Annotated in this window: 44 protein-coding genes, 1 other RNA gene and 1 pseudogene (1 of these 46 only partly in view); 35 read left to right on the top strand and 11 right to left on the bottom strand. The window is 57.7% G+C overall.

Annotated features, from left to right (window positions below; all coding sequences use genetic code 11):
• The 8 genes from PTZ19_RS05115 to PTZ19_RS05080 all read left to right on the top strand — a co-directional run.
• Positions 1-733 carry the 3' portion of a sugar-binding transcriptional regulator gene (locus PTZ19_RS05115; protein ID WP_276352741.1) on the top strand. It extends 224 nt beyond the left edge of the window, so the window shows 733 of its 957 coding nt (coding positions 225-957); the start codon falls outside the window, past its left edge; it ends in the stop codon at positions 731-733.
• A 4-nt stretch (positions 734-737) separates the two neighbouring features.
• Positions 738-1409 carry a deoxyribose-phosphate aldolase gene (gene deoC, locus PTZ19_RS05110; RefSeq protein WP_422614969.1) on the top strand — a complete coding sequence of 224 codons (672 nt, stop codon included), beginning with the start codon at positions 738-740 and terminating at the stop codon, positions 1407-1409.
• A gap of 62 nt (positions 1410-1471) precedes the next feature.
• Positions 1472-2779, top strand: coding sequence for a pyrimidine-nucleoside phosphorylase (locus PTZ19_RS05105; RefSeq protein WP_276352740.1), 1308 nt, complete (start codon positions 1472-1474; stop codon positions 2777-2779).
• Between the two features lie 25 nt (positions 2780-2804).
• Entirely contained in the window at positions 2805-3635 is an 831-nt protein-coding gene (locus tag PTZ19_RS05100) for a purine-nucleoside phosphorylase (RefSeq protein ID WP_276352738.1), read from the top strand.
• Positions 3636-3712: 77 nt separating this feature from the next.
• Complete coding sequence (locus PTZ19_RS05095; RefSeq protein ID WP_276352737.1) at positions 3713-4867, top strand: BMP family lipoprotein; 1155 nt, start codon at positions 3713-3715, stop codon at positions 4865-4867.
• Positions 4868-5085: 218 nt separating this feature from the next.
• A complete protein-coding gene (locus PTZ19_RS05090; protein ID WP_276352736.1) occupies positions 5086-6612 on the top strand; it encodes an ABC transporter ATP-binding protein in 1527 nt (508 codons plus the stop codon).
• Entirely contained in the window at positions 6609-7685 is a 1077-nt protein-coding gene (locus PTZ19_RS05085; protein WP_276352734.1) for an ABC transporter permease, read from the top strand. The genes PTZ19_RS05090 and PTZ19_RS05085 overlap by 4 nt, the downstream gene beginning before the upstream one ends.
• Positions 7686-7689: 4 nt before the next feature.
• Positions 7690-8640 carry an ABC transporter permease gene (locus tag PTZ19_RS05080; RefSeq protein ID WP_276352732.1) on the top strand — a complete coding sequence of 317 codons (951 nt, stop codon included), beginning with the start codon at positions 7690-7692 and terminating at the stop codon, positions 8638-8640.
• A 926-nt stretch (positions 8641-9566) separates the two neighbouring features.
• On the opposite strand, the gene PTZ19_RS05075 is transcribed toward PTZ19_RS05080, so the two are convergent.
• Complete coding sequence (locus PTZ19_RS05075; RefSeq protein ID WP_276352731.1) at positions 9567-10748, bottom strand: putative glycoside hydrolase; 1182 nt, start codon at positions 10746-10748, stop codon at positions 9567-9569.
• A 174-nt stretch (positions 10749-10922) separates the two neighbouring features.
• Positions 10923-11768, bottom strand: a complete 846-nt coding sequence (locus PTZ19_RS05070; protein WP_276352730.1) for a YitT family protein — start codon at positions 11766-11768, stop codon at positions 10923-10925.
• Positions 11769-11958: 190 nt separating this feature from the next.
• On the opposite strand from PTZ19_RS05070, the gene cshA reads away from it, so the two are divergent.
• From cshA to PTZ19_RS05050, 4 genes are all read left to right on the top strand, one after another.
• Positions 11959-13572: a degradosome RNA helicase CshA gene (gene cshA, locus PTZ19_RS05065; protein ID WP_276352729.1), complete on the top strand. Its 1614-nt coding sequence runs from the start codon at positions 11959-11961 to the stop codon at positions 13570-13572.
• A gap of 38 nt (positions 13573-13610) precedes the next feature.
• Positions 13611-14375: a YesL family protein gene (locus PTZ19_RS05060; protein WP_276352933.1), complete on the top strand. Its 765-nt coding sequence runs from the start codon at positions 13611-13613 to the stop codon at positions 14373-14375.
• Between the two features lie 44 nt (positions 14376-14419).
• Positions 14420-14603: non-coding RNA, 6S RNA (ssrS, locus tag PTZ19_RS05055), on the top strand.
• A gap of 87 nt (positions 14604-14690) precedes the next feature.
• Positions 14691-15074, top strand: coding sequence for a DUF1499 domain-containing protein (locus PTZ19_RS05050; RefSeq protein ID WP_276352728.1), 384 nt, complete (start codon positions 14691-14693; stop codon positions 15072-15074).
• A gap of 105 nt (positions 15075-15179) precedes the next feature.
• Here the strand turns inward: PTZ19_RS05050 and tpx are convergent, their stop codons facing one another.
• On the bottom strand, positions 15180-15692 hold the full coding sequence (tpx, locus tag PTZ19_RS05045) for a thiol peroxidase (protein ID WP_276352727.1): 513 nt from the start codon (positions 15690-15692) through the stop codon (positions 15180-15182).
• Positions 15693-15822: 130 nt separating this feature from the next.
• On the opposite strand from tpx, the gene gltC reads away from it, so the two are divergent.
• Positions 15823-16731 carry a glutamate biosynthesis transcriptional regulator GltC gene (gene gltC / locus PTZ19_RS05040; protein WP_276352726.1) on the top strand — a complete coding sequence of 303 codons (909 nt, stop codon included), beginning with the start codon at positions 15823-15825 and terminating at the stop codon, positions 16729-16731.
• Between the two features lie 64 nt (positions 16732-16795).
• On the opposite strand, the gene PTZ19_RS05035 is transcribed toward gltC, so the two are convergent.
• Positions 16796-17485, bottom strand: coding sequence for a zinc metallopeptidase (locus PTZ19_RS05035; protein ID WP_276352724.1), 690 nt, complete (start codon positions 17483-17485; stop codon positions 16796-16798).
• A 37-nt stretch (positions 17486-17522) separates the two neighbouring features.
• Positions 17523-17978 (bottom strand): MerR family transcriptional regulator, encoded by a 456-nt coding sequence (locus PTZ19_RS05030; protein WP_276352723.1) that lies wholly within the window; start codon positions 17976-17978, stop codon positions 17523-17525.
• A gap of 391 nt (positions 17979-18369) precedes the next feature.
• On the opposite strand from PTZ19_RS05030, the gene PTZ19_RS05025 reads away from it, so the two are divergent.
• The 3 genes from PTZ19_RS05025 to PTZ19_RS05015 are packed head-to-tail and all read left to right on the top strand — an operon-like array spanning position 18370 to position 21609.
• Positions 18370-19734 carry an ammonium transporter gene (locus PTZ19_RS05025; protein ID WP_276352722.1) on the top strand — a complete coding sequence of 455 codons (1365 nt, stop codon included), beginning with the start codon at positions 18370-18372 and terminating at the stop codon, positions 19732-19734.
• Positions 19735-19779: 45 nt separating this feature from the next.
• Positions 19780-20859: a DUF294 nucleotidyltransferase-like domain-containing protein gene (locus PTZ19_RS05020; RefSeq protein WP_276352721.1), complete on the top strand. Its 1080-nt coding sequence runs from the start codon at positions 19780-19782 to the stop codon at positions 20857-20859.
• A gap of 6 nt (positions 20860-20865) precedes the next feature.
• The gene (locus PTZ19_RS05015; RefSeq protein WP_276352719.1) at positions 20866-21609 is read left to right on the top strand and encodes an exonuclease domain-containing protein; all 744 of its coding nucleotides are present in this window, start codon (positions 20866-20868) and stop codon (positions 21607-21609) included.
• Here PTZ19_RS05015 and PTZ19_RS05010 read toward each other — a convergent pair.
• A complete protein-coding gene (locus tag PTZ19_RS05010) occupies positions 21606-22034 on the bottom strand; it encodes a M67 family metallopeptidase (protein WP_276352718.1) in 429 nt (142 codons plus the stop codon). The two genes, PTZ19_RS05015 and PTZ19_RS05010, sit on opposite strands and share 4 nt — an antisense overlap.
• 55 nt (positions 22035-22089) lie before the next feature.
• Complete coding sequence (locus PTZ19_RS05005; RefSeq protein ID WP_276352717.1) at positions 22090-23400, bottom strand: MFS transporter; 1311 nt, start codon at positions 23398-23400, stop codon at positions 22090-22092.
• A gap of 159 nt (positions 23401-23559) precedes the next feature.
• Here PTZ19_RS05005 and PTZ19_RS05000 point away from each other — a divergent pair, with 159 nt between their 5' ends.
• The gene (locus tag PTZ19_RS05000) at positions 23560-24159 is read left to right on the top strand and encodes a TlpA family protein disulfide reductase (protein WP_276352715.1); all 600 of its coding nucleotides are present in this window, start codon (positions 23560-23562) and stop codon (positions 24157-24159) included.
• 100 nt (positions 24160-24259) lie between these two features.
• Here the strand turns inward: PTZ19_RS05000 and cimA are convergent, their stop codons facing one another.
• The gene (gene cimA / locus PTZ19_RS04995; protein ID WP_276352932.1) at positions 24260-25879 is read right to left on the bottom strand and encodes a citramalate synthase; all 1620 of its coding nucleotides are present in this window, start codon (positions 25877-25879) and stop codon (positions 24260-24262) included.
• Positions 25880-26039: 160 nt separating this feature from the next.
• Between cimA and PTZ19_RS04990 the strand changes: the two genes are divergently transcribed.
• The 9 genes from PTZ19_RS04990 to PTZ19_RS04950 all read left to right on the top strand — a co-directional run bounded on the left by PTZ19_RS04990 (position 26040) and on the right by PTZ19_RS04950 (position 44263).
• Positions 26040-27323, top strand: coding sequence for a DNA polymerase IV (locus PTZ19_RS04990; RefSeq protein ID WP_276352714.1), 1284 nt, complete (start codon positions 26040-26042; stop codon positions 27321-27323).
• Positions 27324-27450: 127 nt separating this feature from the next.
• Positions 27451-27687 carry a ferredoxin gene (locus PTZ19_RS04985; protein ID WP_276352713.1) on the top strand — a complete coding sequence of 79 codons (237 nt, stop codon included), beginning with the start codon at positions 27451-27453 and terminating at the stop codon, positions 27685-27687.
• 182 nt (positions 27688-27869) lie between these two features.
• A complete protein-coding gene (locus PTZ19_RS04980) occupies positions 27870-29753 on the top strand; it encodes a CHASE2 domain-containing protein (protein WP_276352712.1) in 1884 nt (627 codons plus the stop codon).
• A 7-nt stretch (positions 29754-29760) separates the two neighbouring features.
• Complete coding sequence (locus PTZ19_RS04975) at positions 29761-33342, top strand: InlB B-repeat-containing protein (RefSeq protein WP_276352710.1); 3582 nt, start codon at positions 29761-29763, stop codon at positions 33340-33342.
• Between the two features lie 24 nt (positions 33343-33366).
• Complete coding sequence (locus tag PTZ19_RS04970) at positions 33367-34938, top strand: stalk domain-containing protein (RefSeq protein WP_276352709.1); 1572 nt, start codon at positions 33367-33369, stop codon at positions 34936-34938.
• 174 nt (positions 34939-35112) lie between these two features.
• Positions 35113-38661 carry a FecR family protein gene (locus tag PTZ19_RS04965; RefSeq protein WP_276352707.1) on the top strand — a complete coding sequence of 1183 codons (3549 nt, stop codon included), beginning with the start codon at positions 35113-35115 and terminating at the stop codon, positions 38659-38661.
• A 112-nt stretch (positions 38662-38773) separates the two neighbouring features.
• Positions 38774-39793 (top strand): FecR family protein, encoded by a 1020-nt coding sequence (locus tag PTZ19_RS04960; protein WP_276352706.1) that lies wholly within the window; start codon positions 38774-38776, stop codon positions 39791-39793.
• 4 nt (positions 39794-39797) lie between these two features.
• Complete coding sequence (locus tag PTZ19_RS04955) at positions 39798-42593, top strand: cadherin-like beta sandwich domain-containing protein (protein WP_276352705.1); 2796 nt, start codon at positions 39798-39800, stop codon at positions 42591-42593.
• Between the two features lie 161 nt (positions 42594-42754).
• Positions 42755-44263, top strand: coding sequence for a L,D-transpeptidase (locus PTZ19_RS04950; RefSeq protein ID WP_276352703.1), 1509 nt, complete (start codon positions 42755-42757; stop codon positions 44261-44263).
• Here PTZ19_RS04950 and PTZ19_RS04945 read toward each other — a convergent pair.
• Entirely contained in the window at positions 44260-44400 is a 141-nt protein-coding gene (locus PTZ19_RS04945; RefSeq protein ID WP_276352702.1) for a hypothetical protein, read from the bottom strand. The genes PTZ19_RS04950 and PTZ19_RS04945 overlap by 4 nt on opposite strands.
• A 177-nt stretch (positions 44401-44577) precedes the next feature.
• Between PTZ19_RS04945 and PTZ19_RS04940 the strand changes: the two genes are divergently transcribed.
• The 6 genes from PTZ19_RS04940 (at position 44578) to PTZ19_RS04915 (ending at position 50279) form a co-directional block, all read left to right on the top strand.
• On the top strand, positions 44578-45678 hold the full coding sequence (locus PTZ19_RS04940; protein WP_276352701.1) for a quinone-dependent dihydroorotate dehydrogenase: 1101 nt from the start codon (positions 44578-44580) through the stop codon (positions 45676-45678).
• A gap of 15 nt (positions 45679-45693) precedes the next feature.
• Positions 45694-46497, top strand: a complete 804-nt coding sequence (gene yjbM, locus PTZ19_RS04935; protein WP_276352699.1) for a GTP diphosphokinase — start codon at positions 45694-45696, stop codon at positions 46495-46497.
• Between the two features lie 3 nt (positions 46498-46500).
• Positions 46501-46941 carry a DUF309 domain-containing protein gene (locus tag PTZ19_RS04930; protein WP_276352698.1) on the top strand — a complete coding sequence of 147 codons (441 nt, stop codon included), beginning with the start codon at positions 46501-46503 and terminating at the stop codon, positions 46939-46941.
• A gap of 122 nt (positions 46942-47063) precedes the next feature.
• A complete protein-coding gene (locus PTZ19_RS04925) occupies positions 47064-48575 on the top strand; it encodes an RsmB/NOP family class I SAM-dependent RNA methyltransferase (protein ID WP_276352697.1) in 1512 nt (503 codons plus the stop codon).
• 18 nt (positions 48576-48593) lie between these two features.
• Positions 48594-49418, top strand: coding sequence for a pseudouridine synthase (locus tag PTZ19_RS04920; protein ID WP_276352695.1), 825 nt, complete (start codon positions 48594-48596; stop codon positions 49416-49418).
• Between the two features lie 69 nt (positions 49419-49487).
• Positions 49488-50279 (top strand): Cof-type HAD-IIB family hydrolase, encoded by a 792-nt coding sequence (locus tag PTZ19_RS04915; RefSeq protein ID WP_276352694.1) that lies wholly within the window; start codon positions 49488-49490, stop codon positions 50277-50279.
• 594 nt (positions 50280-50873) lie between these two features.
• Here PTZ19_RS04915 and PTZ19_RS04910 read toward each other — a convergent pair.
• Positions 50874-52259, bottom strand: a complete 1386-nt coding sequence (locus tag PTZ19_RS04910) for an RsmB/NOP family class I SAM-dependent RNA methyltransferase (protein WP_276352693.1) — start codon at positions 52257-52259, stop codon at positions 50874-50876.
• Between the two features lie 29 nt (positions 52260-52288).
• Positions 52289-53470, bottom strand: a complete 1182-nt coding sequence (locus PTZ19_RS04905) for a GGDEF domain-containing protein (protein WP_276352691.1) — start codon at positions 53468-53470, stop codon at positions 52289-52291.
• A 109-nt stretch (positions 53471-53579) separates the two neighbouring features.
• On the opposite strand from PTZ19_RS04905, the gene PTZ19_RS04900 reads away from it, so the two are divergent.
• From PTZ19_RS04900 to PTZ19_RS04890, 3 genes and pseudogenes are all read left to right on the top strand, one after another.
• On the top strand, positions 53580-54752 hold the full coding sequence (locus PTZ19_RS04900; protein WP_276352689.1) for a glycosyltransferase family 4 protein: 1173 nt from the start codon (positions 53580-53582) through the stop codon (positions 54750-54752).
• Entirely contained in the window at positions 54745-56064 is a 1320-nt protein-coding gene (locus PTZ19_RS04895; RefSeq protein ID WP_276352688.1) for a metallophosphoesterase family protein, read from the top strand. Before PTZ19_RS04900 ends, PTZ19_RS04895 begins: the two co-directional genes overlap by 8 nt.
• 33 nt (positions 56065-56097) lie before the next feature.
• Positions 56098-56724: pseudogene (locus PTZ19_RS04890) on the top strand (AAA family ATPase); the annotation flags it as partial.
• Positions 56725-57671: the final 947 nt, after the last annotated feature.

Genomic DNA, 57671 nt, shown 5'->3' with positions numbered 1-57671 from the left:
ACGCGTCGTGGTCGCCTATACGCCGACCTACGATGACGAGACGGTCAAGAAATGCGTCGGCCAAGCCGCCGCGGCGTATTTGGACGAAATCGTCAAAGACGGCGATACGATCGGCGCTTCTTGGGGTTCGACGATGTATCAGGTCGCCCTTCACCTCCGGTCGAAAACGCTCAAAAATTCGTTCGTCGTGCAGCTGAACGGAGGCGTCAGCGAAGCCGACGTCCGGATCTCCCCTTCGGAGATCGTCCACCGCTTCGGCCAAGCGTTCCATGTCACTCCTTATTTAATGTATTTACCTGCCATCGTTGACCATACTTTGGTGAAGAAAGCCATGCTTTCCGACCGGCACATCCGCCGGGTCATGGACATGGCCGTCTCCGCGAACGTCGCCGTGTTCACGGCCGGTTCGCCGACGCCCGACTCGGTGCTGCTCAACTCGAATTATTTTCGGGACGACGAACTGGGCGTCATCCGAAGCCGGGGCGCGGGGGATATTTGCTCCCGTTATTTCGACGAGAACGGCGAGATTTGCCTCCCCGAATTGAACGAACGGACCGTCGGCATCGAATTGTCCGATCTCCGCGGCAAAGAGCACGCCATCCTGGTGGCGGGCGGCGCCGACAAAACCGCGGCGATTTACGGAGCGCTCAAGGGCCGTTACGCCAACACCCTCGTCACGGATCAGATTACGGCGAAAGCGCTGCTGCACAAACTCGAACAACGGGAGGCTTAACCGCATGACTACGGAATCCATTGCGAAAATGATCGATCATACGCTCCTAGGCGCGGCCGCCGCGAAGGACGGCATTGTCAAGCTGTGCGCGGAAGCCAAGGAATTCGGCTTCGCGACGGTTTGCGTGAATCCGTACTGGGTGCCGCTTGCGGCAAGCGAACTGAAAGGCAGCGGAGTCGGCGTTACGACGGTGATCGGGTTCCCGCTCGGGGCGAGCCGCACCGAAATCAAAGCCGCCGAGGCGAAGGACGCCATCGGGGCCGGCGCCACGGAGATCGATATGGTGCTGAACGTCGGCGCGCTGAAGTCAGGCGACCGGGCGTCCGTCCTGAACGACGTGAAGGCGGTCGTGGAAGCCTGCAAAGGGAAGGCCGCCGTGAAGGTGATCATCGAAACGTGTTATTTGACCGACGAAGAGAAAAGGGAAGCGTCGCTCATCTGCGTCGAAGCGGGCGCCGATTTCGTGAAAACGTCGACGGGGTTCGGCACGGGCGGAGCCACGGTGGAAGACGTCGCGCTGATCCGTTCCGCCGTCGGCCCGGATATGGGCATCAAGGCGTCCGGCGGCGTCCGGGACCTCGCGTTCGCCCAGCGGCTGATCGCCGCGGGCGCGACGAGATTGGGCGCCAGCTCTTCGGTCGCGATCGTGACGGGCGGCAAGGGCGAAGGATATTAATCGGAACCGCCGTCCCAGGTCATCCGGACGGCCCGGAATCGGATAGATGAGGGGGCTAACGCATGAGAACGGTCGACCTGATCGCGAAAAAAAGGGATGGGGGCGAGTTGTCCGATGCCGAAATCCGGTACTTGATCCGCGGGTATACGGACGGCTCCATCCCGGACTACCAGATGTCGGCATGGGCCATGGCGGTATACTTCCGCGGCATGACTCCGCAGGAGCGGGCGGACCTCACGATGGCGATGGTGGATTCGGGCGACCGCATCGACCTGTCCGGTATCGCCGGCACGAAAGTCGATAAGCACAGCACCGGCGGGGTCGGGGATACGACGACGCTCGTGCTGGCTCCCCTGGTCGCTTCGGTCGGCGTCCCGGTCGCCAAAATGTCGGGCCGAGGCCTCGGGCACACGGGCGGAACGGTGGATAAGCTCGAGTCCATCCCCGGATTCCACGTGGAAATCAGCAATGAGCGATTCCTGGAACTCGTCAACCGGAACGGCCTCGCGGTGATCGGCCAGAGCGGGGACCTGACGCCGGCCGACAAAAAGCTGTACGCCCTGCGGGACGTCACGGCGACCGTCGAGTCGATGCCGCTCATCGCCAGCTCGATCATGAGCAAGAAGATCGCGGCGGGCGCCGACGCCATCGTGCTTGACGTCAAAACGGGGGACGGGGCGTTCATGAAAGGTTTGGACGCGGCCCGCGGGCTCGCCCGGGCGATGGTCGACATCGGCGGCCGCGTAGGGCGGAAGACGATTGCCGTCCTGTCCGACATGAGCCAGCCGCTCGGATACGCGATCGGCAACGCGCTGGAAGTCAAAGAAGCCATCGATACCCTCCGGGGACAAGGACCCCGGGATCTATACGAGCTGAGCCTGACGCTCGGCAGCCATATGGTCGTGCTGGCCGGCAAAGCCGGCACCACCGAGGAAGCCCGCCGTCTCCTGGAACGATCGGTTTCTTCCGGCCAAGCGCTGGCGACCTTCAAGACGTTCCTGGCGGCGCAAGGCGGGGATGCCGACGTCGTCGACCGTCCGGAACGGCTTCCGACGGCCGCTTATCGAATCCCGGTGCCCGCGCCGAAGGACGGATACGTCTCCCGCATGTCGGCGGAGCGCATCGGCACGGCTGCCATGCTGCTCGGAGCGGGACGGGCGACCAAGGAATCGACGATCGATCTCGCGGTCGGAATCGTGCTGCACAAAAAAATCGGAGACCGGACGGTTCAAGGCGAGCCGCTCGCCACCATCCATTCCAGCCGGGAACGGGCGGACGAGGCGATTTCCATGCTGCTGGAATCCATCGAGATCGCTCCGGATCCGGTACCGGCGCTGCCGTTAGTTTACGACGTCATAGATGGACGATAATGGATATTGAGGGGTGACGCGGCGAATGGGCCGTCTGTTGGAACAAGTGGAAGAAACGCGCGCGTATTTGGCCTCCAAGACGACCGTCAAGCCGAGGATCGGACTCATTCTCGGCTCCGGTCTCGGAGATCTGGCGGACAAGCTGGAGGGTGCCGTTGCCGTGGACTACGGAACGATCCCGCATTTTCCCGTTTCCACGGTGGAAGGACATGCCGGCAAGCTCGTCTTCGGATCCTTGGAAGGTCAGCCGGTCGTCGCGATGCAGGGGCGTTTCCATTACTACGAAGGGTACTCCATGCAGACCGTGACTTATCCGGTCCGGGTGATGAAGGCGCTGGGCGTGGACACGCTGATCGTGACGAACGCCTGCGGCGGCATGAATCCTTCTTTCCGCCCCGGCGATCTCATGATCATCCGGGATCACCTGAACATGACGGGCGCCAATCCGCTGATCGGGCCGAACGAGCCGTCCTTGGGACCGCGTTTTCCGGACATGAGCCGGGCGTATACGCCGGAACTCGCCGAGTTCGCGAAACGGACGGCAGCGTCGCTGGGCATTGAGGTCCGGGAAGGGGTATACGCGGGAATTTCCGGCCCGAACTACATGACCGGAGCGGAGCTGAAAATGCTTCGTCTGCTCGGCGGAGACGCCGTCGGCATGTCCACCGTGCCGGAAGTCATCGTGGCGAGCCACGCCGGCCTTCGGGTGCTGGGCATTTCCTGCGTGACCGACATGGCCATCGGCGAAGAGCTCGAGCCGCTCACCCACGAGCAGGTGATGGAAGTCGCCAGCCGGACCAAGCCCCGGTTCATTTCGCTGGTGAAGGCGATCATCGCCGGCATCCCGTCCGCTTGACCAAGCGGACGACGACGGAAGGTAACACCGTTTCAAAGCATAGATCCACCAACCATTAGAGGGAGGCAAAAAAAAGTATGAAAAAAAGCGCACTACTGCTCGTATTAACCCTGGTTTTCTCGATTCTTGCCGCGTGCGGCAAGAGCAACAACGAAGGCGGCTCCGGCTCGCCCGCGGGTAGCGCCCCGGCAGCCAGCCCGTCGGCTTCCGAGAGTTCGGCTCCGCCTGCCGGCGCCAACACGAACTTCAAGGTCGGCATGGCGACGGACTCCGGCACGATCGACGACAAGTCGTTTAACCAAGGCACGTGGGAAGGCGTCGAGAGAGCGGCCAAAGATCTCGGCCTGGAGGACAAGTACCTGAAACCGGCCGGCACGACGGAAGCGGATTACCTCACCACGATCGGCAATCTCTACGACGCCGGCTACAAGTTCATCGTCGCGCCGGGCTTCAAGTTCGAAACGGCGATCTTCGCGGCGCAGGACAAGTACTCGGACGCGAAATTCGTCCTGATCGACGGAGCCCCGCACACGGCCGACGACCCCACGCCGGTGGTGAAACCGAACACCGTCTCGATCTTCTTCGCCGAACACGAATCCGGATTCGTAGCAGGCATAGCGACGGCCCTCCAGTTGAAAGAAGGCGAAGCCGGCTTCATCGGCGGCATGGAAATCCCGCCGGTTCAGAAGTATAACTGGGGCTTCCAACAAGGGATCCAATACGCGAACGACAATTTCGGCACGAAAGTATCGATCAAGAAAGAAAACGTCATTTACCAAGGCACGTTCGCCGACGTGGCGGCCGGTCAGCAAATCGCGGCCCAAATGTACGACCGCGGCGTGAAGGCCATCTTCACCGCAGCCGGCGGCGTAGGCGTGGGCGCGATCCAAGAGGCCAAAACCCGCGGCGATGCCGGCAAGGAAGTATGGATCATCGGCGTTGACGTCGACCAATATCAGGACGGCGTGCTGAAGAACGGCAAATCGATCATCCTGACCTCCGCGATGAAGAAAATCGACCAAGCGGCGTACGACATGGTCAAAGCCGAAACCGAGGGCAAATTCCCGGGCGGCCAGACGCTGACGTTCGATTCCAAAAACGACGGCGTAGGCATTCCGGCGGAAAACCCGAACTTGAGCCAAGACACGGTCGCGAAAGTAAACGAAGTATTCGCGAAGCTGAAATCCGGCGAAATTAAAGTCGCCGCGGAACAAGGAAATCTCATCAAGTAAACCGAATACAAAAAAAGACGGGTTCCCGTCTTTTTTTGTGGTACGGGCAAGTATGCAAGGTAATTCCTCTAGAATTCCGGGGGCTCCCCCTGACTTTCTCCCCAAAAAGTGAAGATGGCCTCCGAAGCCTGTTCCGACTACTTTTTGGGGACCCCGGAACAATCGGATTCAGCTAAAGCGCATGCGTCACGGGAATAGTTGAGAGGGAGGGCATTCCATTGGATTACGTAGTGGAGATGCTGAACATCCGGAAAGAGTTTCCCGGCATCGTCGCCAACGACGACATCACCCTGCGGCTGAAGCGGGGAGAAATCCACGCGCTGCTGGGGGAGAACGGAGCGGGCAAATCGACGCTGATGAGCATCCTGTTCGGCATGTACCAGCCCGATCGCGGGACGATCCAGGTGAACGGCAAGGAGGTCCGGATCTCGAATCCGAACGTGGCCAATCATCTCGGGATCGGCATGGTGCACCAGCATTTCAAATTGGTCGAAAATTTCACCGTCACCGAGAACATCATCATGGGGACGGAAACCCGCAGATGGGGCCTCTTCCTGGATGTCAAACAGGCGGGACGGAAGATCGCGGAGCTGTCGACGCGATACGGCCTGAACGTCGATCCGTACGCGAAAATCGAAGACATTTCGGTCGGCATGCAGCAGCGCGTCGAAATCCTCAAAATGCTGTACCGCAAAGCCGACGTGCTTATTCTGGACGAGCCTACGGGGGTGCTTACGCCCCAGGAAATCCACGAGCTCGGCAAAATCATGAAAAACCTGATCGCCGAAGGCAAATCGATCATCTTGATCACCCACAAGCTCAAGGAGATCAAGGAGTTCGCCGACCGCTGCACGGTCATCCGCCGGGGCAAGACGATCGGGACGGTGGACGTGGCCGCTACCAGCGAAGCCGCAATGGCGGAAATGATGGTCGGCCGCCAAGTTTCGTTCAAGGTGCAGAAAGCGCCAAGCCGTCCGGGCGAAACGGTGCTCAAAGTGGAAGGCCTTACCGTGAGAAGCGCCCGGAAATCCCAAGCCCTCAAAGATTTCTCGCTGGAAGTCAGAGCCGGCGAAATCGTCGGCGTGGCCGGCGTGGAAGGGAACGGGCAGTCGGACCTCGTGGAAGCCGTCACCGGCCTGCGGAAAGCGGAATCCGGCCGGATCCTGCTGAACGGCAAGGAGATTACCTCCGAATCGGTGCGGCAGCGGATCGAAGACGGCATCGGCCATATTCCGGAAGACCGGCAGCGCAGAGGGCTGGTGCTCGACTATTCCCTCGCCGAAAACATGGTGCTGGAAGTGTACCACAAGGCGCCCTTCTCGCGCCGGGGGATCTTGCAGAGCCAGCCGATCCGGGAATATGCCGAAGGCATCATCGGAAGCTACGATGTCCGCTCGGGAGAAGGAGCGGCCTCATCGGCGCGTTCCCTCTCCGGCGGCAATCAGCAGAAAGCCATCATCGGCCGGGAGATCGAGCGCAACCCGGTGCTGCTCGTGGCGGTGCAGCCGACGCGCGGGCTTGACGTCGGGTCGATCGAGTATATCCACAAGCGGTTGGTCGAGCACCGGGACAAAGGCAATGCCGTCCTCCTGGTATCGCTCGAGTTGGAGGAAGTCCTGAACTTGTCCGACCGCATCGCCGTCGTCAACAACGGGGAGCTGGTCGGCTTGGTCGACGCGGCGGAAACGAACGAGAACGAGATCGGCCTGATGATGGCCGGAGTCCGGAAGGAGGCGCAGCCGTGAAAAATTCGATCGTGGTTTCCCTGTGCGCCGTCCTGTTCGGACTGCTGGCCGGCGCCGTGCTCATGCTTGCGACCGGGCATAACGCGGTGGAAGGGTATCGGTTCTTGTTCCAAGGCGGGCTGAAAAACGCGGAGCGGATCGGCAATACGCTCGCCATTGCCACGCCGCTCATCTTCAGCGGTCTGGCCGTCGCGTTCGCGTTCCGCACCGGGCTCTTCAACATCGGCGTTGCCGGCCAGCTGCTGTTCGGCGCGTTCTGCGCATCCGTCGTCGGCATTCACCTGGACGTGCCGCGGATCCTGCTGCTGCCCCTGATGCTGATCGCGGGAGCGCTGGGCGGGGCGGTCTGGGCCGTCGTACCCGGCCTGCTCAAAGCCCGGTTCAACGTGCATGAGGTCGTGTCTTCCATCATGATGAACTGGATCGGGTTCTGGGCGGTATACTACGGGGTACGGACGTTTATCAAAAACCCGTCGAGCGAAACGGAATCCAAGCCGCTCCCGGAAGCCGCCACGCTGAAAACGCATTGGATGACGGATTTGTTCCAAGGTTCCTTCATCAATATGGGCTTGCTCGTGGCGATCGTAGTCGTGATCCTGATCGCGTTTATCATCGCCAAAACGACGTTCGGCTACGAGCTCAAAGCGGTCGGATACAACCGAAGCGCGGCGGAGTACGCCGGGATCGCCGTGAACCGCAGCATCGTGTACTCGATGGCCATATCGGGGGCGATCGCGGGATTGGGCGGCGTTGCCCTGTACGCGGGGAACGCGAACAACATCGAAATCGGCATTTTGCCGTCCCAGGGCTTCGACGGAATCGCCGTGTCGCTCTTGGGCGCCAACCATCCGCTCGGCGTGCTTCTGTCCGCGATTTTCTTCGGGCTGCTGTATTCCGGGCGGGGCTTCATGAATGCGATGACGGACATTCCCCCGGAGATCGCGGATTCCATCATCGCCATCATCATCTACTTCTCGGCTACCAGCGTGCTGATCGAACGCCTGCTCCGCCGTTTCGTCAGGCGCAAAAACCAAGCCGCGGCGGGCGACGCAGGCGAAGGGAAGGTGAAATGAGCCGATGTGGGGCACGATCGAACAAATTTTTCCTTACGCCATCGTTTTCACCATCCCGCTGCTCATCACCGCGCTCGGCGGGTTGTTCAGCGAGCGTAGCGGAATCGTCAACATCGGGCTCGAAGGCCTGATGATCGTCGGGGCGTTCGCCGGCTCATTTACGATTTTCAAGCTGCGGGCCCTTCACCCGAAAGCGGACTGGGTGCTGTGGGTCGGGCTGCTGGCGGCGGTCGTCGCGGGGATGGTCTTCTCCTTGCTGCACGCGTTCGCCAGCATAAACCTGAGCGCGGACCAGGTGATCAGCGGTACGGCGATCAATATGATCGCCGGCGCCATTACGGTGTTCATGGCCCGGAACATGACGGGCAGCGGGAATATCCGGGTTCAGAGCTTCGCGCCGTACGACATTCCCTTTCTGCACAAAATCCCGGTTCTCGGACCTCTGTTCTTCACCCGTACGTATTCGACCACATGGCTCATTCTGGCCGTCCTGGCGATCAGTGCGGTCGTCCTGTACAAAACGCCTTTCGGCCTGCGGCTGCGGGCTTGCGGGGAACATCCGCATGCCGCGGAAGCGGCCGGAGTCAACGTCAGGCGGATGCGGTATATCGGCGTCCTCATCTCCGGCGCGTTCGCGGGAATCGGAGGCGCGATCATCATCCTGACCTATGCGGGCGAATTCACCGGCAGCGTGTCCGGCCTGGGCTTCCTCGCGCTCGCCGCCTTGATCTTCGGGCAATGGAGACCGCTCGGCGTACTGGCCGCGACGCTGTTCTTCGGCTTCGCGACCACCGTGGCCAACGTGTCCCAGGTCATTCCTTCGCTTTCCGACGTTCCGCCGGTCGTGCTGAAGATTTTCCCGTACGTCGTGACGCTGCTGGCGCTGATCGTATTCTCGAAAAACTCGCGCGCACCGAAAGCCGCGGGCGAGCCGTTCGATTCCGGCAAGCGGTAAAAAACAAAACGAAAGCCGGTGCCTTCGCCGAAGGCACCGGCTTTTTGAAATCCCCAGAATTTATATCTTTTCGGGGTGAAGTCATGCTCTATCCCTTTCTAGAAAGACCAGACGCCGGCTGCCCCATTCGCTGAAGCGGTAAGGCTAACGGACACAGCGGACGCTATGGGGGTCGCTCCTCGGCAAAGCGCATTGTAACGGACACTGTTGCGCTTATTGAGGGAAAAAACCCACGTATATCCGTAAACAGGTGACGGATAAGGGCCGTGGTGTCCGTTACGATTTGAAAATGAGGGGATTTGATCCAATAGCGGCTGCGGTGTCCGTTAGAATCAAAACCCGTGACGGGAAGGATGGGGTTTCGGTGAAAAACGTTACCGCATGGGCAGGAAGGCGGGATCAACCATGACCAAGAGCAAGCGGAGAGGGATTGACTTAAGCCTGCGGCGCAAGCTTAACCCCCGCTGGCGCGTGGTCAAGAGCTGATTAAGCCTGCGGCGCAAGCTTAACCCCCGCTGGCGCGTGGTGCAAGAGCTGATTAAGCCTGCGGCGCAAGCTTAACCCCCGCTGACGCGTGGGGCAAGAGCTGATTAAGCCTGCGGCGCAAGCTTAACCCCCGCTGGCGCGTGGTGCAAGAGCTGATTAAGCCTGCGGCGCAAGCTTAACCCCCGCTGACGCGTGGGGCAAGAGCTGATTAAGCCTGCGGCGCAAGCTTAACCCCCGCTGGCGCGTGGGGCAACAGCTGTTAAGCTAGCCGCGCAAGCTTAATCCCCGCCCCTCTGGACAAACGGGTCCCAATGGTCATGTTCATTTGATTACAGGATTGAGGATGGTTCGTGGGTAAGTTGCTGATGAGTGACTGCAGAGGCACGAATCAAAAAGACCGTCAGGGACGAATTTCTCCCTGACGGTTTTTCTGAATCCACTCAATAATCGACTCCGGCGGAGTACTTGTTGCCCGCGTTCCATAGCAAGTACTCGTTCACGCCGCTTTCCTGCAGCGCCTTGATTTGGGCGGCGACTTCGGGTGCTCCGTAGGAGATATAGTGTCCTTTGCCCAGCCAGCTCGCGGTGAAGTCCTGGATCCAAGGCCGGATGATCGGCCCGCTGTCGCCCAGCGGATCCAGCTTCTTGTGCGTATCGGCCATCGCGCCTTTGATCGTGGCGTAAGGGGCTTTATCGGGATCCTTCTGCTTGAACCAGCCCGTGCTGTAATGGCTGGGATAGATCATCGGGCAGATGACGTTGACGGCTTTGGAAATCTTCACGAAGTCCTGGCCGATGCCTTCCGCGGCCGGAACCGAAGCCGCATAGCCGAAGATGTCCACCGAAACCCGGACGCCGAGCGGTTCGAGCTGCTCGCGGGCGTACTCGACGAATCCCGCCACCACGTCCACGCGGCTCTGATCCGTTTTCGTAAACTTCAGATGATCGGCCTTTTTCTCGAAGCCTTCCGGGAACCGCACGTAGTCGAACTGGATTTCCTTGAACCCGAGCTTGGCCGCTTCTTTGGCGATCTCGACGTTGTAGTCCCAGACTTCCTTGCGATACGGGTTCACGAAGCTGTCGCCTTTGCCGTTCTTCCAGATCGAACCGTCCGCATTCGTGTAGGACAGTTCGGGATGCTTCTTGGCGAGGACGGTGTCCTTGAACACGACGATGCGCGCGATCGGGTAAATCTTGTGTTCGTTCAAGGTGGTCATCAGCTTGCCGATATCCTTGATGAACGGCTGGGGGGTGCCCAGCTTAGCCAGGTTGGGATTGTCGGTCTTGTACGTGATAAAGCCGCTGTCGTCTTTGATGTCGATGACCATCGCGTTAAGCGCCGTCTGATCGACAAGATTCAGCAAGGAGGCCATGCGGGCACCGCCTGCGCTGTATGCGGTTACGTAAATGCCCTTGACTTCCGGAGCATCCTGCTGGGGATCCGACGGCTGCTTCTCGTTCTCTTGCCGAGAAGAATCGCTGCCGCCTGCGGGGGTTGGCGCGACGGGCGCATGGGACGCCGTGTACGCGGCTTGCCAAAGTTGTTTCATCGGGCTGGGCTCGTCCTGAGCACCGGCAAAAGCGGAATGAAGCAGCAAAAATAAAGTCATAAAAATTTCCATGAATCCCTCTCCCCGTAAGCTCTTAACCCGATTATAAACGAGTTGCGGCGGCGGAGACAGGGGTATTTTGTAGGATATTGCGGAACTTTGGCGGTCCTTGCGGAGGACTCCGGTCGGAGCCCGGCCTGCATAGCGTTCCGAGATCCAACGGGATGAAGCGGAAAAGCCGATTCGTTAGCGGGAGGACCGCCGGAATTCCCCGATCACGTCTACCGTCTGCACGACGTTGACGAACGCTTTGGGATCGATGCTGCGCACGATCCGGCGCAATTCCGCCAGTTCGAAGAGACTCGTGACCGTCATCAGCAAATCGTGCTCTTCGCTGGTATAGGCGCCGCGGGTTTTCAAAATCGTGACGCCCCGGGGAATGGCGAGCAGCCTGGCCGCCAACTCCTGGGAGTGTTTCGTGACGATAAAGGCGGTTACCTTGCGATGCGGCGTATGCACGATATCGATGATCCTTCCGGACAAATAGATGGAGAGCATAGAATACAAAGCGGCGTTCCAATCGCGGGTAACGAAGCCCATTGCGGCCACGATGGCAGTATTGAAAATGACGATGAGCAGACCCGTCGGCGCGTTCCTCCAGCGTGATACGATGGAGGCGACGACGTCGACCCCGCCCGAAGAACCGCCCCAGCGCAACGGCGCCGCGGATCCGATGCCGACCAGCACCCCGCCGAAAACCGAAGCGAGCAGCCGATCGTTGGTGAGCAGCAGCACGGGAACGAATTGCAGGAAAACGGAAGTGGCGATGAAGGAGACGACGCTGAGCGCGATAAACCTTTTTCCGAGCACCCGCCAGCCCCAGTACAAAATCGGGAGGTTCAGGGCAAAATACAGCCAGGCGATTTTCCATCCGAAGACATATCCGAAAATCATGGAGATGCCGGATAAACCGCCGCTCAGCAGCTTGGCGGGAACGAGCAGCAGGTTGAACCCCAGCGCGACCGCCGCAGCGCCGAGTACCATAACGATATAGGGCCCGACTCCGGCGAGCTTGTCTTTCCATTGGAGCATAACGGCGTCACCCCCGGCAGCTTCTTCGGCATGACCCTAGATTTCCCCGGGATCGGCAAGTCATGCAAACGGAGGAAGCATAGAGGGAAAGTTTCCGGCGACTGGCATTCGTTTATCCGTTTATGTTATAATGGACTGTATATTTTTTGGAAGCCGTGAAGAAGGCCCCATACAGAAGGAGTTTGAGAAATTGAGTACATTCACAGAATTGGGTTTGGATTCGGACGTTCTTCAAGCCGTCTCCGAGATGGGATTCGAAGAAGCGACGCCGATCCAGTCCAAAGCCATACCCGTTGCTCTTGAAGGACGCGACATGATCGGGCAAGCGCAGACCGGAACCGGGAAAACCGCAGCTTTCGGGATTCCCTTGGTAAGCAAAATCCAGGCGTCGGAAGACCGCATCGTTGCCTTGATCATGGCGCCGACGCGCGAACTGGCCATTCAGGTGGCCGAAGAAATCGAGAAACTCGGCAGATTCAAAGGACTGCGTTCGCTCGCGATATACGGCGGACAAGACATTGGCCGCCAAATCCGTTCCTTGAAGAGAAGACCCCAGATCATCATCGGCACGCCGGGCCGACTGCTCGACCATATCAACCGCAAAACGATCCGCCTCGACGACGTGCGCACGGTCGTGCTGGACGAAGCAGACGAAATGCTGGACATGGGTTTCATGGAGGACATCCAGACGATCCTGAAGCTGGTGCCGGAAGAACGCCAGACGCTGCTGTTCTCCGCCACGATGCCCGCCAACATCCAGAAGCTGGCGCAGCAATTCCTGCGGAATCCGGAGCATATTTCCGTCATTCCGAAGCAGGTCAGCGCTCCCCTCATTCAGCAATTTTACATCGAAGTCCAGGAACGCATGAAGTTCGACGCCCTCTGCCGGCTGCTCGACATGGAGCCTCCTGAGCTGGCGATCGTATTCGGCCGCACGAAACGCCGCGTCGCCGAGCTGTCCGAAGGATTGGCTAAGCGCGGTTACGCCGCCGACGGCTTGCATGGCGACCTGTCCCAGAACCAGCGCGACGCCGTCATGCGCAAATTCCGCGACGGCAGCATCGACGTGCTGGTCGCCACGGACGTCGCGGCCCGCGGGCTGGACGTCAGCGGCGTCACCCACGTCATCAACTTCGACCTGCCGCAGGATCCGGAGAGCTACGTGCACCGGATCGGCCGCACGGGCCGCGCCGGCAAGGAAGGGACGTCGTGGACGTTCGTGACGCCGCGCGAGACCGACCATCTTCATTTCATCGAGAAGATCACGCGGCATCGGATTGCCAAAAAACCGTTGCCGACCCTTTCCGAAGCGATGGAAGGAAAACAAAAGGTCGTCGCCGAAAGGATCATGGAGACGGTCAAAGGCGTCGAGGAAGAGGTCAATCCGTACAAATGGGTGGCCATGCAGCTTCTGGAGCAATATGACTCGGTACAGCTGCTTGCGGCAGCCATGAAGCTGCTGACGGGCGACAAGAAAGACGTCGAAGTCGAATTGACGCCGGAAGATCCGATCCGCGGCAAGAAGCGCAAGTTCGACGGCGGACGCGGCGGCTACGGTCAAGGCGGAGGCAACCGCCGCTATGGCGGCGGAACGGGCGGACAAGGCCGGGGCGGTTACGGCGGCGGCGGATATCAAGGCCGCGGCGGATACGGCGGCGGCGGTCAGCAGCGCAAGTCTTACGGCGGAGGCAATCGGACGCACCGGGAGGACGGCTACCGCGACGGCGGGTACCAAGGCGGCGGCTCCCGCGGAGGACGGCCGGAACCGCGCAAATCGAACGCTGAGGATTACGTCAACATCTAAGACCATGGGCAGGTTGTCAGGGGGAGAGCCAAGTGGAAATGCGGGGCATGATGGGCGGCTTCTACAAGCTGTCCGAATGGATCATGAGGCTGGCGGTCATTAACGTATTGTGGCTGCTCTGCGGATTGCCTTTTTGGTTCGTCGGAGTCACGTTTTTCCTGTCGTCCGGCGCGGCGTCGGACCCGGAGACGATACAAGGAACGCTGGTCTGGACCGTCATCATCATGGCGGTCCTCGCCCCGTTCACGTTCTTCCCGGCAACCTCCGCCATGTTTTCGGTCGCCCGCAAATGGGTGACGGGCGATACGGATGTGCCGCTGTTCAAAACGTTTTTCCGCAACTATAAGCAAAACTACAAACAGGCTATGCTCGGCGGCATTCTGTATGCGCTTTTGTTCGCGGTCCTGATCATCGATTATCGGGTTTACTTGACCAATATCGCGAATTTGCAGATTCTCGCGTACCTGTTCATCGCGTTGCTGCTGCTGCTCGTCGTTTCGCTTCATCACTTTTTCTCGCTGCTGTCGCATTTCCATATGACTACGATGCAGCTATTGAAAAACGCGCTGGTGCTCACGATCGGGCGGCCGATCCGTTCGATCGTCATGACGCTGGGCACCGTGGCCGTTCTGTTCATCAGCAGCCGGTTTACGTTCCTGATTCCATTCTTTTTCGGCAGCGTCATCGCGACGTTCACGTTCTACAACTTCAACCTGATCATCGCGAAAATGATGGCGCAGGCGGAAACGCTGAGCGGCGAGCCGAACGACCAGCCGGAGGAAGAACAGGAAACGAAAAGCTAGGTCCCGCGGGTTGCTTGCGCCGATCGAACGGCTTATAATGTAACTACATCCTGCGATGTTCGTTACGGCGATCCAATGTTTTGAACCATTGCTGTTTCCAAGGGAGTCCTACATCGCCCGGCCGCTGACAGGCCCCCGAAAAGGGTAGTCAAACGCCGGAGCTGCGGACACCCACCTGCCAGAGCGGGTTCAGAAACAAGCACGTCGGACGGCATAGGCGGGTTTTTTTCTTTTCGGCTGCAGGTCTATAAATCTGCGCGCGGCCATGGTATCATAAGAGAAGACGCGCATTTGCACCGAGAGGGAGAGAGCGTATTGCTGAAGCGAGTGTTGGTCGGTCTGCTCCGAAGCCATGAACATACCGGCGACAAAGCGAAAGACCCGAAGCTGAAGTCTCACTATTATCGGCTTTCCAAGGATCGAGCATTTGCGGAGGTCGGGTCCGTCCTCAAAAAAATGCAAGGCTACAAGGTGCTGCACGAGGTTCCGAACATCGGCGAAATCGTCATGGAGAAAAGAACCATGGCCGGACGCACGATGGACATTACCGTGCAGATCGTCGGCACTACGCCCGGCGTATCGGCCGTCGACATCTATTCCGCTTCCCGGGGTTCGCTCGGCGATTTGGGAGCGAATTACCGCGTGATCCAGGAGATCTACTCGGTGCTGGACAAGAAGTTGGCCAGTTACCGCACGTGATGCGTGATCGGCATCCTTATCCGATGAAACGAAAAACAAAAGCGAGGAAGGCACGAAGCCTTGCCTCGCTTTTTTTGCGCGGACGTGAGCCGCTGGCCGGCCGGATTACAGAAGGGCTTTGACGGCCGCGATCGCCGCGTCGTAGTTCGGATGCTCCGTCATTTCCGGCAATACTTCTACATAAGTGATCTTGTCGTTCGCGTCGAGAACGAAGATGGAGCGCATGTCGAGCGCGAATTCCTTGATCAGTACGCCGTAGGTTTCTCCGAACGAATGATTCTTATAATCGGACAGCATGACGACGCGGTCGACGCCGGCGGCGGCGCACCAGCGGGATTGGGCGAACGGCAGGTCTACGCTGACGGTGAGGACGACGACATTCTCGCCGAGCTTGCTCGCCTCTTCGTTGAAACGGCGGGTTTGGGCGTCGCAAACGCCGGTGTCGATGGAAGGAACGACGCTGATCAGTTTGATTTTACCGGCGAAATCTTTCAGACTGGCGGATTCCAGCAAGTTTTTGCTCAAGGAGAAGTCCGGAGCCTGGTCGCCGGCTTTCAGTTCCGGTCCGATCAAGGTGATCGGGTTTCCCTTGAATTTCGCGGGACGTTCTTGTGCCATATGTAATTCCTCCTCGAATCGGGAGTTTGACGGAGTCAAACTCTCACCGCTTTGATTGGTCTTGCGCTAATCATTATAATCGTTTACGAACCATGATGTCCAATGACGGACCGACGGGAAGGTGCAACAAGTGGAATTCAGGCAGCTGCAATATTTCGTCCGGGTCGCCAAGCTGCAGCACGTCACCAAAGCCGCGGAGGAGCTGCACGTGGCGCAATCCGCGGTCAGCCGCCAAATCCATCGGCTGGAAGAAGAGCTGGGCGTGCAATTGTTCAAGCAGAAAGGCCGGAACGTGCAACTTACGCCGGTCGGACAGCTGTTCCTGCGGCGGGCTGAGTCGCTGCTGACGGATTTGGAGCGGGCCGTGACGGAAATCCAGGAGTTCCTCGATCCGGAAGTCGGGGAAATCCGCCTCGGATTCCCCCACAGCTTGGGGATCCACCTGATTCCCCGTGCCGTGGCCGCTTTCCGCAAGCTTCACCCGAACGTGAAATTCAAATTCCGCCAGGGCAGCTATCCGTCCTTGATCCGGGATGTGCTGGAAGGCGAAGTGGATCTGGCGTTCATCTCGCCGTTTCCGGAAAAATACGACCAGGTCGCCGGTGAAGTCGTGCTGACGGAAGAATTGTTCGCGATCCTGCCCGAGAACCACCCGCTCGCGCTGGAGGCGGCGATCGACCTGTCCCAGCTGAAGGATGAATCTTTCGTCCTGTTCAGCCCCGGGTTTTCGCTTCGCTCCCTCGTATGGGACGCTTGCCGGGAGGCGGGCTTCACGCCCCGCATCGCGTTCGAGAGCGAGGAGACGGATACGATCCGGGGGCTCGTGGCCGCGGGCATGGGCGTGAGCCTGCTTCCGGAGATGGCGCTGTACCATACGAATTCCATGATGCCGGCCATCGTCAAGCTCAGCCGCCCGCATGTGACCCGGACGATCGGCCTCATCCGCCGGGGCAAAGACAAATTGCCGAGCGTCGTGCAAATGTTCCATGCGTTCCTGCTCGATTATTTCAAGAACGAATACAAGCCGAGACAGGCATAAGAAAAACATCCGTTAAAAAACCTCCCTATCCGTGAACGGATAGGGAGGTTTTGGTTTGGACAGGTTATTCGTCCCGGTTGCTTTGGGTGAAGAGCCAGATGTACTTGACCAGCTCCAGGAGCGAGATGAGCGCGGCGGCCACGTACGTGAGCGCCGCGGCATTCAGCACTTTGGCGGCTCCGCGCTCCTCGTCGTTGCGGATGAAACCTTGCGAAACCATAATGGCGCGGGCGCGGTTGCTGGCGTTGAACTCGACGGGCAGCGTAACCAATTGGAACGCGACCGCCGCAGCGAAGAAAATAATGCCGAGGCCGATCAGGTTCGTGAAGTGGAACAGGAACCCAAGGATGAACAGGATAGGCGCGGCGCCCGAAGCGATCCGCACGACCGGGAACATCCGGTGTCGCATCACGAGCGCCGGGTAATGCTGTTGATGCTGGATGGCGTGTCCGCACTCGTGGCAGGCGACGGAAACGGCCGCGATCGAGTTCTCGTAGTAAACCGGCTCGGAGAGCCGCACCACGCGCGCGATCGGATCATAGTGGTCCGTCAGCTTTCCGGGTACCGGTTCGATCGGGATATCGTGCAAACCGTTATTGTCCAACATTCGGCGGGCCGCCTCGTAGCCGGTCATTCCGCTGGAGATCGGCACCTCCGACCAGCGATTGAACGTTCCGCTGACGCGGAATTGCGCCCATAGCGAGAGCAGAAAAGCCGGGATAATCAGGAAGTCGATAGGCGTAAACCAAAACATCTCGATCCATTCCCTCCATGGTGAAGTTTCGGCGCCGTTACATGAGATTGCTCTTGCCGAGCAGGAGGAGCAGCGCTTCGATGCATGCAGCCGTCTGCGGCGTGATGGCTCGGAACAGACGCTTGGCCTGTTGAGGTTTCAATTGGTCCAGCACGGGTTCCAGCTGCTTCACTTCGCGCTCGAGCAGCGTCAAGTGGTTCTGCAGCTCCGCCAACCGGCGCGCCACTTGCTCATCCGCCGAGACGCGGTCCATCGCCGCGAATTGCTCGCGAATCTCCTCCAGCGTGAATTTCTGCGCCTTCAAATGTTCAATACGGCGAATCCGGGCCAAGGTTTCATCATCATATAAACGATAATTTCCCGTGGACCTCTTGGCGGGGGACAGCAACCCCAGCCCCGTGTAGTAGTCGATCGTACGCGGGCTGACTCCGGCGAGCCGGGACAATTCGCCGATCCGGTAAAGCCGGGACGCTTCGTCCGATCCATGTCGCATCGTCCGCACCTCTTTCTTTCAGCGTACTGTTCTTTCTATTTATCATACTCAATCTCCAACCGTACAGTCAAACGTGATGCTTTCCTTTCCCGGGGCTTTGTTTGTGGACTTTAAGGGGGCGAAGCCCTTAATCCTGTTAGATAACCTAACAGAAAAGATCCGTAATCCCGATGGCTTGCCACTTGCCTATGAGTCGGCAATCAAAGAATCCACCGTTTTTAGATGAAATCCTTACATTGATCCGAGATAGTGGTCAATATGTTAGGATTTTGGCAGATAAATTTGAGTCTCAAACCGAATTGCGTATTGTCAAATCGTGAATATCTGACTATAATGACATCAAGCCTTTCTTTAAATGTGATGAAATCTAACAAAGTGGGAGTTGGTCGGTTTGGTGAAGAAAAGTTTGATCGCGTTGGGCGCGCTGCTGGTGCTGTTCCCGACGATGGCTTTCGCGGAGGATCCGTCGGCGGCGACGTTGAACATGGGACTGAACGCGCTGTGGATCATGGTAGCCGGCGTCTTGGTTCTTCTGATGCAAGGCGGATTCATTCTTCTGGAAACCGGTTCTACCCGCATGAAAAACGCCGGCCACGTCGCCGGGAAGACGATTTTCACGCTGGGGCTTTGCTCCCTGATCTATTGGGCGGTAGGGTATGGCTTCTCCTTCGGGGCCGATGCGGCCGAATCGCTGAACAAGTTCATCGGGATCGGCAATTTCTTCTTCGATCCTTCGCTTACGGCGGGCGATGGTGACAGCTATCCTTCCACGATCTTCTTCGTATTCCAGCTGGCTTTCGCGGCCGTATCGCTCTCGATCGCCTGGGGCGGCTTCGCGGAGCGCGCGAAGCTTTCCTCCTACCTGATTTATACGATACTCTTCGGTTCGGTGATTTATCCGGTGATCGCCCACTGGATCTGGGGCGGCGGATGGCTCGCGGAGGACGGCTCGCAGGATTACGCCGGATCGACCGTCGTGCACCTGACCGGCGCGATGGGCGCCTTCGCGGCGACGATCCTGCTGAAGCCGCGGATCGGCAAGTACAACAAAGACGGATCCGCAAACCAAATTTCCGGCCATAACCAAGTGTTCTCGGCTTTGTCGGTCCTGCTGCTGTGGGTCGGCTGGTTCGGATTCAACGCGGGCAGCGCGCTCGCCGTCGGCGACGGATTTTTCGGCTACGTCGCGTTCAACACGCAGCTCGGCGCTGCCGGAGGCGCGGTGGCGGCCCTGCTGGTCTCCTGGCTGTTTACGGGCAAAGCCGACATTCCGACGATGCTGAACGGCGCGCTTGCCGGTCTGGTGGCCATCACCGCTTCTTGTGCTTACGTCGAGCCTTGGGCGGCAGTCGTCATCGGTCTGGTCGCCGGCGTGCTGGTGTTCCTGAGCGCCAAATTCTTCGAGAAAATCCGGGTGGACGATCCGATTTCCGCCATGTCCGTTCACGGCGCGGCAGGGGTTTGGGGAACTTTGGCGAATGGTTTCTTTGCAACGAAAGAATTGGTCGAGAAAGTCGGCGTCGGCAAAGCGGGTCTTTTCTACGGCGGCGGCGGAGAACAGCTGTGGGTGCAATTCGAATCCGTCGTGGTTTGCGGCGCTTACGCGTTCGCGGCGTCCTTCATCCTGCTGTGGATCATGAAGAAGCTGATCGGCTTCCGCGTCACGGAAGAACAAGAAATCATCGGTCTCGACCTCAGCGAACACGGCAGCTACGGCTATCCGGAGCACCTGAAGAAAACGGGCGCTTCCATCTAACCGGAGCTCCGGCAATCGGACGTTTAGAGCGGGAGGAACAGGCGAATGTCGAGTGGCGGAATGGGTGCGCATGAAGAACGGTTTTCCGAAATCGCGGACATCGGAATCCTTCGGTCCGTGCGGGAAAAAGAGCAGCAGCGTCTATCGGAGACGATGCCGGATCGGCCGATCGGGGAGACGGCCGAAGCGCTCAACGGGCTTCATGACGCGCTGATCGCCCGGGCGATTTCGCTTGCGGAACGGGAAATGGCACGGTTGGGGTACGGCACCCCTCCCGTGCCTTATGCTTATCTGCTGTTCGGCAGCGGAGGTCGGCGAGAAATCACTTTTTCGAGCGACCAGGACAGCGGAATCGTCTACGCCGACGCTTCTTCCGAGGCGGAGAATCAAGCGAACGCCGCTTATTTCGCCGAGTTTTCGCGGATCGCGGTGAACCGGCTCGTGCAGCTGGGGTATCCTCCCTGCGAGGGAAACGTGATCGCATCGAATCCATCCTGGCGGCTTTCGCTGCGGGAGTGGGAGGAGAAGATCGACGGGTGGTTCGCGGAGCCGAGCTGGGAGAACGTCCGGTATTTGCTGATCCTGGCCGACGGCCGGGCGATCGCGGGCGACCAGGCTCTTCCGCGCATGCTGAAAGACAGGTTTTATACCGACGTGCTCCAAACGCCAATCATTGCCCGGCGGATGTTGGAAAACACGCTGCGCCACAAAGTGCTGGTCGGGGTGTTCGGCCAACTGCTGCGGGAACGGTACGGCGAGAACGCGGGCGGCCTGGATATCAAATACGGCGCCTACATCCCGATGGTGAACGTATTCCGCTTGATGGCCGTTCGCGCCGGAATCCGGGAGACGGGTACGCTTGCGAGGATCGGGGCGCTTCAGGAGAAAGGGTTGCTTACGCCGGCGGAGGCGCAGGCGGCAACGGATGCGTTCGCGCTCATGGTGAAGCTGCGGCTGCTGACGGCAGCCAAATACGAGGACGGCCAATGGATCGGCAGCGGCAAAATCGCGAAGGAACAACTGACGGACGGTTTGGTCCAGCCGCTGAAGCGGGCGCTCAAATTCGGCAAGTTCATGCAGCGCCGATTGGAGCGCGAAATGCGGGACCGCTATGGCTCGAGGTGATGGAAAATGAAAGAACCTAAAGGGAACAATCCGATGGGACGCATGTGGCACCTGTATAAAATGGGGGGAATCACGCCTGCCTTGGCTTCCATGATGGGCTCTTCCAACGCGCAGCAAATGGCGTTCATCCGTTCGATTTCGCGGGAGCAAAGAAAGGAGAGCACGCTGGATACGCCGCTGTCGGAGATGGAGGCGGTCGTCTTCGATCTGGAAACGACCGGATTCTACCCGTACGGCGGAGACGAGATCATCTCCGTGGGCGGCGTGCGGATCCGCGGGGGCGAGTTCGAGGAAGCGGAGCCTTTCTATCGCCTGGTCAATCCGAAGCGCAGAATCCCCAAGCATATCGTGGAGTTAACGGGCATCACGAACGAGATGGCCGAAAAGGGCGGAGAGTTGATGCAGGTGCTGCACGATTTCCTGGATTTTACGGGCCGCCGGGTTCTGATCGCCCATGCGAGCGGGCACGATAAGCAATTTCTGAATTCGGCCCTCTGGAGGACGTCGAAAATCCATCTGACGCACCGGGTTCTCGATACGATGATGATCGCCAAATGGCTGGATCCGAAACGGGGGGAATACGATTTGGACAGCTTGCTGGAAAGCGGCGGGATCGAAATCACGGAGCGGCACCACGCGCTGCACGACGCCGTCATGACCGCCAAGCTGTATTTTTCGTTTCTGAAACGGATCCTGGGCCGCCAGATCCTATCGTTAGGCGACCTGTACGCTTATTTGAGCCGGCATTAACCGTCCGGCAGCAGCCGAAGCGGCAACCAGCCGCCGTCCGGAGCGGCTTGATACCCGGCAATGCAATAATTCTCCTGAGCGACTCCGACAATCCAATACGTTCCCTCAAGCGGGCGGCCATCCGAGTCCCCGGGGCTCGGAAGAACCGATCCGTCCGGATGGGAATGGAAATAGCCGACGATCCGCTGGCCGCGATTCCGCGCTTCGTAATACGTCCGCACCCAGTCTGCCGGGTCAAAGGCAAAAAAGGAGGATGGGCGCGGCGAAGCGTTGCGAACGACCGAAAACCCGTCGATCCGCACGACCGCGGCATCCGCCGTTCCAAACAAGACGCCGCAGGTTTCGCTCGGAAGACGGCGCCGGCATTGCTCCGCCAACCGTTCCAATACCCCGCTTTTAAAAGCCGCATTTTCGAGCCTTTCCATCGGTTTCCTCTCCTTGACCCCAGTATGGAGGAAACCGCGCCGGCAAGCAACGGATTTACTGGACTTGTTTGCCAGGTTTGACCAAGAAAAACACAAGTCCCAGCGCAATGAGGGAAAGGCTGGAGACCGTAATGAACACGGTCTGGTGCGAGATGCCCATAAGCCAGCCGAATAACGGCGGACCGAAAGCCACGCCGAAAAAGCGAAGGCTGCTGTACAGCGACGTGATCATGCCGCGCTCCGATTTGTCGACCGCGCCGGTGATCATGGTATTCAAGCACGGCAAGAGCAGGCCGGTGCCGATGCTGCTCAGCGTAAGCAGGCCGATGAAGACGTAAATATTTTTGTTGAACCAGATCGCCAGCGCCAGAGAGACGACCATCAGGGCTAGCCCGATGTTCATCAGCCAACGCATGAGCACGCCGTTCTTGCGGATCACGGAGCCGGTAATATAGGCGGTCGTCACCATGCCGAACAGCGGGATGGCGAGCACGAAGCCTTTCCATACGCCGTCGATGGAGTAGGGCGGCTTCTCCAGGATATCCGACAGGAAGAAAAGAACGCCGAACAAAATGAACAGGGCGAGCGAACCGCTGAAGAAGGAGGAGATCAGCCAACGGCCGTGCTTGGCGAAGATTTTCCGGATCGACTGCAAGTATTGCTTGATCGGCTTCGGCTCGGCGGTCCGCTTCGGTTCCTTGATCAGGAACATGACCGCAAGCAGGGAGAGCAGGCAGAACGCGGGAAACGCGAAAAAGGCCGCATACCAGACCAGCAAGGCGAGAAGCGATCCGAGAATCGGGCTGATGACTTTGCCGGAGCCGTTCGAAGCCTCGATCAAACCGAGCGCCTGGCTTTCTTTTCCGTCTTTATACAAATCGCCGACCAAAGCCATTGCGATCGGGGCGGTGCCGGCGGCGCCGATCCCTTGGATCGCCCGCGCGATGATCAGCACGGTGTAAGAATGCCATACGGCGCCGAATCCTGCCAGGATACCCGCGCCTCCGTAGACGATCAGCGAGGGGATCATGACGGCTTTGCGGCTGAACCGGTCGGACATATAGCCTGCTAACGGGATGATAATCGCGGCGGCGACAGAGAAGAGGGTGATCACGAGGCTGGATTGGAACTTGGAAATGCCCAATTCGCGCTGCATCGTGGGCAGAATGGGCACCAGCATCGAATTGCCCAATACGAGTACCAACGGAACGGTCGCCAAGGCGATATACTCCCAAATCTTTCCTTTGCGCTTGCTGCCGGATTTGGGCTTCGCCTTCGGCGTCTGCTCTTCCTCCGCGATGCCGTCGCCTTCGATTTCGCTGGTGAAAGTCACCCGGAGCTTCCGTTTCGTTCCTGCGGCGTCCATTTCGGCTCCTCCTTGTCGTACTCTGACCGAGCATCTGCACCGATAAGGTTCCCGCTTTCCCAAATGCCCATTCGGCGCGAAATTTGGTGGCGGCCGGGAAATGAGGTAAAATAGGAAAGGCGCGGCATTCGGGCGGAAACGGAAAAGAGGGTTTGACGGATGAAAAAGAATTGGCTGATCCTGATCGCCGTTGTCGCGGCGATCGCCATCGTGATTATTAGCAACGAGCTGGGCAAGGATTCCGGCGCTTCGAACGCGGCCGGCCCCCGTCAAGAAAGGGCGGCGGACGCGCCGGCGAACGCGTCGCAGGAGGAAGCGCCCAAGAAGGGGTGGGCCGCCCCGAATTTCAAGTTGGCGGCATTGGACAGCACGAGCGAATTCGAGGTGGGAGGCCCCAGGGAGAAGCCGTTGATCGTCAATTTTTGGGCGTCTTGGTGCGGTCCTTGCGACATCGAAGCTCCCGATTTGGTGTCGCTGTACGAGCAGTATGGGGATCAAGTCGATCTGTATGCCGTGAACGCGACCAATTACGATAAAATCCGCAATGCCCGCGAGTTCGTGCAGGAGAAGGAATTCCCGTTTCCGGTGCTGATGGACGAGAAGGGCACGGCCGGGAACGCTTATAAAGTATTCGCCTATCCCACCAGCTTCATCATCGGCCGGGACGGCAAAATCGCGGAACGGATCGAAGGCGTCATTCCGCTTAAGCAGTGGAAGCAATATTTGGACGATGCGATCGCAAACGAAAATCCATCCTGAACGCGTTCAGGATGGATTTTTTTGCATTTATAATCGGGGGCTCCCCCAAAAGTAATCGGAATAGGCTGCAGAGCTTCGCGTCACTTTTGGGGGATTTTTTTTAGAAATTCACGATGCCGTGCTGCTCTCTCTTGGGCTGGGACTCCTCCAAGGATTCCCGCTTGGTCATGCCGAGCAGCGCGTAACGGATGGAGTCGATGAGCGCTTCCCAGCTCGCCTCGATGACGTTGGAGGAAACGCCGACCGTGCTCCACGTATCCTTGAAATCGGTCGATTCGATCAGTACCCGGACCTTCGCGGCCGAGGCGTCTTTTTCGTTCAGCACCCGGACTTTATAGTCGGTCAAATGAATGTTGCGGATGTCGGGATAGAACTGCATGATCGCTTTGCGCAGCGCATTGTCCAGTGCGTTGACCGGGCCGTTGCCTTCGGAAACCGTCAGCACTTGCCGGCCTTCGACGTTCAGCTTGACGATCGCTTCCGAACTCATGCCGGACGACGATTTTTCCATCATCAGCCGGACGCTTTCGATCGTAAACAAGTCCTTCGTCCGGCCGGACGCGTCGCGCAGCAGCAGTTCGAGGGAGGCGTCCGCGCCTTCGAACTGGTACCCTTGGTGCTCCATTTCCTTGATGCGGTCGATGATTTCCCGCGACTTCACGGGCTCGGCGTTCAGGTCCAGCCCCATTTCCTGGGCTTTGGAGACGATGTTGCTTTGGCCCGCCAGCTCGGAGACGAGCACGCGCTGCTTGTTCCCGACGAGTTCCGGCTCGACGTGCTCGTACGTTTTGGAATCCTTCAGGATAGCGGACACGTGGATGCCGCCTTTATGCGCGAATGCCGCATTGCCGACGTAGGGCTGGTTCACCGGCATGTGCACGTTGGCGATCTCGCTGACGTACCGGGCGACGCCGGTCAACATTTTCAACTGCTCGTCGGAGACGGCGCGATAGCCCATTTTCAGCTGCAGGTTCGGCAGCACGGAGCAAAGGTTGGCGTTTCCGCACCGTTCGCCGTAGCCGTTGATCGTGCCCTGAACCTGGCGGGCGCCGGCGGCTACGGCCGCGAGCGTGTTGGCGACCGCGAGTTCGCAGTCGTTGTGGGTGTGGATGCCGATCGGAGCGTCGATCTCTTTGACGACCCGGGAGACGATTTCTCCGATTTCGCCCGGCAGCGTTCCTCCGTTCGTGTCGCAAAGCACGATCCATGAAGCCCCGGCTTCCTTGGCTTTCGCGAGCGAAGCCAACGCGTATTCCGGATTCGCCTTATAACCGTCGAAGAAGTGCTCGGCGTCGAACAAAGCTTCCATCCCGCGGCTCCGCACGAAGGCCAGGGACTCGTAGATCATCGCCAAGTTTTCTTCCAGCGTCGTCTGCAGGGCGGTATGGACGTGAAAGTCCCACGTTTTGCCGACCAATGTCGCCGCCGCGGCGCCGGATTCGGTCAAATGCTTCAGGTTAACGTCCTGTTCGCAGGAGGAGTTTTTGCGGCGGGTGCTTCCGAACGCGGTGAGCTTGGCTTTCAGCTTCATGTCGCGGACCCGTCGGAAAAACTCGATGTCTTTGCCGTTGCTGCCGGGATTGCCGCCTTCGATATATTGGACGCCCAGCGCGTCGAGCTTAAGGGCGATTTTGATTTTGTCTTCGGCCGTCAGGCTGATGCCTTCTCCCTGCGTGCCGTCGCGAAGCGTCGTATCGAAAATGGTGATTTGTTCGGACATGCCCAAAACGAACTTCCCCCTTAGGACTTCAAGCAAGTGTATCCATTATAGCATGGTTTTCCCCAAATGTAGAAGGCGCCTTGGTGTTGCCGTTGCGTTGGGGAAGCTTTTATAATGGAAGGGACGAAGTCCGAATGCACGTTCGGGGGAGGGCGGCGCGATGACCGGGGATAAACGCAGGTATATCCTTCATATTGACATGAACGCGTTCTACTGTTCCGTGCACGCCGCCGAGCAGCCGGACATGTACAAGGGCAAACCGACGGGCGTGGCCGGCAGCGTGGAGCTTCGGAAAGGCATTCTCGTCACCAGCTCGTATGAGGCCCGCGCGCGGGGCGTCCGAACGGGCATGACCGTAAGGCAAGCGATGGCCTTGTGCCCGGATCTCATCCTGATCGCCCCCGACTTCGATTTGTACCGCAAATACAGCCGGGCTTTCATGCGGATCGCCGGCAACTATACGCCGATGCTTGAAGCCGTATCCATCGACGAATGTTATCTCGACGTGACGGGCAGCGGCCAATTCGGCACCCCGCTCGAGATCGCGGAGACGATACGCAGGCGGGTGCGGGAAGAATTGTCCCTCCCTTGTTCGATCGGGGTCGCCCCCAACAAATTACTGGCGAAAATGGCTTCGGACATGCGCAAGCCCGACGCGGTGACCGTCCTGCGTCGCAGGGACGTGCCTGCATTGCTATGGGGCAAGCCGTGTCAAACTTTATTCGGCATCGGTTCGAAAACGGCGGACAAACTAAAAAGGCTGAACATCCGAACGATCGGCGAGCTGGCCGCGGCGGACGAAGGCATGTTAACCGCCAAATTCGGCATATACGGGGCCTGGATGAAACGGGCGGCTCACGGAATCGACGATTCCCCGGTCCAGCCGCTGTCCGAAGCGGCCAAATCGATCGGGCATACGACCACGCTGCCCGCGGATCTGACGGAGCGGGAGCAGTACCGCCGGGTGCTGCTCAACTTGGCGGACCAGACCACAAGGCGGTTAAGGCGGCAAGGGCTGATGTGCTCCACCGTGCAAATCGCGATACGGGATCCCGCGATGCGGACGATCACCCGGGCGGCGGGGCTCACGGCACCGACCGACGCGGCCGACGCCGTATATAAGGAAGCGTGCCGGTTGATGGACCATCATTGGCGGGAAGGCGATCCCGTGCGCCTGCTTGGCATTACGCTTCAGGGGTTATCGCCGAAGAAGGAGACTGCCGTTCAACTGGACCTGTTTTCCTATGAAGAATCGCCCAGGCGGGAAAAACTCGTACAGACGATGGACCGGCTGCGGGACAAGTTCGGGGAGGCCGCCGTGCTCACCGCGGGCATGCTGAGCGACGATCCGTCCGCTCTCATCCGGAACAAGAAAATCCGGGGAACGTCGCTGGAAAAGGACTTTCTTCGGGGCGAGGATCCGGAAGCGGGCATGCCGGATTAAGAGCGGAAAACGATGGATATCATCTTCATTTTCGTTTGATATCGGGTAGGTTTTATATTATATTGGACTGTGGAAGGTTCAAGCATATTCCTTATCAGGCGGAAGCAGAAATCTAGGAGGGTACCCGATGGCAAAGTTTACTTGGGTAGATAAAGACACTTGCATCGCATGCGGAGCTTGCGGAGCTACGGCTCCTGACATTTATGATTACGATGACGAAGGCCTTGCCGAAGTGATTTACAACGGCGACGGCAACAAAGGCGTCACGGAGATACCGGAAGATTTGTACGACGATCTGCAAGACGCGTCGGACGGCTGCCCGACCGATTCGATCAAAGTCGCCGACTCTCCTTTCAACAAGTAATCCGAACAAAGCGAAAAAAGCCTCCAATATGAGCCCCGGCGCTCAATTTGGAGGCTTTTTTGTCATGTCCGTAATGACTGCCGTCATGTTTCGTCATTTTTTTCGCCATTCCCACCAATTTCGCGGGGTTTTCCGTTATAATCATTTTGGATTGGTATGTTTTACATAGGCGGGGATATCCATTGCGGGAAAAGATTAAGAGATTTGCCATCGTACTTAACGTTTTGGTACTCATTCTATGCGTCTCCATCTACTACCTGCACTTCCTGAGCCGGATCGATAACCTCCTGTTGGATTACAACATCAAACAAGCGGCGAAGCATCAGCCGGACGAACACATCATCGTCGTCGCGATCGACGACCAATCCCTGCAGGATCTGGGACGCTTCCCATGGGACCGCGCCGTATATCCTCAATTTCTCGACATGCTGAATCAGCCGGGCAACGAGCCGAAAGCGATCGCGTTCGACGTGCTTTTCAACGAAGAATCCGAACCGGAGAGCGACGCGGCGTTCGCGGAAGGGCTCGCCCAGTACGGCAATGTCATTCTTCCCGTGATCGGCAACACCGAAGGGGAAGTATTCCATACGATCCGGGTAAGTCCGGAGGAGTGGCCCACCGTCTACAATTGGGTCAAGCCGATTCCGTCAATCGCCGAGAACGTTCAGCTCGCCAACATTAACCGGGTCATCAGCAACGACGCGGTCATTCGGCAGACTTGGCTGAAACTGCAGACCCAAGACGGGGAGGTCATCCCTTCTCTGGCCTATAAAGCCGCCGAAATGTTCGGGGTCAATCTAAGCAAGTACGACAACCGCACCGATCCGAATACGGAGCCCGGCAAGCAATCGGGCAAAAACACGATCACGATCGATTACCAGAACGTGACCGAAGACTTCACGACCGTCGGATTCAGCCGGGTGCTGAACGGCGAGATCGATCCGAGCGTGTTCAAGGACGCGATCGTGCTGGTCGGCTTCACCGCCGTCGGCCTGTCCGACGATTCCGGTCAAGACAGCGGCTCCACGCCGATCGAGAAGAACATGAAACTGGTCTACGTTCACGCGAACATCGTCGACCAGCTGATCAAAGGCACGGTCGTGAACAGCGCGCCGCATTGGATGGAATGGTTGGCCGGCCTTCTCCTGTTCGGGCTGTTCATCCTCATTCCGTGGCGGATGAAAAACATTTACTCGATCCTGGTGTTCCTCGCGGTCATCGCCGGCGTCTTTTACGGACAGTATGCGCTCTATCAGCAATCCACCACGATCGTTCGCACGGCTGACGTCATTTTCGCCATGATCATGGCTTATCTCCTCAACGTATCGCTGAAATCCTACCTGGAAAGCTCGCAGAAAAATTTCGTCACCCGCCAGTTCGGCCGGTACATCTCCCCGGATCTCGTCAAGCAGATCGTGGCGCAGGACATCGACATCAAGCTGGGCGGGGATTCCAAGAACATCACGATTCTGTTCCTCGACATCCGCGGCTTCACCCCGCTGTCGGAGAAGCTCACGCCGCCCGAACTCGTCGATACGCTGAACACGATGTTCAACATGATCACCGAGACGACGCTCCGCAACCGCGGCACGATCGACAAATTCATCGGAGACGCGGCGATGATTCTGTTTGGCGCCCCGCTGGACGTCGAGAACCACACGGTCATGGCCGTCAAGACCGCCTACGAGATCCAGCAGCAGATGAAGCAGATCCGCGATCAGATTCTCGAGAAATACGGCGTGGAAGTCAACGTCGGCATCGGCATCCATACCGGCAACGTCGTCGTCGGCAACATCGGTTCCTACCTGCGGGTCGATTATACGGCGATCGGAGACAACGTCAACATCGCCGCGCGGATCGAATCCCAGACCAAGAAAGGCCAGATTCACGTTTCCGAGCACGTGTACGAGCTTGCCAAGGAGTATTTCTTGTTCGATGAAGGCGAAGACCGGATGTTCAAAGGGAAATCCCATCCGATCCGCGTCTACGAAGTGTTGGGCATGGGCGAAAAAGCTCCCGCGCTGCTGGAAGCCGCAGCCGCGAAGGAGCCGAATAGGGGAGAGTGACGTTAGGATGATCAAATCTGCGGTTTTGCGCTTCATGGTGTTTCTATTGGCCGCCACGCCGCTGCTCGGCGTATTCGCGGGGCAGGCGCACGCGGCGACGTCCCGCGTGGCCGTCATCAAATCTTTGACGGGTACGGTGCAGGTCAAGAAGGCGGGCGGTTCCAAGCAATTCCGCGCGTTCGCCAAGATGAGCCTGAACGAGGGCGACGTGCTGACGACGTCGGCGAACTCCGGCGCCGAGCTGCAGTTCGCCAACGGCACGTCCGAGGACGACCGGATGACCGTGTCGGCCAACACGACGCTGTCGTTCTCCAAGCTGTCGGACCGCAAAGGCACGCGCACGAAGGTCAGCATGTTCAACGGTACGGCGTGGGTTGACGTCAAGTCGATCTCCACGAAGAACGACGAATTTACGCTTGAGACGCCGACGGCGGTCATGGGCGTACGGGGTACGCATCTGTTGGCCAGCGTGGATCCTCGGTCATTAATCACGATGGTGACGGTTATGGCCGGGGTCGTACATACCGAGCCGACGGGGAAAGGCGAAGCGAAGGACGTCAAACCCGGGGACAACGCGCTCGTCACGAAAGACGAGAACGACAATGGCGAAGTGACGATCGCGACGGTGGACCTGGACTCCTTGATCGGACAGGCTGATCCCTCGATCATCCAAGCGATCATCCAATCGGCCGCGGAAATCGTCAAAGAAAACATGGACAAACGCGAAGAATATTTCGCCGGTTTAGATACCCTGGAGCTGGACGCGAAGAAATCGAACCTGGACAACCTGATCGGGGCCTTCGGCAAAAGCGCGGTCGAGAAAGGCAAGCTCAAGCAAGATCAACTGACTCAACTGATCAATAGGATCAATGAAGAGTTTGACATCGAAATCGAACTGGATAAGGCAAGGCTGTTTCTTACCGCTCAAGCGCAACTGGCGCAGGAAATGCTTAAGCAGAAGCAAGAAGAAGCCAGGAGGGCCGCGGAAGCGCGGATGAAGAAGGAAGAGGCGGAACGCAAGAAGAACGAGGAACTGAACAAGAAGCTGGAAGAGAAGAAAAAGCAGCAGGAAGAAGCCATTAAGAAGCAAGAGGAAGCGAAGAAGAAGAAAGCGCAGGAAGAGTACGAGAAACAGCTTTCGGAATTGGATAAAGAGCGGTTCAAGAAAGACCTGGAGCAACTGACGAAAGGCTCGAGCCCGAGTCCGAGCACGAATGCGGGTTCGGGGTCGGGGTCTAGCAGTGGCGGCAGTAGTCAGACGACAACGTACAAGGTTACGTATCACGCCAATGGTGGAACGGGACAAGTACCCGCGGTCAGCGTTTATGAACCCGGTACGTTGGTTCCAGTAGCAGACGGCCTATTAACAAGGTCAGGTTTCTTGTTCTCGGGATGGAATACGAAAGCGGACGGGTCGGGTACGCATTACAACAAGGGCGAGACATTTAGAATCGTGTCTGATGTGGATCTGTATGCATATTGGACTCCTGCTCAAGTTTATGAGAATCCGCTTCATTCGTTGGAAATCATCTATTACACTTCACCCCCTTATGCATCGGACCCGCCGAATGCTCAGCGTTTAGAAATACCGTTGGACTCGGATAGTTTCTCGACCGCACTGCCGTATATCGATTCGTTGTCATATTCCACAGAGAATAACCTGCGAGCCGTCGTACAGACGACAGTGCCTCATGCTGCCGTCAACGTAACATCCAACGGAATTCCGATCGTTGCTCCGATGATGTCGGATAGTGAGAGCACGCCGATAACATTCGAAATCCCTCTATACCGCAAGTCAAACGAAGTGGTGTTTGAGGTAACGCCACCGGACAGCACGTTGGCTCCACAGAAATTCAGTCTGAAGCTTACCCGTGAAGAGATGCCGCCAGGCTTAAATTGGACGGCAACCAACGGCGTCCAGTTCAACAGCGTCGATGGCAAGGTGCTCGCGGCCGAAGTGCCAAAAGGAACTTCGCCATTCACCTTCGATTTTTCGGTGAAATTCGGCGAAGGATTCAGCACGCCCTATGTGGCTACCTACGACTATGATGTAGAGATTTCCGATCCTGTCGTTACCGGGGATGTAGCGACTTATACGATCACGGTGCCAGCGAACGATTATTATCATTTCTTCATGTATTCTCATACTGCTGGCCCCACTTACGGGTATGATTTCATTGTGAACCGCGGGATGCCCGAACCGGAGTGGACCGCTATATCTTCGCCTTTGATCCTCCATACGGAAAACGGGTTGAATATTCCTGCAACTTGGAATGAAACGGGAAAAGTATTAGAGGCCGAAATTGGTGCCGATGAAAACATGCTCGTTTTGAATCCCGGATGGGAATGGGCAGACGATAACGACGTGATTAAGTCGGTTTTCGACGTAAATCATCGGTATGCGGAACAAGAACCGGATTGTAGATATGATTCGGAAGTCGAAGGGTTCTGCTTGTATTTGCAGCCGGGAGACAATCTCTTTGAGATTCACGTAACGGATCAGAGCGGTCTTTATTCCCATACGTATTTGCTCAACGTACACCAAGGGGATTTGCCGACCGGAGTCGTGTCATGGTCTGCACAGTATACGCCCGGTGAAGGTTCTCCTAAAGAAGTAGAATGGCAAAGTCTCGGTTCATCCGATTCGTTTGAAGAACCGGTTTACTTTATCTCGGTGCCCGAATCGGATGACGTAAAATTGTATGTGAACGTTGATGACCAAGTGATTCAAACGGCACGTCTATGGGAAGAGCCATACGGGGGATCCGAACCGCCGGACGAGATTCCCGATGATTCCGGCAGCTTCGTTTATCAATCGGGTTCTGACTTTTACCTGACTCAGCGTTATAACGAACTCGAATTGAAACTAACGGATACTGAGGGCAGCTATCATTATGCAATCCTATTCATCGTGGCCGAAGATCAGCCTTATCCTGAACTTAACGTGGAGTCGATTGAGGACGGCCATGGGAATATTCTGAATCCGATTTTTGGCGGGCCCATTAGCCGAGTGGTATATCCGGATGAACCCGTCGACTCCGTGATATTCTCGATTGACTCTTGGCAAGATGTGCAGGTGTTCAAAGGGACTAACGAATTATGGGAGTGCGACGGCGAATCTCTCACTTATTGCGTCAGCGGCATTTCCCCAGGAGAAACGTTGGATTTGACCATATGGGTAGACAATCCGTACCATCTGGGTGATCCTTATACGTTGACGATCTATAATCCGGCGTCTCCACCGACTCCACTACCCGTTTCGTTGAATCTTCAGAATATCGGCGTTAGTGTAACGGATAGTGTATATTCCTTGGAATATTCGGACTATCAAGTGACAGCCCAATTTAATGGGGTTTGGGACGAAACGAAAACGATCACGTTAAACCCGGAATTGCCTTCAGGATCAAGCGCAGATGCGAAAATTTTGGGGATTTACGACGATCACGGCGATAAAATTCTGAGAGACGGCACGGGTTACCACGTAGATCTATTGAATGATACGAGAAGGACGATCTATATCGTCATTCGAGACGGAATCTATGTCAGATCGGTCATGGTGTTTTTGGACTTAGTGTTCACTTCATCTTAACTTATCCATAAGGAGATAACCGAAATGAATAGAAAGACGAAAGTTTCCGCAAGCCTTCTGGGCTTAACACTAGCACTATCCGTCCCCCAACTTGCATTCGCTGCAGCAGACACGAGTTGGACGAGTACCCCCAAACTCTATGAAGTGCACACTTGGGCCGGACAAGCCGAGTGGGGTCACGCTGACGGGGCGGCGAACGTCGCGACGTTCTTCCATCCGCACTCCGTCGCGGCATTGCCGGATGGAAAACTGTTGGTGGCTGACAACGGCAACCATCTGCTGCGTGCTCTGACGGCTAGTCAGGTTTCGGTTTATTCCGGTCTGAACTTGGGAGAAGACGAAGCGGGACTGCCGAAAGGCGCCTACAACGACGACGTGCTTTCTCTTGCCGCTTTCGAACTCCCCGCCGGACTGGCGGTTGACGCGCAGGGCAATATCTATGTTGCCGATGCCGGGAACAATGCGGTTCGTAAGATCACGAAAGACGGCAAGGTCACCACCCTGGCTGGCAACGGGACGATCGGCTCCAGCGACGGAATCGGCTCCGAAGTCGCTTTCTACCATCCGTCAGATGTGGCCGTTGACGCTAAAGGGAATGTTTATGTCGCCGACACGCTCAACCATACGATCCGCAAAATCACGCCGAGCGGTGTCGTCTCGACGCTTAACGCCGCATCCACTCGCGTAGTGGAATACTTCCCGGGTGCCGTGGAAGATGCGGGAGACTATAAGGACGGACCGATCGCTTCGGCGAAGTTCAACGAACCGAGCGGGCTGGCAGTCGACGCGAAAGGAAATCTGTACGTCAGCGACCGCGGCAACCAGCGGATCCGCTATATCGATTTCACGACCGGTCAAGTCACCACGGTGGCGGGCGGAGGAACTTATGAGAAGCAAGCCTCGTACGTTGCCGGAGATTACGTAGACGGCGCAGCTTCCGCGTCCCGGTTTAACGCGCCGGAAGGTTTGGCCGTCACGCCGGATGGAACGTTGGTTGTGGCCGACAGCTTGAATCACGCGATCCGTCTGATCCGTAACGGACAAGTCTCTACGCTCACCGGCGTCGGTACGGAATACGGCCAGACGGACGGCGTGAGCGGCTCCGCCCAATTCAACCATCCGACGGACGTTGCGATCCTGTCTGACGGAAGGTTGGCTATCGCCGACGAATACGGAAACAAGGTTCGCGTTCTACAGAAGTACGCCAAGCCGGCCGATCTGCCTACCGGGGAGATATCGGTTCTCCTGAATGGCAAAAGGGTCGTTTCCGACGTTCAGGCTCAAAACAAGTCCAACTACGTGTTTCTCCCCGTGCGGGCCGTTTCGGAAGCCCTCCAATATGACGTGTCGAACGACGACAAGACAGGCGAAGCTTTCCTGAAGAAAGGCGATATTACCTACACGATCAAGAACGGCAGCAAGACCGTAACGAAAACGGAGAAAGGCGTATCCACCAAATTGGAAATGAACGCTGCGGCTTTCATCACGAAAGATCGCATGTTCCTGCCGACGAGATTTTTCGCGGAACAGAACGATTTGGATATCCAATGGGATAACGCGGCCAGAATCGTGGTCATCCGCAACAAAACATTCTGACTCGCTATGAGAATGGCGCCCTCTCATGGGCGCCTTTTTTTGCAAGAATTGTAACGCTGATTACAGAAATCTTGGGAAGTCCCCGATAAGATAAAATAAGGAAAACTATCGCTTTTTGACGAAAGTACTCGAACATTCCAACAATCGGCTTCAGGCTGAGAAGGAGAGTCGATCATGCGATTACGCAGGTCCCTCGTTCATTTTCTGGCATTTCTTCTATTCGCACTGCCTCTATTGGGGGCATTCGGCCATTCAGCATATGCGGCTTCTTCCCGTGTCGCTATTATCAAGAGTTTAACCGGAAACGTGCAAGTGAAGAAAGCGGGCGGTTCCAAACCGTTCAAAGCATTCGCCAAAATGAGCCTGAACGAAGGCGACGTTTTGACGACCTCGGCGAACAGCACCGCCGTGCTGCAGTTCTCCAACGGTACCTCGGAGGACGATAAACTCTCGGTTTCCGCGAACACGACGCTGACGTTTTCCAAGTTGTCCGATCGCGGCGGAACGCGAACGAAGGTCAGTATGTTTAACGGTTCGGCATGGGTAGACGTGAAATCGATCTCGACGAAAAATGACGAATTTACGCTCGAGACGCCAACGGCGATCATGGGCGTACGAGGTACGCATCTGTTGGTAAGCGTAGATCCTGACTCGGGCGTCACGAGAGTGACCGTCGCGGCTGGCGTGGTTCATACGGAGCCGACCGGGGAAGGCGAAGCCAAAGACGTGAAACCTGGGGACAATGCACTCGTTACGAAGAATGAATCGGATCAAGGCGAAGTGACGATTGCGCCAGCCGATCTGGATTTGTTGTTGCAGCATACGGATAAATCCATCGTGGAAGCGATCGTGGCAGCTGCCGGTGAAATCGTGAAGGAAAACCGTGCAAAGCTGGACCAATATTTCGAAGAGGCATCCGAAAACGCGAATGATCAGGCGCGTAAGAAGTCGAATGTCGAGAATCTGCTCGGCGCGATCGTCGATAGTGCCTTGAAGAGCGGGAAAATTTCTCAAGACCGCGTCAACCAGTTGGTCGCCGAAGCGCAGGCGCAAACCGGCGTGACCATTGACTTGAGCAAGAAATCGTTGACGCTTACAGATGAAGAGAAACAAAAGCAGCAAGAGCAGAAGAAGAAGGAAGAGGACGCCAGCAAAGCGGCCAAGGAGCAGAAGAAAAAAGAAGAGGAACAGCGAAATAAAGAGCTCCTGAAGAAGTTGGAGGATGAGAAGAAGAAGCGCGAGGAAGCCAACCAACAAACGGCGGATGCGAAGAAGAAAAAGGCTACGGACTCCTATAAAAACCAGCTTTCGGATGAAGAGAAAAAACGTTTCGAAAATGATCAGAAGCAAAATGAGCAAACGAATAGCCCATCTCCCGTTGGATCAAGCGGCGGATCGGGAGGCACTGGAGATTCGGAAGACCCGGGAGATCCGGGAGATCCGGGAAATCCGCCGCCAGCTAGCAGTGTCAAGCCGTCCTTTTTGAGCGATTGGAGCACCGTTAGTAACGGCAAAGCAATTTCTTGGTCCCAGATTCCTCTCTATGGAGAAGAAACGGACGCTTTATTACCCACATTTGAGTTTTATAAAGCGGACATTGACGAAAGCGTTCAAGATATCGAGATGACACTTAATTTTTCTGCTGACTCTAAGGTCTATCTCATTTCCCCGTTATCGTTTTTACCGTACAGGCAGAGCGAGCCGTCCTTGTTAAGCACGGAAATCGCATCCGAATCATCCGATCCGGCTAAGGAATTACCTGGCTTGACGGTAAGCGATCTTAAAAACGCGGCGCGTCAAATGATGATGCAATTCCGTGCCCAAAATGAAAAGCAACGGATAAACGTTAACTCGTTGAGCAGTGAAACGTCGTTGACTCTTCCCCCTCTCTTTGGGCCCCCTGTTGCCTATTGGAAAGCGAGCGGGTTGAAGGACACGCTGCCGGTGACGTTCAATGGTTCGAATTATTACTACATGTTTAAGATTCCGAACGGTTCGTATGATTTCGAAGATATGGGTGTAGCATTACTGTGGGTGCAAAAAGCAAGTTTGCCATTCCAATTGAAACTGAATGATCTGGATCAGGGTTATTATAACGTTGCACAGACCGGCTCCCATTCGTTTATTGCCGGTATCGGCAATACTGCTTCCGGCGAACTTTACCTCCATGGATATAGGAACGACGACTATGATATTTATAACGACGTATTCGATTGGTCGGTAGCCGCCGATAACAAGGTATCAGTAAATCCTGACGGTGAGTACGAGAAAGGGTATCTGTTGAGTTGGGATCCCTTATCGGATCACGACCCGGCGACTCATGTCCAGATCCAAACGACGGTAAAGGGAAATCCGGATAAGATATTCGACAAGTACACGTTCACGATCGTAAAAGGGGATACTAGCGCACTTCGTCTGTCGAATATCGAGATCAAAAATGGAACAAGGTTGCTTGAGGAGTTTAATACGTCGGAAAGTGACTATGGATATCTCTATCTTGAGGACCCTAATATAAACTCAATCTCCTTATTCCCCGAAGCATCCAGTGGACACAATCTTAGTGATTTGAATTTTTCGGTCTATCGAAACGGAAGTTCCGTAAGCCCGGACAACGTTCCTGTCGGTTATGATGAGAATGTATATGACATCGTAATCCGTCCGAAAAATGGGGATCCGTCTTCTCCAGTTGTCGTATACAAACTCAATGTTTTTAAAGATTATCCGACTCCGGCACTAACCAGTTTGAAAGTAAACGGAGGGAATTCTTCGATTCTCGAAGAAGGCCAATACCATTACGAATTGGAAGACACATCATCCTCAACCGTAACCCTGAGTTTGACTGGAAATAACGCTCCGGGAAAATGGATGGTAGTTGACGAAGAAGATTCCATCTTCAATGTGGCCGAAAGAACGAGTGCAAACGACTTCAAGCTGAATTTGAAACAGGGACATAACGCCTTTTTGATTTACAACACGATTACCGATTTATTCTCGGAGTCTTCATACGATCAAGTGTATAGTATTTCTGTTTACCGAGAGCCAGATCCTGCAAGTCTCGACAACGTTACGTTGAATTTCAACTCTCCTGACGATTACTACCCAAGCTCCTACGATTTCGATCCGGATCAGGCAACATACGAGATCCAAATCAAGGGGACGGATGGCGAACCTCTGCCAGTTAGCGTCAGCTTGAATTACAGACTGTTCAGCGTAAACGGTTATACGAGGACCGTATCGGTATCCGGAAGTTCGGTATCGGAAGATATCCCTAATTATCATGGTTACAGTTCTCCGATTTCCCTCCCGGAGGGAACGACTACCGTGAAAGTAAAGGTAACCGCAACCAAGGATGGGGACGGGACGGTAACAAGCAAAACATATACCTTTAACTTTACCCGGGAGAAATCCCAAAATGTCGACTTGTCGTTCTTGCGTTACCAGACGGTTACCGACATTGTATATGGTGACTCTCATGACCTGCCAATCGACGGTACTCTGATGTTAAATGCACACGAAGATTCACTATTGGTGACATCGGAGGCATTGGATCTCCATTCCAAGGTTGCCTTTAATGAGGAAACACCGTTGAACCCAAACGTAAGTCAATCGATTCCCTTAACCACGGGCACAAATACTTTGAATGTAACCGTAGTGTCAGAGAGCGGAAGAAAACAAACCTACAAAATTACGATCGTGAATCCGGATCTTCCGCAGATCGACTAGCAAGATTAATGAAGAGTGCAAGGCTCCCAGGAAAATCCCGGGAGCTCTTGTATTACTCTGGTTTGAATATACAAAGAGTCTTGCGACTCTTTCATTAAGAGAGGTAGAATCCATGAAATTATCTCGTATTCCGATTCTTGGAATCGCGTTATTACTGCTATTACTGCCCGTCATGACCCTATTTGCGGAGCACGCTGACGCCGCCACATCCCGCGTGGCCGTTATCAAGTCTTTGTCGGGAACCGTGCAGGTGAAGAAAGCCGGCGGCTCCAAGCTCTTTAAGGCATTCGCGAAAATGAGCCTGAACGAGGGGGACGTCCTCTCGACTTCGGCAAATGGATCAGCGACGCTGCAATTCGCGAACGGAACGTCCGAAGACGATAAAATGTCGGTATCTTCCAACACGACGCTGACATTCTCCAAACTCTCCGACCGCAACGGCACGCGGACGAAAGTCAGCATGTTTAACGGGTCAGCGTGGGTGGACGTGAAATCGATTGCCACGAAAAACGACGAATTCACGCTGGAAACGCCGACGGCGGTCATGGGCGTGCGCGGCACGCACTTGCTCGTCAGCGTGGATCCCTATACCGGGAATACGAGGCTAACGGTAGCCGCAGGCGTGGTTCATACGGAGCCGACCGGGGAAGGCGACGCGAAAGACGTAAAGCCGGGCGATCACGCGATCGTGACGAAGAATGAAGCCGATCAGGGCGAAGTAACGATCGCCCCGGCGGATTTGGATTTGCTTATGAAGCAGAGCGACAAGTCGATTGTCGAGGCAATCGTGGCGGCATCCGGCGACATTGTGAAGGAAAACAACCAGAAGCTCGATCAATATTTCGATGGGGCCACCGACGAGGACCGCTTGAAGTCGAACGTTGAAAATCTGCTCGGCGCGATCGTAGACAGCGCGGTGAGAAGCGGCGTCATCACGCAGGAGCGTGTGAATCAACTCATCGCCGAAGCCCAGAACCAGACAGGCACTACGATCGACTTGAGCAAGAAGACGCTGACACTCTCGCCCGAGGAGAAGCAACTGCAGGAAGCTCAGCGCAAGAAAGACGCAGATGCGAGGAAGACCGCCGATACGCAGCGGAAGAAGGAAGAAGGAAGAAGAGAAGCGGAATAAAGAGTTGCAGAAGAAGCTGGAGGACGAGCGCAAGCTCAAGGAAGAAGCCAACCGCAAAGCAGAAGAGGAAAAGAACATAAAAGCGCGTGAGGAGTACGAGAAGGGGCTTTCCGACGCGGAGAAGGAACGTTTTCGATCCGATGTCGCCAAGAACGCTGGCGAGATTCTTTCTCCCAGTCCATCGACATCGAATTCGGGCTCGGACTCCAGCTCGGGCTCGGAATCGTCGTCGAACTCTTCACTGGCATCGTTGATTGTGACCCGAATCGTTTCCGGAGTGGAAACGACTGTACCGTTGTCACCGGCTTTTAGCTCGAAGACTTTTTCTTACCATGTAACGGTCCCTTACGACACGGCAGAAGTCCAGATTCGGCCAACCGTCGCGGATACTGGCAAAGCTACTTTGACCGTTGACGGGGAAACAGCTTCCAGCGGTTCGGCTAAAACAGTCGTGTTAGGCGCGATCGGCACGACGAAGACCCTTCCGATCGTGGTCACCGCACAGAACGGTATCGCGAAGACGACATATACGGTTGCGATTTACCGTCAGACGGATTCGAATCGTGACGAACTGAACTCGATCGGCGTTTCGAGCGGCAACCATTCTTATCCGGTTTTTTCTCCTCATGAGGGACAACCCAATTGGACGGCTTACCTGCCTGAAGCAATAACAGAAGCCTATTTTACGGTTTTTACGAAAAATGCTTCAACGAAATTGATCTATAACGGAACGGAGTATCCGGCGAATGTCCCGTTTTTGTTGACGAGTCTGCCGGTTGATAATGGCAACTTTGACTTTGGCCTGAAAAAGCCGGATGGTTCGGTATCAATGTACACCTTGGCGTTGATGCGTATTCCCGCGGGCCATGGCGTCACAGCCGCTCTGAAGAACATTTGGGTAGAGGACATCGGCGCAAATGCGGATTATGAAGCGACGACACTGACCTATTCCGCAGCGATCCCGGGGTCGGCGACGGAAGTGCGGATTAAACCGGATCCCGATGGGGATTGGAACATTTCAGCATCCTATTCTGTGTATGACCAGAACGGAGTGAATGTATCTCCGCATGCGGACGGCTTCTTCCACATTCCCTTAAACGAGTCCGGCAATACGGTCATCCAAGTTCGGGTGACTTCCTTGGATCAGAGTAACGTGAAGACGTATTCCTTGATCCTGAACCGGGAGTCTCGGGAATCCATCTGGGGCAGTCTGTCGTCCGTTTCGATGGAATTGTTGAATCCATCCGACAGCGGAATGTTTCAGCCGATCGGTCCAGATCAACTTGCGTTTAATCCGGACGTGCTAGTTTACAGTCTCACGGTCCCAGCGAATGGAATCGCGTTGAAAATGAAACCGACACAAGCCGGCGATTCCGACATTCGCTCCGTTGCGGTGAATGGGTCGACGTCCAACCCGGATTCCGCAGGGAATTACATGTTGTCCCTATCCCCAGGCGACAACGACGTAACGATCGGCGTCCGTCTGGCCGGAGATACGTCCAACCGCAGTCTCGCCTTTTATACCTTTCAGGTTAACCGGAGTTTATTGCCTGCCGGGTTGACGGACTGGGATACGACCAACAATGCTGACGGATCTGAGGTCGAGTGGAAGCCTAGCGGTGTGAACACGTTTCAAGCCCACTTGGACAAAGCGACAGACAGCATCACGCTGTATTTAGTCGGGATCGCTTCCGCGGAGGCCAATTACGGGAACAGCACTGCGACTTCATCGCCTTCTCCGACGGCACAATATCCGGACCGCCAAAAGCTGGTCCTTGGAAATTTGCCTAGAGGGACCTTCAATATTTACTTGACATTGTATGACGCGGAGCATCATAAAATCGGGAATTCCCAATCACTGCTCCTAACCAATGTACGGAAGCCGAGCGGCATTTCGGATTGGAAGGTACGATTTAACGGAACGGATTACTCTTGGAGCAGTACGGTTGACGGAGATCGTTATTACGTTTCGATTCCGGAAAACGTGTCGAGCTTCGACTTCAAATTGTTCTTGGACGATGCTTCGGTCACGGCGAGCGTGTACGGAATTGACGAATCTTTCGATTTCAGCGGAATCACCTGGTTGTCTCATTCGCTATCTTTAGACGAAGACGTGAACTATTTCAAGTTGAAAACCGTCAAAGGAAACGCGGAGACTTGGACGGATCTTGTCGTCGTTAGAGACGATACGTCTCCCGTGACTTACGACGACAATGAATTAATTGAACTGAGAGATATGACAGCCGCCGCCGAAGTCTCCGTAAATCATACGGGTGCGTTATTCTCTGCCGCGGTAAATTCAGGTGATCTTGAGCTTGCCTTACACGGATATCCTTCTGAGGATATCGTCGTAACGATGAGCGGAGTGAGACTGCAACCTAATGGAATTAGGTATGACTTATCGGATCGCTTACAACCGGGCGTTAACGAGTTGAAGATTACCTTGTACTCGAATTTTTCAACCATTGTAACGGCATATACCTATAGCCTTTATATCTATGTCATCCCGGACTCGCTGAAACTGACCGACATCCCAGGGGCACACGTTACGTCGGATCCGACGCATTACCAAGCTTCGCTGAACTTCGGCCAGCAGGCATTCCATTTCAAGCCGAACCTTGGCTTCGCAGGAGCGACCGTATCGGTGGAAGCTTTTGGGGAGCCGGTTGCCGAGAATGCGGACGGATCGTACGATGTCTATTTCCCTTCAGGGCTTTCCCAAATGGGCATTCTCTTGAGGGTTCAATCCGGGGGACAAACGATTCTCTATACGCTGACGGTATCCCCTTCCGGATTGTAACAAATGCGTGAGTGCTTTGGAGAAAAGCGCATTGCGAATTCGCGATGGGCTTTTCTCCCTATTTTGCATGGAATAAAAAGTTACGGAATGTTCGATCATTGACGATATAGATAGGAGAAAGTCTCTGTAATATCCATTGGTTGGGTAATTAACGAGAGGAGGTGTCCGAACTGAGCGGCGACGATCGTCTGGAGCAGAGGCTCAAAGATTTCTACGATCGCGTGCCTGACGTGGAGGACGCGCTTCCGTTCAAAGATTATTTGCTGAAGCACGAAGACAGCCGGATGGCGTGGTACTTGCTGGGCAAGCAATACGAATCGAAAGGCCAGGAAACCAAAGCGGCTTACTGCTTCAGCCAAGCAGGCGAAATCTACGAGGCGTTCGAGAACCAGCCGGCTCCGGCTCCGCCGGAACAGTACGCACTGCGCACGCCTCCTGCATCCAATTCGAAGAACAGAAACCGATGGCTGGCCGCGGCGGCCCTTCTCGTGCTGCTGGTTTCGGGTTACTTGATCTACGCCGGGTTGTCCGCCGCGCACGACCGGCAAACGAAGCAAGCCGCGGCAAGGACGGAAGTCGCGACTCCTCCAACAACCGAGCCTATTTCGGTCGATCCCAGCCTTCCGCTGCCGGATCCCTCATTTGCGGAAGCACCGGATGATCCGCCCTATCAAGTCATCGCCGGCGCGGCGGAACCGGACGCGGAAGGCAGCCGGCTGCTGGCCGGAATCGCCGCCCGGGCGGGCAGCCAGAGCGCACTCATGATCCGCACGCCTCAGCTGGGCGGCTGGTCGGATTGGGTCAAGAGCGGCAAACCGGTCGTCAGCGCGAGCCCCGGTTCGGCAGCGGGAGGCGTCGCGCTCCAATGGCACGACGCCAAATGGTGCGGATGCACGGCGGACGACGGAACGAAAGCTCTCCGAACCGTGGAAGCGTGGAAGCCGGCGCAGGAGACGAAGCTCCTGCTCCGCTCCGCCATGCTGCAATACCGGAAGCGGACGGGCGCTTGGCCGGCTGATCCGGAATCGCTCGCGGGGGCTTATCCGAATAACGCGGTAGCCGGATGGACCGAGGATTTGACGGAGTGGTTCGAAGAAAGCAAAGCATTGCTGGTAAACAAAAAGGACGGGAAAATCCCGCAAACGGTCGGATGGCCGATCGAGCCGAGTCCCCAAGCGGGGATCGTCTCTACCGCCGTACCTTCCGGACGGTTGTCGGATCTGACCGAGTTGCCGCTCGAAATCATAGTGGACAAAACCCAGCATCGGCTGGCGGTCGTCAGCGGAAACGTGCTGCTGAGGAATTACGCGGTAGGATTGGGAGGAACCCGCACGCCGGAAGGCTCATTCTACATTTCGGAGAAGGTGCGCGATCCGAAGGGGAAATCGCCTGGCGTGTTCGGCACCCGGGGGATGACGCTGTCGGACACCCGATACGGCATCCACGGCACGAACGAGCCGGACAGCATCGGCAAAGACGAATCGCTTGGCTGTGTCCGGATGGCGCAAGAGGATCTCGAGGAGCTGTACGATCTCGTGCCGCTCGGCACGCCCGTGACGATAACCAAAGGGGGTTTGCCGTCCGAGATCCGCGTGCCCCCGGAACGATTCCGGCTTCCTTCGGTTCAAGACGAGACAAACCCCCGCAAAGTATATGATTGGTTAGGTTAGACGTTCAGCGCGAGCATCACGGCGACGGCCGCGACGATGACGACGAATGCCGCCCCGATCCAGATCAACGCCTTCCGATTGACTTGCTGTTGCTGCTTCTGGTGCGAGATCGGCGGCTTCTTCTTCGTAGTGCTCATCTACATCAACCTTTCCTTTAATGAATGAAACGGAATGATGTCCTTATTGTAATCGTTTTCCGGTCAAAACGCCATATGAACGACGCGTTTGCCGGCTTCCGGGGCTGAAGAGCCCTTTTCTTTTTGGCGAGAAAAGGCTACACTGTTACCCGACAGGTAGAAAGGATGTTGAACGTCGTGCTGTATCGCATGGCCAAACCGTTTCTTTTTCGCATGGATCCCGAGGATGCCCACCATTTGATCGTGGACGGCATGGGTGCGGCTTCCCGCATACCCGGCATGGGTACGCTGCTGTCGGCAGTCTGGGGAGTCGGGGAAACGCCGGATTTGGCGGTGGATTTGTTCGGTTTGCATTTTGCGCACCCGATCGGCTTAGCCGCCGGATTGGACAAAAACGCGAAAGCCGCCTCCGGGCTCTCCCGGATCGGATTGTCCTTCCTGGAAGTAGGCACCGTCACGCCGCTCGCCCAACCCGGCAACGAACGGCCGCGTCTGTTCCGGCTTCCTCCGGACGAAGCGTTGATCAACCGGATGGGATTCAATAATGAAGGAGCGGACGCGATGGCGGAACGCCTGGGACGGTTCAGGCGCCGTCCCGTCCCGCTCGCCGTGAACATCGGCAAAAACAAGGCGACCCCGAACGAACGCGCCGCGGACGATTACCGCGTCTGCCTTCAGAAGCTGTATCCGCACGGGGATTTCTTCGTCGTGAACATCAGTTCCCCCAATACGCCGGATTTGCGGGCGCTGCAGCACGGAGACGAATTGCTCGGCCTGCTGGCGGCCGTGAAGGAAGAGATGGCCCTGCAGGCGGAGCGCCACGGCGGCCTCGTCAAGCCGATCCTGGTCAAAATCGCGCCGGACAACACGGACGAGCAACTGCGATACATGGCGGAAGCCATCGTCCGCAGCGGCATGTCTGGCGTGATCGCCACCAATACGACGATCGGACGGGACGGTTTGACCCATCGCCATGCCGGGGAAAGCGGAGGGCTGAGCGGCCGTCCGTTGACCCGGCGGTCGACGGAGGTCATCCGCGCCCTTTATTCCCTGACCGAAGGCAAGCTGCCGATCATCGGGTCCGGCGGCGTGTTCGACGCCGATGACGCCTACGCGAAAATTCGCGCCGGAGCCAGCCTGGTCGAGGTATATACCGCGCTCATCTACCAAGGCCCCGGGCTGCTCCGGCAGATGCACAAGGGGCTGAGAGCCAGGCTGCGGCAAGACGGATTCACCCGGATCACGGAAGCGGTCGGAGCGGACCACCGGATCCGGTAAGTCAGGAGGAAGCGTATGGACGGAAGAGATTGGGGCAAATTTCTTCTGCCTTACCAGCAGGCAGTGGAAGAACTCAAGGTCAAATTCAAGGCTCTGCGCAAAGAGCTCAAATCCAGGGACGAATACGCGCCGATCGAATTCGTGACGGGACGCGTGAAGCGGATCTCCAGCATCTTGGAAAAAGCGCGCCGTTTGGACGTTCCGCTCGACAGAATCGAGAGCGGCATCGAGGATATCGCCGGCATTCGCATCATGTGCCAATTCGTGGACGACATCCATCGGGTGGCGGAGATGATCCGCCAGCGCAAGGACATGATCCTCGTCTACGAGAAGGACTATATCACGAATTATAAAGACAGCGGCTACCGCAGCTATCACTTGATCGTGGAGTACCCCGTCCAGACCTCGCTCGGCTCCATGCCCGTGTTGGCCGAAATCCAGATCCGGACGCTGGCCATGAACTTCTGGGCGACGATCGAGCATTCCCTCAACTACAAATACAAGGAGCAGCTGCCGCCCCATGTCAGGGAGAGGCTGCGCTCGGCGGCCGAAGCGGCCTTCCAGCTGGACACGGAGATGTCCTCCATCCGCAAGGAAATCGTCGAATCCCAAATGGAATTCGAAAACAGCGCCGGTACGGTCCGGAACGTGCTGAACGCGATCCAGGAGTTGTACTTTTACCGCAAAATCCGGGAAGCCGCGCAGTTTCAGCTTCGGTTTAACGAGTTATGGGAGCAGGAGGATATTCTCGGCATGAAAAATCTCGCGCTCGAAATCCAGGAAGCGCTGGTCCGGCTCGGAAAGCACGAGGAGAACTGAAACATGGGCGGCGAAGCGGCAGCAGGCGCAGGTGGATCCGGCGGTTGGCCGGACGTAATGGCGGACGAACGATACGTTCGGTTTGCGGCGCATTTCAACGGAGATCGGGATTACTTCGAATGCCACGAGTTGATGGAAGAGCTGTGGCTGGAGGAAGGACGGCACCCCCTTCTTCAAGGGCTGCTGCAAGCCGCGGTGGGCCTGTACCATTGGAACAACGGAAACCGCGGAGGCGCCGTAAAACTGATGGAACAGGCATTGCGCAAATTGGAAGGATACGCCGGCCAGGTGCTGGGTCTCGATCTGGACGCGCTGCGGCGGGACTTGATCCGGTCTCTGGAACGGTTGAAGGAGTTTCCGGATTCGGCTCCGTTCGAACCGTTTCTTCTGAACGTTACGGATGCCGAATTGGCAGCCCTGATCCATCATTTGCACTCCCCATAAACCGTTGCGGCTTTGCCGACGTCCGGAAACGGAAAACGAGCCGGTTCATTCGAAGGGGTTCGCCGCCGGCGGACCCCTTCGTTCCGTTCGCTCACAGACTTTCCAGCAGGGAGAAGAACCCCATGAAATTGCCGAAAGCGTTCATCCGCACGATGCGGATGCTGCTTCAAGAGGAAGCGGACGCTTTTTTCGCTTCATACGAATCGCCTCGAACTTCCGGACTTCGGGCCAACGGCCTGAAGCTTGCGCCGGAACGACTGCCGGAGCGCTCGGCCATGGCCGGAGCGCCCATTCCTTGGGCGGAGGGCGGCTATTATACGGAGGAAGATGACCGGCCGGGCAAACACCCGGATTATCATCTCGGCCTCTACTATGTCCAAGAACCGAGCGCGATGCTTCCCGCCGAACTGCTCGGCGTGATGCCCGGGCATAAGGTGCTTGATCTCTGCGCGGCCCCCGGCGGCAAGACGACCCAGCTGGCCGCCAAGCTAAAGGGACAAGGCGTGCTGGTGACCAACGACAACGCGGCGGAACGGACCAAGGCGCTCACGAAAAACGCGGAGTTGTCCGGCGTGCGCAACGCGATCGTGCTGAACGAGGAACCGGAGCGGATCGCCGGCGTTTTCGGCGCTTGGTTCGACCGCGTGCTGGTGGACGCGCCTTGCTCCGGAGAGGGCATGTTCCGCAAGGACGAATCCATGGTGCGCCAATGGGAGCGGCATACGGTGGAAAGCTGCGCCCTCATGCAGCGGGACATTCTGCGCCAAGCCGCGCGTCTGGTCGCGCCCGGCGGCAGGCTGGCGTACTCCACCTGCACGTTTTCGCCCCGCGAGAACGAAGGGACGATCGCCCGTTTTTTGGCGGAGTTTACGGAGTTCCGCGTCGTGCCGGCGGATTGCGATCCCGCTTGGGGCTTCGGGCCGGGGAGGCCGGACTGGCTGGATGAAGAGGAGTCGCGCGGGCTGACCGCAGAGCAGCGGGAATCGCTGCGGGGCGCGGTTCGCATCTGGCCGCATCGTAGCCGGGGGGAAGGACATTTCGCGGTTCTGCTGGAGCGGACGGTCACAGGAACCGGATCCGAAGTGGAATCGGAGAGGGACCGTCCGGCGTCCATCGCGGCGAAACCGAAGGCGGAGGGGCGCGGGAAACGCGGCGGCTCGGACGGATTGCGACGGGCGGGCGGCGGGAAGGCTCTTGAAAACGGGGCGGCGGACGTGCTCGGTAAATTCGAGGCATTCCGCGCGGGATTTCTTCCGGATTGGCAGCCCCCGGGCGAACTGTTGGTCCGCGGCTCTTCTCTATATGCGGTGCCGCCCGGCGTTCCGCCTCTGCATGGCTTGAATGCCGTCCGGCCCGGGTGGCTTCTCGGATCGGCGACGAAGCACCGTTTCGAGCCGTCCCAGGCGTTGGCAATGGGACTGCGGGAAGGCGACGCCTCGCTCACGCTGGATCTCGAATCCGGCGAAACGGACACCCTCCGCTATTTGAAAGGCGAAACGCTGCAGCCCCCGCCCGGCCGGTTGAACGGGAAAGGATGGACGCTTGTTCTCGTGGACGGGTTTCCCGCGGGTTGGGGGCGTTCGGACGGCTCGACGCTCAAGAACGAGCGGCCGCCGGGCTGGCGATGGATCTAAGGAAGGGACGGGCGGAACATGAAATCCACCATGAGGCTCGATAAAATGCTCGGCAACTTGGGGTATGGCACCCGCAGCGAGATCAAAACGCTGGTCCGGCAAGGCGCCGTCACCGTGAATGGACAAACCGTGAAAGATCCCGGCATGCAGATCGAGCCATTGCTGGATGTCGTCACGCTGGACGGGGAAACGATCCGTTACCGGGATAAAGTATACGTCTTGCTCCACAAGCCGGCCGGCGTCGTATCGGCGACGGAGGATTTCCGCGACCGGACGGTGCTGGATTTGCTGGACGACGAGCTGCGGGTTTTATCGCCGTTTCCGGTTGGACGGCTGGACAAGGATACCGAAGGTTTGCTGCTGCTCACGAACGACGGCCCGCTTTCGCACGAGCTGCTGTCTCCCCGCAAACACGTGCCCAAAACATACCGCGCGCTGGTCGCGGGAGAAGTCGGCCGTGCGGAAGAAGAGGCGTTATCCAAGGGCGTGGAGCTCGATGACGGATACGTGACGAAGCCTGCTGAGCTGCGCGTGCTTGCCACGGCACCTGCGGAGCAAGCGGCTGAGCATCCGCTCATGGCGGAGCCGTATGCGCGCCTGGCTGCCGGGCGGGGCCGATTGGCAGAGACCGGGATCGTCTGCTGGGTCGAGCTTACGATTCACGAAGGCAAGTTCCATCAGGTGAAACGGATGTTCGAAGCCGTGGGCCGCCAAGTCTTGTATTTGCGGCGGGTTTCCATGGGTCCCTTGACGCTTGATTCCGGCTTGGAGCCGGGCGAGTGGAGGGAACTGACGGAAGCGGAGATGGAAAGCCTGAGCCCTTATCGGACGGGGAGAGTTTGACTTCGTCAAACGCCCTATCATGCGGAGAGCGTCTGACTTCGCCAAATTCGATATAAAAGGATGAAGACATTGAACTACCGATTGATCGCGTTGGACGTAGACGGAACTTTGCTGAACGATCGCCATGAAATCACGCCCCGCGTGAAGGAAGCGGTCGCCTCGGCTTCGCGCAAAGGCGCGGAAATCGTTTTGTGCACCGGACGGGGCTCCACGAGCGCGCTGCCCGTGCTGGAGATGCTGGGTTTGGAAGGAACGATGATCACCCATAACGGCGCCTCCATCGTGGAAAGCGCCTCTCGCCGAATCATTTGGGAAACGGTGATCCCGCCCGAAGAGGCCGAGCGGTATATCGCTTATCTGCGCGAACGCCGGATCCATTTCGACATGAACACTTGTTTCGATTTGTATGTCCATCGATTGGACGATTCGATCGCCGCGATGTACGAGCGCATGTTCATCAAGCCGATTTTGCGGGGAGAGGATGTAGGGTTGCCGGAGCATACGGTCAAGCTGTCGGTCTACGCTCCGAAGGAAGTACTCGACGAAGTCGAGCGGGATTGGCGCCAATGGGATCATGAACTTCATTACATCCGCAGCGGGGACCATTTCATCGACGTGCAGCACCCTCAAGCGACGAAAGGAACGGCGCTCGAAAAGCTGGCCGGCATGCGGGGCATTCCGCGTGAACAGGTGCTGGCGATCGGCAATTATGATAACGATATCGGCATGCTGACGTTCGCGGGGAAAGGCATTGCCATGGCCAATTCTCCCGATCGGGTAAAGGCGGAGGCGGACGAGGTCACGTTGTCCAACAACGAGGACGGAGTTTCGGCCGCGTTGGAGCGGCTGGGACTTGTTTGACCTTCTGAGCATGGGAGAGGGGCAGTTGAGGAAGAAGTTGGCAGAGGTACGGGGCAGATGAGAAAGAAAGTTTCTTAACTCCATCCAAGTTGGTTGAAATACGGGGTAGATGAGAAAGAAAGTTTCTTAACTCCACCCAAGATGGCAGTAGTACGCGGCAGATGAGGAAGAAAGTTTCTTAACTCCACCCAAGATGGCAGTAGTACGAGGCTGATGAGAAAGAAAGTTTCTTAACTCCATCCAAGTTGGCAGTAGTACGCGGCAGTTGAAAAAGAAAGAACCTTAATTCCGCTCCTAGCGGACGTATGCAGTGACCTCAAAATTGCGGTAAGCGGCAGAACGGAGGGGCAAGCAGGCTGGAGGCACAATATTTGTGTTTAGCGAAGCGGTTGGCGAGAGAGCAAGCTGCAGGCGAAAAAAAGGAAAGCCCAAGTCGCCAAAGCAGCCGCTCCAATCATCAAGATGAACATTGCAGCGCCCCAAATCGCCGCAGCGGATGCTTCAACCGCAAATTCCATCTCCCCCACGCCAATCCGCATAATCTCAACGCGGGGTAACGATCAATCGGCCAATCGAGCGGAGGAGAAAACGAATTTACACCAACCGCAGTCCTTTGGGGCGGCGGTTTTTGTATTGTCCGTCGCTGGCCTTGACCCAACCGAGCGGGAAGCCGTCCACGGCGGCGATCCCCCAGCCTTTCACGCCGATCGGCGCCGGCAGCGTTTCCCCGCGCAAATACGCGGCGGCTTCCGGGGAGTCGGCGGCGCAGTCGGCGACGTTCCGGGCGGCGGACGCGGGGACGGCCATGGCGAGCGCATGGTCCGGCTCGAAGCGGCCGCCGGCGCGGAGATCCCCTAGGTGCAGTCCGGGCCTCGGCACCTTCAGCCCCCGCAGCGTCTCCGGTCCTTCGAAGCGGCCGGGCATGACGGGCAGCCAGTATAACGCGTCACCGAAAAGCAGAGGTCGACCCAATACTGGAAGTTGAAAACCCGGCAGCCACTCTTCCGCGAAAGTCTCATATGCTTGAAGAGCGGCGATTTCCGGCGACTTCGTCCGATCTTTGCGGGAGGAAGCGGTCCGGTCTGGCCCAATTGAAGCATGACGTCCGGAACGTTCGACTGCCGACGGGCCCCCTTCCTTGCGGAGCAATGCGGCATAATGTCCTTCTCCCTGGCCGAGCTGCGGCCACATCCGCTCCTCCCGGAGCAGCCGGAACTCCGGGCACCGATCCAGGAAACACGCGACGGTTTCCTCGTTCTCCCGCGTGTTGAAGGTGCAGGTGGAATAGACGAGCGTTCCGCCTTCCCGCAGCATGGCGGCCGCATGGGGCAATATTTCGCGTTGCCGAAGCGCGCAAGCTTCCACCGCTTCCGGCGACCATTCCCGGACGGCTTCCGGATCTTTGCGGAACATGCCCTCACCCGAGCAGGGGGCGTCGAGCAGCACGCGGTCGAACGTCTCGGGAAAACGTTTGGACAGCTCCTGCGGGGTGGATTGGGTCACCACCGCATTCGGAATGCCGAGCCGTTCTACGTTTTCCGCCAAAATTTTCGCCCGACCGGGATGGATTTCGTTGGCGACCAACAAGCCTTCGCCGCCCAACTTGGCGGCGATTTGCGTCGTCTTGCCGCCGGGGGCGGCCGCCAGGTCGAGCACGGCATCCCCAGGCTGCGGGTCCAGCAATTCGGCAGCGATCATGGCGGACGGCTCTTGGATGTAGTAAAGGCCGGCGGTATGGTAGACATGTCGGCCGGGACGCTGGGATTCCTCGTAAAAATACCCGTCGCCGCACCAGGGCACGGGCGTCAGGCCGAATCGTTCCTCCAGCGAGCGGATCGAAGGATGACCCGGCGGCAGCTTAAGCCGGTTCAGGCGCAGGCCATAGCTCCGGGGCGCTTCATAGCTCCGAAAAAAGGCATCCGCCTCTTCTCCCAGCTGGATGGATATTCGTTCGACGAAGGAAGGAGGAAGGGGGGGCATGCGGCGAATCTCCTTAAGATGGTTTCTCTCTAGCGTTTCAAACGGACCTGAGGCTTATCCTCCAGCGGCAGCTCGCTGAAATCGGTCACCCGGTTTTTCCCGGTCGTTTTGCTGTGGTACATGGCCTGGTCGGCCCGTTTCATGAGGTCTTCCGCGGAGACGCCCGATCCCGGCGGCACGGCGCAAATGCCGATGCTAAGCGTGACGAGGCTTTCTTTCTCCGTCCGGGAGCGGATCGCTTCCGCCGCTTGGACGGCGGTCAGCGCGGGCCCGGCGACGAACGCGACCAATTCTTCCCCGCCATAACGGCCGGCCAGTCCGATGCCTTGGGTCTCTTCCGTCAGGATGGCCGCGACCTGCTTGAGCACGCCGTCCGCCCGATGATGGCCGTGCGTATCGTTCAGCCGCTTGAAGTTGTCGATGTCGCAGAATATGACGCCCACCGGTTTGCTCGAACGGAGCGCCCGGTCCAATTGCCCGTTAAAATAACGCCGGTTGTACAAGTTCGTCAGGCCGTCGGTGATCGAGGAACGGTAAGCCGACATCAGGAGTTCGACCACGCGTTCGAACAGCAGCATGAACAGCAGGACGTAATAGACGATATGTAAAATTTCCGCGAGCGGGCTGTAAACGCCGGTTCCCGGAGCCCAGTATTGATCGGCGAGGACGCACAGTTGGGCGAAAAACGCCGCAGCCAAACCCAACATGTATTTGCGCCGTTGCCCGATATGCGGGCCGAACATCAGCATGAACAAGGGCGACAGCAAGAGAAGATAGCCGTCCATCACGGGCGTGGAGGTCAGCCGCTCGGTCCAGCTTGCGCGGCCGGCTATGTCCGGCGCGAGATCGCCTGCGGCGATGCAGGCCCCGAGGGCCAGCAAGCCGAAAAACCACAGCCGGGTGCGCGGCCGCCTGCGGTAATACAGCTCGAAGACGGCGAAGTTGACGACGATGAACGCGAACGACTGCAGCAGCTTGCCGGCGAACGCCCATACCGCCGCCTTCGGGAGCAGCCCGGCGGACAACGCCCATTGAACCGAATGGTGCGTAAGCATGAATCCGAGCGCCACGAGCAGGTTGCGGTAAGCCCTTTTGCGGTTGCCGGCATGCAGGCGGAACGCCATGAACAGCATAAGCCCGAGCACCACGACGGATACCGATGAGGAGAGCAGCAGGCCCGGCATTCGGCCGGACGGATCGAAAATGGGCATAACGGCTCCTTATGGGCCGGCGGGCGGCCCTTTCTTTACAGAAACATATGTTCTATTATATCATATTTTCCATAGGCCGAGAAGGTCGGCAGCCAGAGGAGGGCTTCCCTTGAACATTTTGCAGGCGCTGTTCTTTCCGCCGGAACAGCCGGGCGGCGTCTCGTCCATGGTCCCGTACGTCCGGGAGCGGTTCCGCAAAATCGGCTGGGAAATGGAATTGTTCTCCCTTCCGAAGCGCATCCGCAACAAAGGCCACGAAGAGATCGAATTCGAAACGTTCGATTGGCGGGCGTACGCGGGCCATGCCATCGTCGATAAATATTTGCAGACTTACAAGGACTATATTTGGTGGACGAAGCTGCGGCTGACCGGGCAGAAGTTCGATTTGATCCATGCCCATCACCCGATCGCCGCCATGGCGATGAAGCGGGTGTTTCCCGACACGCCCGTGCTGATGACCGTCCATTCCAGCTACGAGCGGGAGCTGGTCCTGAACGGCCGCATCGCCGAGGGCGGGCCGGAGCACCGCTTTCTGACTTCGATTTACGGGGAACTCGAAAGCCGGACCGATCTATTGATGACCGTGTCGCGTTCTTTCGCGTCCTATTTGGGGACCTACATGAAAAATCCGGAACGGATCACGGTCATCCCCAACGGCTACGACGAGAAAAGGTTCAAGCCGATCTCCCACGACAACGCCGTGGCGCAGCTCGTGACGGTATGCCGCCTCGTGCCGGCCAAAGGGCTGGATATTCTGCTGAAGGCGTGCGCGGAACTGAGAGCGCGGAACCGGCCTTTCGTGCTGCATATCATCGGCGACGGGCCCATTCGCCAGGATCTGGAGGGATTGGCGCAGCGCCTCGGCATCTACGACGATACGATTTTTTACGGATACATGCTGCATCCCGAGGAGCTGATGCCGTTCTTCGACGTGTTCGTGCTGCCTTCGCGCGCGGAGGCGTTCGGCTCCGTGTTCGCGGAAGCGGCGCTCTGCCTGCTGGCCTTGGTCGGCACGGACGTCGGCGGAATCGCAGAACAGATCGATAACGGCGTGAACGGGCTGCTCGTGCCGCCGGACGATCCGGCCGCGTTGGCGGACGCCCTGGACACCGTCATCTCCGATCCCCATTTCCGGTACGAGATGGCCCGGGCCGCATGGAACAAGGCGAAAAAGACGTATTCGCTCAATCGGGTCATCGGAGAGTTGAAACGGATTTACTTGTCGTACGGCGGCGCGGCGGACCTAACGGCCGCAGGTTCGGATAACCCCGAAGATGGTTGAGCGGAAGGAGGCGCAGCGGGTAGCCATGAAGGTGCCGTTTACGTTCGTCCATGCCGCCGACCTGCATCTGGACAGTCCGTTCAAAGGATTGGCGAGGGTACCGGAAACGGTTCGGGAGCGGCTGCGCGAGTCCACGTTCGCGTCGTTCCGGAACGTTCTTCAAGCCGCGAGAAACGAGAAAGCGGATTTCGTGGTGCTGGCGGGCGATCTCTACGACACGGCGGACCGTTCGCTCCGCGCGCAGCTGCGCTTGCAGCGGATGTTCTCGGAGCTGGGCGAAGAAGGAATCGGCGTGTTCGTCGTCCACGGCAACCACGATCCGGAAAGCGGCGCCCAGGCCAGGCTGGATTGGCCCGCCAACGTGCACGCGTTCGGATCGGCTGCGGTGGAACACAAGCCGGCTTACAGGAGGGACGGCCGGTTGGCCGCCTACATATACGGAATTTCGTTTCCGACCCCCGCGGTGTCGGACAATTTGGCGGCGCGCTTCGTCCGGAAGGAAGGAGCGCCGTTTCATTTGGCGTTGCTCCACGCCAACGTGGACGGGGACCCCGCGCATGACAATTACGCGCCATGCCGCCTGCAGGAGCTCGTATCCGCGGGTTTCGACTACTGGGCGCTCGGCCATGTCCACGATCGGCGTCTATTGCATGAGTACCCGCATGTCGCTTATCCGGGGAACATCCAAGGGCGCAGCATCCGGGAGACGGGTCCGAAAGGCGCCAGCGTCGTCCGCGTGTCGGAAACCGGGGAGATCCGGATCGATTTCCGGGACACCGCCGACGTGTTATGGCGGGAGACCGCCGTTACCATCGAAGGGGCGGAGCGGGAACAGCAGCTGAAGGAACGATTGCTGCAAGCCGCGGAAGAGGCGAGGGCGGAAGCGCGGGGAAGGCCGGTCGTTCTGCGTTTGCGCCTGGAAGGAAGAGGAAGCCTGCACGACGCGCTGATCCGCGACTCGATGGCGGAGGAATGGCTGGAAGAGCTGCGGGAATGGATCGGCAGCCCGGACGATCGCGACGATTGGGTGTGGGCGGAATCGATCTCCGTTCGGACTTCGTCCGCGTCCGACCCCGCTCGGTATGCGGATGAAGACGGATTTCTCGGCGAGCTGGTCCGCCGCGGGCTCCGAGCTTCGGAGCATCCGGAGAAGAGCCAAGCACTCATCCGCGAGGCGCTGGATACGCTGCGGAAGCAGCCGCAGATCCGAGCGTGGGCGGACGCCATGGGGGAGGCGGAGCGTTCGGAGCTGATCCGGCGGGCGATGGAGACGGCGGCCGCCTTGCTGCGGGATGAGGAATCGAGCGGATAAAGGTCATCTTGGGGCAAAAAGGAGGACAGGCCGGTGTACATACGCGAGTGCAAGGTGGACGGATACGGCGCGCTTCGTGACGTCGGACTCGTCTTCGAGCATCCCGTCACGGTCCTCTACGGTCCGAACGAAGCGGGAAAAAGCACGTTGATCCGGTTTCTGCGCGGCATGCTCTACGGCATCCCTTCGAGGAAGGATCCCGTCGAACGCGCGGAGCCGGCGTTCGGAGGGAGGCACGGCGGCCGAATTCTCGTCTCTACCGCGGAAGGGCGGGAATTTTTGCTGGAACGGTACGCTGATGCCGGCGGACTCTCGGGCCGCAAAGCTTCCGGCGGCTTCGCGGTCCGGGACGCGGACGGCACGGAGCTGGGCTGGTCCCAATCGGACTGGGAACGCCGCGTGCTGGGCGGCGTATCCGAGCGGCTGTTCCGCCAGTTGTTCGCCGTAACGCTGGACGAGCTTCATGAACTGCATACCCTGCAAGGAGAAGAAATCGGCAATTATCTCTATCACAGCGGTCTGGCCGGAGGCGCCTCGCTCGGGAAAGCGCGGCGCCGATTGGCTGCGGAGATGGACAAGCTGTACCGGCCCAAAGGCGCGACCCAGGAGATCAACCGGCAGCTCGCAGCGATCAAGGAGCTGGAGGCCGGCATCCGGCAAAGCCGGGCAAGCTTGGCCGCATACCAGGAGATGGAACGGGAGCTTGCCCAGGTCGGGCGGAGACTGGCGGAATGGGACGAGTCATGGCCATCGCTTGCCGCGGAGCCGGCCGCGCTGCGCGCCGCCCTGGATGGGCGCGAATGGTGGTTGCAGCTGAGATTGCTGGAAGCGGAAGAGCGGGACCTGTCCGGCAGCCTGGCGAATCCGGAAGCTCCGCTGCTGGCGGAAGAAGCGGGCGCCGAATGGCAGGCGCTGCGGAAACGGCGGAGCGAAGCGCTCGAAGGGCTTCGTCAAGCCGAAGCGGCGGTCCGGGAGCTGCGCGCAGAACGGGAAACGCTTCGCTGGGACGATCGGCTGCTGGAGCAGGCTCCGGAACTGGAGCGGCTTGAAGCGGCGAGGCAAGCGGCTGCGGCCCGGCAGGAGGAGAAGGAAGCGCTGGCCGCGGAGCGGCGGCTGATCGAGGATACGATCGAAACGCTGCTGACCAGAGGAGGATCGGGCTGGACCGAAGCCGATCTGGAGGCGTTCTGCACGGTTGCCGCGGAACGGGAGCCGCTTCGGAGGCTGCAGCAAGCTTGGGAACAATCGCGAACGAAACAGGCGTCGCTCGCGGCGGACGCGGACCGTTTGAGACGGCAGCGGGAAGCGCTGCTGGCCGAAACAAGGGCAATGGAGGAAGCCTCGGCCGAAGAAGGGGACGGACCGGACGTCCGCCTCCCGGAATCGGGAGATGTCGGCCCTTTCCGCCCGAAGGATCGGCCGTCGCTTCAACAAGCTTGGGACTCGCTGGACGACGAGTTCCGGCTGCTGGAACGCCAAGCGTCGACAGCGGCTAACGCGGCGCAGATGGATGCGGCCGCTCCACCTGCGGGCCCTATCGGCGGCCGCCGCGCCTCCGCTCGCCCGTCCCGGCAGCGTAAAGCCGGCGGCGGATTTGCTCTGTCCGC

It is taken from the genome of Cohnella caldifontis (assembly GCF_029360585.1).
Classification (GTDB): domain Bacteria; phylum Bacillota; class Bacilli; order Paenibacillales; family Paenibacillaceae; genus Cohnella; species Cohnella caldifontis.
Note: the sequence above shows the minus strand (reverse complement) of the source record. Positions and strands in the feature narration are given on the sequence as shown.

Coding starts and splice junctions, on each gene's coding strand:
- PTZ19_RS04905 (WP_276352691.1), bottom strand. CDS start 53,470: ATGCCCATTTTCGATCCGTCCGGCCGAATGCCGGGCCTGCTGCTCTCC.
- PTZ19_RS04920 (WP_276352695.1), top strand. CDS start 48,594: ATGAAATCCACCATGAGGCTCGATAAAATGCTCGGCAACTTGGGGTAT.
- PTZ19_RS04975 (WP_276352710.1), top strand. CDS start 29,761: ATGATCAAATCTGCGGTTTTGCGCTTCATGGTGTTTCTATTGGCCGCC.
- PTZ19_RS04970 (WP_276352709.1), top strand. CDS start 33,367: ATGAATAGAAAGACGAAAGTTTCCGCAAGCCTTCTGGGCTTAACACTA.
- PTZ19_RS05010 (WP_276352718.1), bottom strand. CDS start 22,034: ATGGAAAGGCTCGAAAATGCGGCTTTTAAAAGCGGGGTATTGGAACGG.
- PTZ19_RS05070 (WP_276352730.1), bottom strand. CDS start 11,768: ATGCTCCAATGGAAAGACAAGCTCGCCGGAGTCGGGCCCTATATCGTT.
- PTZ19_RS05005 (WP_276352717.1), bottom strand. CDS start 23,400: ATGGACGCCGCAGGAACGAAACGGAAGCTCCGGGTGACTTTCACCAGC.
- PTZ19_RS04895 (WP_276352688.1), top strand. CDS start 54,745: ATGGTTGAGCGGAAGGAGGCGCAGCGGGTAGCCATGAAGGTGCCGTTT.
- PTZ19_RS04930 (WP_276352698.1), top strand. CDS start 46,501: ATGGGCGGCGAAGCGGCAGCAGGCGCAGGTGGATCCGGCGGTTGGCCG.
- PTZ19_RS05030 (WP_276352723.1), bottom strand. CDS start 17,978: ATGCGACATGGATCGGACGAAGCGTCCCGGCTTTACCGGATCGGCGAA.
- PTZ19_RS05105 (WP_276352740.1), top strand. CDS start 1,472: ATGAGAACGGTCGACCTGATCGCGAAAAAAAGGGATGGGGGCGAGTTG.
- PTZ19_RS04965 (WP_276352707.1), top strand. CDS start 35,113: ATGCGATTACGCAGGTCCCTCGTTCATTTTCTGGCATTTCTTCTATTC.
- yjbM (WP_276352699.1), top strand. CDS start 45,694: ATGGACGGAAGAGATTGGGGCAAATTTCTTCTGCCTTACCAGCAGGCA.
- PTZ19_RS05095 (WP_276352737.1), top strand. CDS start 3,713: ATGAAAAAAAGCGCACTACTGCTCGTATTAACCCTGGTTTTCTCGATT.
- PTZ19_RS04960 (WP_276352706.1), top strand. CDS start 38,774: ATGAAATTATCTCGTATTCCGATTCTTGGAATCGCGTTATTACTGCTA.
- PTZ19_RS05080 (WP_276352732.1), top strand. CDS start 7,690: ATGTGGGGCACGATCGAACAAATTTTTCCTTACGCCATCGTTTTCACC.
- PTZ19_RS05000 (WP_276352715.1), top strand. CDS start 23,560: ATGAAAAAGAATTGGCTGATCCTGATCGCCGTTGTCGCGGCGATCGCC.
- tpx (WP_276352727.1), bottom strand. CDS start 15,692: ATGGCACAAGAACGTCCCGCGAAATTCAAGGGAAACCCGATCACCTTG.
- deoC (WP_422614969.1), top strand. CDS start 738: ATGACTACGGAATCCATTGCGAAAATGATCGATCATACGCTCCTAGGC.
- cimA (WP_276352932.1), bottom strand. CDS start 25,879: ATGTCCGAACAAATCACCATTTTCGATACGACGCTTCGCGACGGCACG.
- PTZ19_RS04985 (WP_276352713.1), top strand. CDS start 27,451: ATGGCAAAGTTTACTTGGGTAGATAAAGACACTTGCATCGCATGCGGA.
- PTZ19_RS04925 (WP_276352697.1), top strand. CDS start 47,064: ATGAAATTGCCGAAAGCGTTCATCCGCACGATGCGGATGCTGCTTCAA.
- PTZ19_RS05020 (WP_276352721.1), top strand. CDS start 19,780: ATGTCGAGTGGCGGAATGGGTGCGCATGAAGAACGGTTTTCCGAAATC.
- PTZ19_RS04910 (WP_276352693.1), bottom strand. CDS start 52,259: ATGCCCCCCCTTCCTCCTTCCTTCGTCGAACGAATATCCATCCAGCTG.
- PTZ19_RS04945 (WP_276352702.1), bottom strand. CDS start 44,400: ATGAGCACTACGAAGAAGAAGCCGCCGATCTCGCACCAGAAGCAGCAA.
- PTZ19_RS05100 (WP_276352738.1), top strand. CDS start 2,805: ATGGGCCGTCTGTTGGAACAAGTGGAAGAAACGCGCGCGTATTTGGCC.
- PTZ19_RS05060 (WP_276352933.1), top strand. CDS start 13,611: ATGCGGGGCATGATGGGCGGCTTCTACAAGCTGTCCGAATGGATCATG.
- PTZ19_RS05035 (WP_276352724.1), bottom strand. CDS start 17,485: ATGTTTTGGTTTACGCCTATCGACTTCCTGATTATCCCGGCTTTTCTG.
- PTZ19_RS05015 (WP_276352719.1), top strand. CDS start 20,866: ATGAAAGAACCTAAAGGGAACAATCCGATGGGACGCATGTGGCACCTG.
- PTZ19_RS05075 (WP_276352731.1), bottom strand. CDS start 10,748: ATGGAAATTTTTATGACTTTATTTTTGCTGCTTCATTCCGCTTTTGCC.
- PTZ19_RS04990 (WP_276352714.1), top strand. CDS start 26,040: ATGACCGGGGATAAACGCAGGTATATCCTTCATATTGACATGAACGCG.